This is a genomic window from Massilia sp. FBCC-B171, from assembly GCF_059134155.1.
In genome coordinates, this window is the sequence record NZ_CP101443.1 from 5,480,299 (window position 1) to 5,535,805 (window position 55,507).

Below are 55,507 nucleotides of genomic sequence, written 5' to 3' on the forward strand. Positions count from 1 at the left end.
GGCCTGATTCTCGTGGTGTCCTCACTGGCGGTCATCGCCCTGGTGGTGACGCTGCTGCTGCAGCGCCAGCAGACCGAACACGCCGAACAGGTACGCGCCCAAGGCCTGGGCATGGTGCGCTCGCTGGCCGCGTTGCCGGCGTCGGTGCTGGTGCCGGCCAAGGGACAACCGGGCGTGCTCGATTCGATCCTGGCTTACCGCAACAATCCCGATTTCGCCTACGCGGCCGTGAGCGCCGCCGATGGCCGCAGCCTGGCCGAAGTGGCCAGCGCCGGCGCCCTGGTGCCGACCGCAGCACCGCTGGCGTTCACCGGCTTCGCCGAGCGCGCCATTCCCGCCGGCCAGAACGGACGCGCGATCCGCGAATTCCACGGCCCGCTGGCCAGCGCCGACGAAAAAACGCAGGTGCGCATCGGCTATTTCGAGCCACGTACGCCCTTCCCCATGAAGGACCTGCCCTTCTATGCCCTGATCGCGCTGGCCATGTTCCTGCTGGTGCCCCTGATCTACCTGGTGATCAAGCGCGAGATGGCGCCGCTGGCCGCGCTCGGCGAGCAGCTGCGCAGCGTGGCCGCCCAGGCCACGCCCGGCCAGGCGGTCGCGCTTGTCCCGCAGGCAGAGGACGCCGACGTGCGCGGGCTGGCGAATAAACTGAACCGCTATCTCGACCAGGCCAGCACGCGCATCCGCGAACTGGAACAGGAAAGCGTGGCCAGCATGGCCAGCGGGCGCCTGCTCGAATACGGCAGCAACAAGATGCAGGCGGTGCTGCAATGCCTGCCCGATGGCTTGCTGGTGCTCGATCCGGCCGGCGAAGTCACTTTTGCGACCGGCAAAATCGAGCCGCTGCTCGGCGTGTCGGTCGCCGACGTCCTGTCGCAGCCGGTCGAGGCCTGGTGCCGCGATCCGGAGCTGCGTGCGATGCTCGCGCGCTTTCGCAGTGCGGGGCTCGACACGCGCAGCCAGATGACGATCGAATTCAACCCGGCCGGCGTGCCGGATAAACGGCTGTGGGCCACCGCCCAGGCCCTGCTCGGCCACTCGATGGGCTACGGCACCCTGGTGGTGCTGCGCGACGCCACCCGCGAACACCTGGCGCGCCAGGCCGGCAACGACTTCGTGGCCCACGTGGCGCACGAACTGAAGTCGCCGCTGAACGTGATCGGCATGTACGGCGAGATGCTGGCCGATGCCGGCGTCGACGATCCGGCGGTGCGGGTCGAAGCGATCAACGTGATCCAGGACGAAGTCGAGCGCATGAATTCGCTGGTGAACAACCTGCTCAACGTCAGCAAGCTCGAGATGGGCAGCATGCGTCCGGAACGCCACCGCGTCAAACTCGACGATTTGTTACGCGACACCTACCAGCAAGCCCGTTCGCGCGCCGACAGCAAGGGCATCCGCCTCGAGCTGCAGGTGGCGCGCGACCTGGCCGCGGTCTCGGTCGACAAGGACCTGTTCCGCATCGCCCTGAATAACCTGATCAACAACGCCATCAAGTACAACCAGGCCGGCGGCAGCGTGGTGCTGGCCGCCGACGAAAGCGATACCGACGTCGTCATCGCGGTGCGCGACAGCGGCATCGGCATGACGCCCGAGGACCGCGAGCGCGTGACCGAGAAATTCTTCCGGGTGCGCGAAACCGGTCCTGAACAGCGCGGCGGCCACGGCCTCGGGCTCTATCTCACCAACCAGATCGTCGAGCTGCACCATGGCCGCCTGACGATCGACAGCGAGCTGGGACACGGCAGCGTGTTCTCGGTCCACCTGAAAAAAATGCCGGCCCTGGCCGAAGGAGGCCAAGTCCTATGAACAAACGCACCATCCTGCTCGTCGACGACGAGCCGCACGTAATTCGCGTCCTGCGCCTGATGCTCGAGCGCGAAGGCTACGAGGTCGCCAGCGCCAACGACGGCGCCGAAGCGCTGGCCAGGATCGGCGCGCGCCGCCCCGACGTGATGGTCAGCGACATCCAGATGGCCGGCATGGACGGGCGCGAACTGTGCCGCACCGTGCGCGAACGCTATCCCGACGACCTCTTCCCTATCTTCGTGATGACCTCGATGACGGCCTCGGGCGAGCGCGACTGGGTACGCGAACTGGCCAATGTCGACTTCCTCGAGAAGCCGCTCAGCCCGCGCCAGCTGGTTGCGCGCCTGGCCACGCATTTTGCACACGCCGCCACCCGACAGGAGACGACCCATGCAGCCTGATATCCTGAACGGCCTCGATGTCACCCGTTACGCGCGCTGGCTGCGCCGCATCACCGGCGTCGAGCACGACTTCGCGGTGTGCGAGGCGTCCGGCCTGGTGGCCTGGGCGGCGCTGCCCGATAGCGGCATCGGCGCCTGGCTCGGCGCCCAGTGTGCAGGCGGCTTTGCCTGGCCGTGCAGCGGCGACGGCATGCAGGCTTACTATGCCGACGGCCTCACGCTGCTGTACATGCCGATCCACGCCAAGACCGGTCTGCTCGGCTACCTGGCAGTGCGCGTCGCCAGCCAGGCGGAGGCCCCGCTGGCCTGGGATGCGCTGGCCGAAACCTTCGAGGACATCGCGGCCGGCATCGCCGACGAAGTTGCCGCCAAGCGCGAACTCGACAACATGGCGCTGGAACTGTCCGAGCGCTACGAAGAACTGCACCTGGTGTACGCGATCGACAAGCAGGTGCAGCAGCTGGAACCGGGCGCCAACCTGTTCCAGCGCCTGCTGCAAAGCTGGGCCGAGCACATGGACGCCGACGTCGCCGCCTTTGTGAAACCGGGCGAGAACCTGTGCGTGCATGCGACGAACCTGTCGGCGCCGATCCACAACCTCGACCTGGTGCTGGTCGAGATGCGCGGCGACCTGTACCGCTTTACCCATTCGGCCCGCGCCCCGATCGTCATCAACGACGTTGCCGATCCGCGCCGCGCCTACATCTTTACCGACCTCCCTTTCAAACTGCTGTGCTGCCCGGTGATCCACGACCGCAGCGTGGTGGCGATCCTGGTGCTGGCCAACCACTTGGCCAAACCCGATTTTTCGAACAGCGACCGCAAACTGGGCGAACTGCTGGCGAACCAGCTGTCGGGCTTGTCGAAGATGTACGGCATGCTGGCCGAAACACAGAAATTCAACGACCAGATGGCGAACGCCCTGATCGAAGCGGTCGAAGCGAAGGACCCGTACACGCGCGGCCACTCCGAGCGCGTGCACCACATCACGATGCAGATCGGCGCGGCGCTGAACCTGGGCACGCGCGACACCGAAGACCTGTTCTGGGGCTCGCTCCTGCACGACGTGGGTAAAATCGGCATTCCTGACGCGGTGCTGTGCAAGCCGGGCCGCCTGACGGCCGACGAGTTTACGTTCATTAAAGTGCACCCGGAGCGCAGCTACGAAATCCTGCGCCACATCGACCGCCTGAAAGGGGCGGTGCCGGGCGCACGCCACCACCAGGAAAAATACGACGGCACCGGCTATCCGCACGGCCTGAAGGGCAACGACATTCCCCTGCATGCGCGCATCATCGCGGTGGCCGATACCTATGATTCGATCACCAGCTCGCGCGCCTACCGCGCCGGGCGCAGCCACGAAGTGGCGATGGCGGAAATCGTCCGCGTCGCCGGCAGCCAGCTCGACCCGGCCATCATCAAGGTGTTCGAGGAAGTCTGCGCCAGCGAGCCGGAATGGATCGCGCGCTTCAATATCGCCCGTGATGCTGTCGACAACAGCGTAAAGGCCGCAGCCTAAATGAGCGATGCAGTAACCCGCAGCCGGATCGGCTCGATGACTTATCTGGCGCCGTCGATGGCGCTGGTGGCAAGCGAGGCCATCGATGCCCTGGAAGGCGCGATCGCCGAATGCATCACCCAGCACCAGGTCAGCATCGTGCTCGACCTGGGCAAGGTGCCGCTCTTGTCGGGGCGCGCGCTGGAACTGATGACGCGCGCGGCCAGCCGGCTCGGGACGCTCGGCGGCTGGCTGAAACTGGCCTATCCAAGCCCGCTGCTGCTCGACATCCTGACCGTGACGGGCGTGGCCGACCAGGTCGCGCTGTACGACGCGCCGCAGGCGGCCAAAGCGGCCCGCCCCAGCGGACAGCTGAAACTCGGCGACATCCTGGTCGAACACGGCATCGTCACGGCAAGCCAGGTCGCGGAAGCGGCGCGATTGCAGGAGCAGACCGGCAAGCGCATGGGTTTTATCATGGTCGAGAAAAAATGGCTGTCGGAGTCCGCCCTGTTCCAGGCGCTGGCCGAGCAGCTCGACCTGCCCTTCGTCAGCCTGCGCGCAGGCCTGTACGACCCGGTGGCCGTCTCGCTGCTCGAGCGCGACGTGGCCAAGCGCCTGAACGTGATCCCGCTGTTCGTGGTCGAGAACACGCTGACGATCGCGACCGGCGAACCGCAGGCGGTGCACAGCATCGACGAGATCCGCGCCCGTACCGGCTGCCGCATCCGCGTGGCGATGGCGCCGCCGGCCGACATCAACCGCGTGCGCGACGATGCCTACGGCGGCACCATGCCGGACTTTATCCACAGCGAGGCGAACGACCTGGAGCTGGTGGAAAACCAGATCCCGGACGACTACACGCAGATCGACCAGATGGCCGGCGCCAGCCCGGTGATCAACATGGTCAACGCCGTGATCCAGCGCGCGATCCACGACAATGCCAGCGACATCCACATCGAAATCTCGCGCAACAAGTCGCGTATCCGGCTGCGCATCGACGGCATCCTGTACGAAGTCATGTCGCCGCGCGTCGAACTGCACCCGGCGATCGTCTCGCGTTTGAAAGTCATGGCGCACCTCGACATCGCCGAACGCCGCTTGCCGCAGGACGGCCGCATCCAGGTCATGACCCAGGGCCGCACGGTCGACCTGCGTTTTTCTTCGCTGCCCGGCATCTACGGCGAAAAGGTCGTGCTGCGCGTGCTCGATAAAAACCAGTCGATCCTCGACGTCGACAAACTCGGCATGAACGGCGGCGCGGTCGACACCTTCAAACGCCTGCTCGGGCGCAGCCACGGGCTCATTCTCGTTACGGGGCCTACCGGCAGCGGCAAGACGACCAGCCTGTACGCGGCGATCAACTACCTGAAAAGTATCGAAAAGAACATCGTCACGATCGAGGACCCGGTCGAATACCAGCTCGACATCATCAACCAGAACCAGGTGAACGATGCGATCGGACTGACTTTCCCGAAAATCCTGAAGCACGTGCTGCGCCAGGACCCGGACATCATCATGGTCGGCGAGGTGCGCGACCGCCAGACCGCGGAAATCGCGGTGCAGGCGGCGCTGACCGGGCACCTGGTCCTGACGACCCTGCACACCAACGACACGCTGGGCGCGGTGGCGCGCCTGGTCGAGATGGGGGTCGAGCCGTATCTGCTGTCGTCGGCCCTGATCGGCGTGATGGCGCAGCGCCTGGTGCGCCGCATCTGCCCGGGCTGCAAGACCAGCTACCTGGTGCCGCCGGACGCGGCCGCCGCCTATGGCTACAAGGGAGAAGGCAACCTCAAGCTATTAAAAGGGCGCGGCTGCCCGTCCTGCTACGACTCCGGCTACAAGGGCAGGCTCGGCATCTACGAGCTGCTCGAAGTGGGGCCGGACCTGGCGCGCATGATCGTGGCCAATGCCAGCAAGGATGCGATGGCCCAGCACGTGGCGGACAGCGGCCACCGCGACCTGTATGCCGACGGCATGGAACGCGCCTTCGGCGGCGACACCACGCCCGAGGAAATCGCGCGCGTCGTGCACTCTCTGTAAGGAAGCACCATGGCACTCGAATGGGATGATTTGCCGGCGACGGTCACGGCAACCGAGCTGGCGGGGCCAGCGAAAAGCGCGGCGGCGCGCAAGCCGTTCTGGAGCTTGAGCACGGAAGCGCGCCTCGGCACTGCCGACCGCGCCATGTTCACCGAACGCTTGGCCCTCTTGCTGGAAACCGGCGTTCCCCTGCATGACGCGCTGCGCGCGCTGCACGAGCAGGCCGGCAAACCGCGCCTGCGCGCGATCATCGGCGAAGTGGCGGACGACATCGTCGGCGGCCAGCGTTTTTCCGAAGCCCTTTCGCGCCACCCGGACCTGTTCCCGCCGACCTATATCAACCTGATCGGCGCCAGCGAGGAAGGCGGCTTCCTGCCCGAAGTGCTCGAGCAGCTTGTCGACATGGACGAAAAGCAGGAACGGCTGCGCAGCACGATCGTGTCGGCGCTGTCGTATCCGGGTTTCCTGATCGGGTTTTCGATCCTGGTGGTGATCTTCATCCTGGTGGCCGTGTTCCCGAAATTCTCGGTGATGTTCACCGCGATCTACGACGAACTGCCGCTCACGACCAAGGTGTTCATCTTCGCCAGCGACGTGCTGACCAAACACGGCGCGCTATTTGGCATCGGCACGCTGGCGCTGGCGGCGGCGGCCCTGCTGGCGCTGCGCCGGCCCGACGTGCGCGAATGGCTCGACCGCATGAAGCTGCGCCTGCCGTACGTAAAAGACATCTTCATCAAGATCTACCTGACCCGCCTGATGCGCGTGATGGGCATTTCGCTAGAGCGCGGCGTGACCATCCTGGCCACCCTGGGCGCCTGCCGCAACGTGATTCCGAACGCCGAGTTCCAGCGTTTTATTGGCGAACTCGAAGTGCAGGTGACCGAAGGCCGCGGGATCGCAGCGGGCTTTCGCGACAGTCCCCTGATTCCCGTGAGCGTGAAGCAGATGATCGACACCGGCGAGCAAACCGGCACCCTGGGCCGCGTGATGGGACGCGTCGCCGATTTTTATGAACGCGACCTGACGCGCCAGTTGAACAGCCTGGCGAAGATGGCCGAACCGGTCATGTTACTGGTGATGGGAGTCCTGGTGGGAACCATCGTGACCTCGATCATTCTTCCCATTTTCAAAATGTCACGGGCTGTGCATTAAAAAACCACATTTCGCCAAGTTAATGCGCACTGGCAACAAATGAGTCCGGGCTTCATGCTACTCTTCGTTTCTCGGCGTCAAAATTTGCCGAAATGCAAACCGTCTGTCGCTAACTACCTAAAATGATGATGAACTCTAATTTCCGCCGCCACGCCGCCAAAGGCTTCACGCTCATCGAACTCCTGATCGTCGTGATCATCATTGCGATTCTGGCGGCGATTGCGATTCCTCAGTTTTCAAATACCTCGGGTGACGCGCAGGAATCGGCCTCGATCGCTAACCTGACCACGATGCGTTCGGCCATCGAGCTGTACCGTGTCCAGCACAACAATACGTATCCGTCGACCTTCCAGGCCGGCGCGGCTGCTGCGCCACCCTGTACCGGCGGCGTTGCCGGCACCGGTGCGGTGAACACGGAAGCCGCGTTCATCGAACAGCTGACGCAGTTCACCGACGCGGCCGGCCGCGTCTGCAGCGTGGGCGCCGCTGGCTACAGCTATGGCCCTTACCTGCGTACGATTCCGGTCGAACCGGTCACGAATATTGGCGCGGTCACCGTCGTCACCGCCCCGGCAACGACGCCGCCAGGCGCCAACACGACCGGCTGGCGTTTCGTGAACACGACCGGTACCTTGCAAATCAATACCACCCGCCTGGCACGCGACGGCACGACTTTATTGTCCAACAAGTAAGCTCGGCAGGGCCACCGTGACGCATCATCCTGCCCTGCGGCAAATGGGCGTCACGCTGGCGGAAATGCTGGTCGTCATTGCCGTTCTTGGCGTGGTAGCGGCCATTGCCATACCACGGGCTAGTTCGCTGGCCCCCGCCGCAGCCGATGCCGCCGCCGCCGAAATCGCCCGCGCCATCCGCTTCGCCCAGCGCGAAGCGGTCCGGACCGGCAATTTCCAGTACATCAGCGTGGATCCCGCCACCCAACTGCTGCGGGTCTACCAGCCGAATACATCGAGCGGCGACACCGCGACCCACCCCGTCGACAAACGTCCCTACCAGATCAGCTTTGCCGGAACCGCCATGCCGCGTGCGACGATCATCAGCTCCGTTTTCAAGTACGACGGCGGACCCACCACTTATATCGCCGGGTTCGGACCGGATGGCTCCCCCGCCTACGTCGATACGGGCGCGCTCGGCCAACTCGCCAGCCTGCTGTTCGGCACCAAGGACATCGACCCGCTGAAGGAAGAAGGCAAGATCACGATCCGCTACGGGAACATCGAGCGCGTGGTGCGCGTGGCGCCCGTCACAGGCCGGGTGACGTTTTGAGCGCTGCGGCCCGCCAGCATGGTTTCTCGTTTGTGGAAATCATGGTCGCCGTGGTGCTGCTGGCCGTCTGCGCCGTGCCAATGGGCGAAGCGATCCGCAACGGCCTGCAGGCGTCGACGATTGGCGTGGGCAAGGCACGCGAACTGCGCTGCATGAAAAATACGATGGAAACCATCCTGGCAGAGCCCTACCCCACGCTGTGGGCTGCCGCCAAGGGCAAGGACGTGCTGTCGACCTATCAGCTACCCGACGATCCGAGCTGCGAAGGGCTCACGCGCACGCTGTATATCGCACTGTATGCGTGGACGGGCCAGACGCCGACCTATCTGGCGGCCGACGCCAGTCAGGTCGAGCGCGAATCGGCCCTGCTGTACATCGAGCTCATGTCGGACAAAACGTATTCCTTCAAAACCCTGGTGGCGCAATGAGCCGGCACAGCGCTTTCCAGGAACGGGGCATCAGCCTGGTCGAATTGCTGCTCGGCCTGGCCATCACCGCGCTGGTGCTGGCGCCGCTGGTGCCGCTGCTGGAGACGGCGTCGGCCGCCAGCCGCATGGCCCGCAACCAGATCGCGCTCGAGCAGGAAGCCGATTTCGCCCTTGCACGGATCGCCGCGCGCATCCGCGTCACCGCGTCCTCCGAAGACCTGTCGAAACCGTCCACAGAGTGGCTTAAGCCGGCCGTGTACAGCGTGGTGGGAGGCGTACTGCGTGAACAGCAGGGCGCGGACACCTATCCACTGGCCGAATCGGTCACCGCTTTCAACCTCAGTGCGTCCGCCGCCGGTGGCGCGCCGCGCATCACGGCTACCCTGAGCCTGGAGCGGGACGGCGCCAGCACAACCGCCGTGACAACCGTTCGCCTGGGGACGGCACTATGACGCATGGCAATCAACAGGGCATCCTGCTGCTTCCGGTGGCGCTGACGCTGGCCGTGATCGGCGCCCTCGCCTATACGATGACGCACGAAGGCAGCATGAACGTCGCCGCAGTGGACGCACAATACCAGATCGAGCAGGCGCGCTACCTGGCCGCCAGCGGCATTCAACTCTCCAAATGGCGCACGGGTAAAGACAAGTGCAACAGTGGCGCAAAGGCCAGTTTCTCGAATCTCGATCTGCATAACGACGGCGGAAAGGTATCCGTCACCAAAACGAAGTGGGACAAGGGGCGCTTGCAGATCGACGTGAGCGCTACCACCAAGGGCGGCGCCGCGCAGGTGCTGGCAAAGGAAGTGTGGGTGCACAGCCTCGGCGACCCGAAGCAAAAAACCCTGATCGGAGGCGGCGACGACGATATCTCGATCGTGCGCGATACCGTCAAGAACGACGTCGTCGCCAAGTCGCTGGAGGCGACCGACGGCACGGCGCACCCCCTGGTCTACTTCGAGCTGCCTGGCGAAATGGACAAGGCGTTGATTTTCCAGGCCAACCTGAAGCTGACCAAGGAATCGTCGAATTCGACCCAGGCCAACCGTTCCCTCAGCGTTCACCGTATCACCACTTCATGGGACGAGAAGAACGTGACCTGGACCCACCCCTGGGTGAGCGACGGCGGCGACTACGTGGCCACGGCGGCTGCAAGCGTGACGATCGATCCGGACGCCCCCACCCAGTTCAACGGCGTCTATACCTTGCCCGTCCCGGTGCTGGTGCAAGGCTGGGCCGACAAGTCCTTGCCGAACTACGGCATGCTGCTCAAGCCGACCCGCCTGCTCAACACGAAGTTCATCAGTTTCGACGGCTCGAACAAGCCCGAACTCGACGTGCGTTACTACCTGCGCTGTACTTAACAACAACAGGCCATGAAAACAACTGCCTCCACCTTCATCAGCGACCTTGGTAAGGTCTGGTCCTGCCTCGATTTCGCCGGCGAGCTGCGCGACTACGCGACGCCCGTGATCACGCGCGAAACCCGGCGCGGGGTCGCCTTATTGAGCCTGGTCGCCCTGCTGTTCCTGGCGCTGGCCACCGCCATGTCGGCCGTGTTCGAACTGGGCACCTCCTATACCTACACCTATTCGGTGCTGTGCCTGCTGGCCCTGCACGTCTACCTGTCGAGCGCAAAAGTGGAACAGCTGCGCGCCCTGTACCTGCTGGCGATGCTGCTGCTGGTCGTGTGCGGCTCGTCTCTGGTGCTGCTGGCGCAGCGCTCGGGCCACCTGCATGCGATGCTGCTGCTCTCGGTGGCGGTCCTGATCATGCTGGTGCCGGTCGTGCCCTGGGGCCTGCGCGAAGCGGCGGCGACGACGGGCGCCATCTACCTGATGTTTACCGCCTCGACCTATCTGTCGCGTTTTCGCTTCGCGGCGCTCGATTTGTGGGTGCTGCAATGCCTGATGCTGGTGGCGGCCGTGATCTCGCTGGCCCTCGTCGCCCGTGCGCTCGGCCTGCGCAAGCACGACCTGGCGATGCGCTTTCACCTGGAACGCGCCCAGCGCGAACTAACCGAACTGGTCAACCGCGACCACCTGACGGGCGCCTGGAACCGGCGCCACATCGAGCGCGATTTCGAGCGCGTGGTGGCGCACCACCATGGCGCCTGCGTTCCCTGTTATTTCGGCCTGTTCGACATCGACCGCTTCAAATCGATCAACGACACCTTCGGCCATGGCTGCGGCGACGAAGTGCTGCGCGCGGTGCAGGCGGCGTTTGCCGGCTTGCCGGGCGACGTCGAATACCTGGCGCGCCTGGGCGGCGACGAGTTCGCCCTCCTGATGTGCGGGCCGGACGTGCCGGCGCGCGTGGAAGCGGCGCTGGCGTCGATCTCGTCGAAGATGGCGTCTCCATTACCCGGCGGCGTGACGCCGACCGTCAGCCTGGGCCTGGTGCAGCTGCCGGCCGGCCTGGGGTTCGACGCCGCCTATAAACTCGCCGACGAACTGCTGTACGAGGCCAAGCATGCGGGCGGCAACGCGATCCGGGCCAGCAGCCCGGCAAAGGCGGCAGCATGAAGTCCTGGCTCGCTTCACTCACAGGAAAAGCCGGCGCGGCGCCCGCGCCGATCGGCGTCGACTTCGCCGCCCAGCGCCTGAACATGCTGCAAACCGTGCCCGCGTCCGGGGGCCTGGTCGTGCGGGCCGCGCTGTCGCTGCCCTACCCGGTCGAGCGCGCCCAGCTGCTGGCCGACCCGCGCCGCCTGAAAAGCTTCGTGCGCGAGGCGCTGGCCAGCGCCCCCTTCGCCGGACGGCGCGTGGTCTCGGTGCTGGCGCCGAGCGAAGTGCGGATCCTGCCGCTGACGGTGCACGTGCCGGGCGGCCAGAGCGAGCCGCAGGCGGTGGCCCGGGCCGTGCGCGAGCAGCTGGGCGCCGCGGCCGCCGAGTCGGTGGTCGACTACTACCAGGTGCGCAGCGTCGAGGCGGCCGGGCCGGAAAAGCAGGTGCTGGCGGCAGTGGCGGCGTCAAACAGCGTGCTAGGCTACCTCGAGACCCTGCGCAGCGCCGGCCTGGAGCCGGTGGCGCTCGACATCGGCCCGGCCGCGATCGCGCGCCTGCTGGCGGCGATGCAGGAAGACTTCGACCAGTCTGTCCTGTTGATCAATTTCGGCGCCAGCAAGAGCTATCTGACCGTGATCTGGGGCCGGCGCCTGATGCTCGACCGCGAGATCGACTTCGGCGAGATGCAGCTGGTCGACCGCCTGTCGCGCGCGCTCGGGCTGTCGACCGAGGTGGCGCTGGCGCTGCTGCGCGAGCACGGGATCGGCACGCCGGCCGGTGCGCCGCATGGCGCCGGCGCCGCGCCCGACATCGGACGCACGGTGCGCGAAATCCTGTACCAGGAATTCGCGGCGCTGGCCGAGGAGCTGGTACGCACCCAGGTCTATGTTGCGTCGCGCACGCGCGGCAGCGCGGTCAGCCGCGTCTACCTGAACGGCAGCGTGGCGCGTTACCGCCACATCCAGCAGCGGGTCGAGGAACTGGTACGCCTGCCGGTCGAGCTGCTCGATCCATTCAAGGCCTTCGAGGGCGGCGCCTTGTCGGTGCCGGTGGGCAGCGACACCCACGGCATCGCCCTGGCGGCGGGCCTGGCATTACGGGGAGAAGCCCATGGCTGATATCGACATGATCCCGCGCAGCTACCGCGAGGGACTGCGCGTACGGCGTACGCTGGCCATCTACGGCGGCGCCCTGGCCGTGCTGGTCGTGGCCGGCGCCGGCGCCAGCGCACTGCTGCACTGGCGCCTGGCGCTGGAAACGCCGCGCCTGGAACAGGAACGCGGCGCCTCGACCCAGGCCGGCGCGATGCGCGCCCAGCTGGTCAACGCCCTGGCGCGCAAGGATGGCCTATCCGGAAACGTGAGCGCCCTCGCCGCCCTGCGCGGCGCCGGCGAAGTCGCGGCGCTGGCATCGATCGTCAATGGCGCCCTGAGCGACAAGGTCTGGTTCGAGCAGCTGCGCTTTACGCGCACCCAGGAATTGCTGCAGGCGGTGCCGCCCTCCCCGCTGCCGCCCGGCACCCTGCAGGCGCGCGGCGCGCAGCCCGGCACGGTGCAGGCCTGGCGCCTCGGCACCCAGGTCGAGATCGCCGGCCGCGCCCAGGACAATGGCGCCATGACCGGCTTCCTGTCGGCGCTGGCGGCCAACCCCAAGCTCGCCAACGTGCGCTTCCTGAACAGCAGCATGGCGCCCCTGGAGGACGGCGGCGCCGTCAGCTTCAACGCCGCCGCCACGCTCGTCAAACGCGAGGAACAGCCATGAACCCCACCCTGATCCGCAAGGCCGCGGCGCTGCCGGCGCGCCAGCTGCACCTGATGGGCGCCGGCCTGCTGCTGGTCGTCGGCGCCGCGCTCTGGTTCTATGCGCTGCGCGCGCCGCTGGCAGCGTTGCGCGCGGTGCGCGCCGAGCAGGCGCAACTGGCGCTGAGCGGCAGCGACCCGCGCCTGCTGGCGGCGCAGCTGGCGGCGCTCGAGAACGATAACCAGGCCTTGGCCAAGCGCCTCGGCGCCGCGTCCACGGCCGCGCCGGCGCAACTGCTGGTGCGCCTGGTGGGCGAACTGGGCGCGCTGGCCCAGGCGCAGGGCGTCACCCTGCAGGGGGTCACGCCGGCGCCCGAGGAAACCGTGCTCGCCTTTACCCAGACCGGGTTCAATGCCGAGGCCAGCGGCCCGTATGCCAGCCTGCTGGCCTGGATGGGCGCGATCGAGCAAGCGCAGCCGAACCTGGCCATTGCCGGCTTCGAGATGCGCGCCGCCGACACGCCGGGCCAGGTCGCCATGAAAATCCGTATCGCCGCATTCCGGCCGCAGGAAAGCACACCATGAAATACATCGCGACCGCCTGCCTGGCGCTGGCGCCGCTGCTGGCCGGCGCGCAGGTCCAGCCCCTGCGCGATCCGTTCGCGCGCCCGGCGCCGCTGCGCAGCGTCGAGCCGGAAATCGATGCACCGCAAGTGCTGCCGCAGCTGCGCGCCGTCATGGTCGCGCCGGGACGCGCGCTAGCGAACATCAATGGCCAGATCCTCGCCGTCGGCGAGTGGTATGGCGACTATCAACTGATCAGGGTAGAAGAACGCGGCGTCACGCTGAATAAACGTGGCGTGAAAAGCATTCTGGTACTGAACGAGGCAAGCCGCAAATGACGCAATTGAAGCAGAGCGTATTGAATCTGGCAGTCATGGGCGCCTTGCTTGGCGCAGTTTACAGCGCCGGCGCCGCGCAGCGCACGCCATCGAAACCCGCGCAGCCCGCCACGGCGGTGTCCTCGAGCACCACGCCGGCGCCCGGCGCGCCGACCTCGTTCGTGTTTCGCGATACCCCGATCGCCGAACTGTTCGAAATGATTTCGCGCCACGAGCGGGTCAACATCATGCTCGGCAAAGGCGTGACCGGCAACGTGGCCGTCAGCCTGTACGACATGACGCCGCGCCAGGCGATCTACGCGATTGCGGAGGCGGGCGGCTACCAGGTGCTCGCGCGCGACAACGGCTATGTGATTATCGACCCGGCGCAGGCAGCGAGCACCAATCCTGCGGCGGCCGCGCAGATGGAAGTGCGCGCTATGAAAGTGCTGTACTCGGAGCCGCAGCTGGTGGCCGACATCCTCGGCAAGCACGTCGGCCGCGGCGGCAAGGTCACCGTGCTGCCGGCGCGGCGCATGGTGGTGGTCGAGGACACGCCGGAGGGCGTCAAGCGCATCGCCGCCCTGCTGCGCGAAATCGACACCCAGCCGCAGCAGATCATGATCGAAGCGAAAATCCTCGAAATCACGCTCGACGATAGCGAAAACTTCGGCATCGAGTGGAACAAGATCTTCAGCGGAGAAGGTGCGACCGCGAACCGCATCGGCACCACCGGGCTGGTCTCGCGCACGGCGCCTGGCCTGGTCTTCAACTTCGTCAACAAGAACGTCGACCTCTACCTGAACGCCCTGAGCAACAAGGGCCGGGTGCGCACGCTGGCCACGCCCAAGCTGCTGACGCTGGAAAACCAGGAGGCGACGACGAATATCGGCGACAAACTCGGCTACCGCGTCACCACCACCCTGAACAACATCACGACTGAGACCATCGAGTTCCTGGAAACCGGCGTGATCCTGCGCGTGACGCCCTCGGTCGACACCGACGGGCGCATCGCGATGCGGGTGCGGCCGGAGGTGAGCTCCGGCTCCTTCCTGGGCGGAATCCCGTCGAAGAAGACGACCGAGGTGAATACCCAGCTGGTGGCGGAAAACGGCCAGACCATCCTGATCGGCGGCCTGATCAAGGCGCAGGCAGGCCTGCGCCGTACGGGCGTGCCGCTGCTGGGCGACGTGCCCGGCCTCGGCAAGCTGTTTTCGAACAACGAGGAGACCGGCAGCTCGACCGAGCTGATCGTCCTGATCACGCCGCGCATCGTGCCGAACCACCCGACCGGCACAGACACGCAGACGATCGAGCGCGTCCAGCGCACGGAAGCGGAAGTGAACAACAAGCTCCAGGGAGCGGCACGCCTGCACTGAGCGCAAAGCGCCGCACCATGAAAAAACGGCCTCCTCGGAGGCCGTTCGTTTTGGTGCTGCTGGCAGCTTACGCCGCCACGCCCGCGCTGTGCGCCTGCACGTCCGCGTGATACGAGCTGCGCACCATCGCGCCGACCGCCGCGTGCACAAAGCCCATTTCGTAGGCGGCTTCCTCGAACTTCTTGAACTGGTCCGGGTGCACGTAGCGGCGCACCGGCAGGTGCGAGTTCGATGGAGACAGGTACTGGCCGATGGTCAGCATCTCGACGTTGTGCTCGCGCATGTCGCGCATCACCTGCAGGATCTCGTCGTCGGTTTCGCCCAGTCCCACCATGATGCCGGATTTCGTCACCGCGTTCGGGTACAGCGCCTTGAAATCGCGCAGCAGTTCGAGCGAGTGCTTGTAGTCGGCGCCGGGACGGGCTTCCTTGTACAGGCGCGGCACGGTTTCCAGGTTGTGGTTCATCACGTCCGGCAAGCCGTCGGCGAAGATGGCCAGGGCCTTGGCCAGGCGGCCGCGGAAGTCCGGCACCAGCACTTCGATCTTGGTGTTCGGGCTCAACGCGCGGGTCTTGCTGATGCAGTCCACAAAATGGCCGGCGCCGCCATCGCGCAAATCGTCGCGGTCGACCGAGGTGATCACGACATACGACAGGCGCAGGTCGGCGATGGTTTTCGCCAGGTTGGCCGGCTCGTTGACGTCGAGCGGATCCGGACGGCCGTGGCCGACGTCGCAGAACGGGCAACGGCGCGTGCACTTGTCGCCCATGATCATGAAGGTCGCGGTGCCCTTGCCGAAGCATTCGCCGATGTTCGGGCAGCTCGCTTCTTCGCAGACGGTCACCAGCTTGTTCGCGCGCAGGATGTCCTTGATCTCGTAGAAACGGGACGAGGCGGTGGCCGCCTTGACCCGGATCCAGTCCGGCTTTTTCAGGCGTTCGGCGTCCGCGATCGGCACGATCTTGATCGGGATGCGCGAGGTTTTGCTGGCGCCCTTTTGTTTATCGAGGGCGTTGTAGGCGGGATTCAGACCGGTATCGGTGTCGGTAGTCATAGCACGGGGCCCGGGAAGGCCTCAGTTGGAGTTGTTCGGTTCGGCAGGGGCGAGGTGCTGCACGAGCGCCTGTGCCAGTGCGGTTTGCACGTCTTCCAGCGTTGCCTCGATGCCCATGGTCCGCATGTCGACGGTGGACAGGCCGGAATAGCCGCAGGGATTAATCCACGAAAACGGCGCCAGGTCCATCGCCACATTCAGCGAGACCCCGTGGTAGGTGCAGCCATTGCCGCGCACTTTCAAACCCAGCGCGGCGATTTTCGCGCCGCGGCGCGCGCCGGCTGCAATATAAATGCCGGGCGCGCCGGCAACGCGTTCACCGCCGAGATTATACGCCGCCAGCACGTCGATGACCGCCTGTTCGATTTTTTCCACAAATTGCCGGGCGTACAACTTGCCGCCCGGCTTGTTGCGGCGCAGATCCATCAGCAGGTATATAACAACCTGGCCGGGCCCGTGATAAGTCACTTCACCGCCGCGGTCGGTCTGCACCACGGGAATCTCGTGCGCCGGGACGCCGGGTCCGGCCAGCAGGTGGCCGCGGTCGGCGCCCAGGCCGAGCGTAAACACCGGCGGATGCTCGACGATCCAGAGCTCGTCCGGCGTGTCGGGCGTACGTGCATCGGTAAACGCGCGCATGGCGGCAAACACGGGTTCGTAGTCGGCGCGGCCCAGCGCGCGAATCAGCGGGCTGGCGGGGCGGGTGGGGATGCTGCCTGACAACATTACATGACGATCTTGACCATCGGGTGCGCGGACAGCGCGCGGTACAGGTCGTCGAGCTGGGCGCGGCTGGTGGCGCGCACGGTGCAGGTGAGACCGGTGTAATTGCCCTTGCCGGAGGGGCGCACTTCCATGCGGCCATCATGGAAGGTCGGGTCGAAACCGATGACCACTTCGGTGATCGTGGTGGCGAAGGCATCGTGCGTCGGGCCCATCACCTTGATCGGGAAGTCGCTCGGGTATTCAATGAGGGAGTCTTTCGGGTCCATGACGGCTCCTGTGCAAAACGCCATTGTAGCCAAAGCGCGACTGGCGCGTGAAATTGCCGGCCGGCAGAAGATGGCTTGCCGGCCGCTAGCGCATCAACGTTCCATCACGCGCGTGCCATCGCGCTGGCGCACGGCATCATTGAGACGGCGTACTGGCGCCTCGCGCGGAGCGGCCTGGGCCGGTGCGGCAACCGGCGCGGGCGGCGGGCTCGGCATCGCGCGCGGCGCCGGCGGCGCCACGGCCGTGGGGGCCTGCCGTTGTATCTGCGCCTGGGCATGGGCCCGTGCGGCGACGGCTTCCATTGCCGCGCCCGCACCACCGGCCTGCATGGCAGCCTCGCGTCTTTGCTCGAAGGCACGATGACGCACCCTGTCCTCGAAGGCGTCGTTGCCGTCACGTCCTTCGCGCCGCCAGTCGCGTTGCGGGTTCGGCTGCGGCGCCGTCGTGATCACGCCCGGCTGGCGCACGAAACCCGGCTGGGGCGCCTGCAGCACGGCCGGCGGCGCCGTCGTCAAGGCCGGGGCCGCCATCGCCGGTGCCGGCTGGGCGGCCGGCTGCACAGCGCCGGCGGCCTGGCGCCCATCGCGGCGCCAGGCCTCAGTGCCATCGTACCTGCCCTCGCGCCTGCCGTCCGGACGGCCATCGCCATCGCGGTCGCGCCGCTCCAGGCGGGTGTCGCCACGGCGCGCATCGTCCTGGTTCCTGTCGCGCCAGTTGCCCGGCGCCGGCGGCTGGGCGCCCGGCGCGCGCTGCCAGTTGGCGGGCGGCGTCACGCGCCCCTCATGCCGGACCACGACTTCGCCGCGCTGGCCGAAGCGCTCCTGCGGCACCACGGTCAGGCCGCGCTGGCGGTAATCGGGTTTGCCGTCATGGCGTCCATCGCGCTTGCCGTCGTGCGCGTTCAGGCGCCGCAGGTGCTTGTCCGACAGGCGGTAGCCGGGCACGAAACGGTCGTAGGGCGACAAGGGATACCAGCCGAGCGCCGTCGAGGGCCGGGCGTTGATGTTGACGCTCCAGCCGGCGCCGCCGACCCAGCCGACCAGGGCCGGCGCCCAGACCGGATAGCGCTCGAGGCGGCCCGGCGCCCAGGCCCAGCGCTGGTTGACGTGGACCCAGCGGCCATAATGGGAGGGCGCATAGCCCCAGGGCGCGTTGTCGACCCAGGTCCAGCCCCAGGGCGCGATCCAGGTCCAGCGGCCGTCGCGGTAGGGTACCCAGTCGGACGCGACCGTGGGCAGCCACAGGGCGCCGTATTCGCTGTCGTCGCGCCAGCTGCCGTAGCGGTCGAGGTCTTCATAGCCCGTCATCTCGCTTGGGACGTAGCGGGTGGCGCGCACCGCCTCGCTTTCGCGGTCGCGCACGAGGGCCCACTCGTCGAAGGCGTCCGTCAGGGCCTGCGTCATCCGTAAATCATTGCCCTGCATCTCGGCGCTGCGTCCGGGGCGCACAGTCAGGCGCTCGCCGCCGCCTTCGACCACGGCGACGCCGTCGAATACGCGGACGCTGCTGGTGTCCCGCACGCGCTCGGCGTCCACGCGCACCCGTCCCGGCCCCTGCAGCAGCACGCGCGCCTGCGGCGTGGTCAACTCGAAACTGCCTGCGACTTCCTCGTTGACGACGCGGATGCTGGCGCTGCCATAGTGCAGGCGCAGGCGCAGCTTGTCGTCGTCGAGCTCGGTGACTTCGAGGGCGGAGTCGCCATCGAGGCGGATCGCCGTCGAGCCGATCCGCAGTTCGGTGCGCGCGCCGGGCGCCGTGGAGATGGTCTGTTGCGAGGTGACCGGCCAGTTGACCAGCGCCGCATTCGCCGTTTCACCGGCATTGCTGATGCTGACCTGGCCTTGGGTCAGGGCGACGCGGCCGACGCGGGCCGGCGCGTCCATCGCCAGCGCCAGGGTGGAACAGACCGCCAGCGTCAGCAGCGTTGCGGTTTTCAGGGCAGGCAGCAGCATCGAAGGCTCCAGGAGGGTGGGACGGAATGCGTCGACCTGATTACACCGCAAGGGACGAGGCCAGGGCAACCGGAATTACAGACGGTTGCAAATACTGAACAACCGAAACAAACCGAAAGCTCAGGCAGTGCCGGCGCGTTTAACGAAGAACAGCATGGAACCGACCACGACCAGCACGGCGCCAAAAAACCGGTTCTGGATGCGCATCGCGCGCGGATCGCGGAACAATCTCTGCATCGACGCAGCCAGCGCCGCATAACCATGCATCACGATGCTGTCGATGGTCACCATGGTCACGCCCAGGATCAGCAGTTGCGGCAGCAGGGCGGCATCTTTCGAAATGAACTGGGGCAGCACCGCAACCATGAAGATGATGCCCTTCGGATTTGTTGCGTTCGTCAGGAACCCGGTCAGCACGCGCTTGTCGAACGAAGGGTGGGCGGCCAGTCCGGCGCTGCTGGCCATGGGGCCGGTCTGCGCCTTCGAGCGCCACTGCGACACGCCCAAATAAATCAGGTACAGCGCGCCAATCACCTTGACGACGAAGAAGGCGGTCGGCGAGGCGAGCAGCAGCGTGCCGACGCCGGCGCCGGCGATCGCCAGCACCAACACCAAACCGAGCTGCAGGCCGAGTACGGTCGCACTGGCTTTCTTGACGCCATAAGCCAGGCCGTGCGACATCGACAGCACGGCGCCCGAGCCGGGAGAGACGGCGATCACGGTGCCGGCGATGACGAAGGCAATCCAGGTAGCGAAGGACATGGGGGAAACTCGGGAAACGGGAACAACAGGAGGAAGAGGGGGAGGGTGATGGCGCGCAGCTGCATGCCACGGCGCCACCCCAGGTGCAGCTCTGGATTACTTCTTGCGCGGATTGACGGCAGCCTTCAGCGTGGCGCCGGCCGAGAAACGCGGGGTTTTCGATGCGCCGATCTTGATGACCTCGCCCGTTGCCGGGTTGCGGCCCTTGCGCGCAGCGCGTTTGGTGACCGAGAACGTGCCGAAGCCGGTAATACCGACGGTATCGCCTTTTTTCAGACGTTCGGTGATGATCTCGATGATCGTGTTGACCGCGCTGTTGGCAGCGGTACCGGACATTTCGGTACGCTTGGCAAATTCCGCGATCAGTTCGCCTTTTTTCATGGTGCCTCCGGGGTTGAAAGAGCGGAAAGAGTAGCACAAATGTTTGCCACTTGTAACTTTCTCGCGCCCTTTAACTGGCCGGCAGGAGGCCGGGTGTTTTAATCCGCGCCCGTCAGAGCAGGCTCGCTTCGGCGCCGGCCGCGGCGAGGCGGGTGCGCAGGGCGGCGTTGATCAGGGTCTGGTAACCCGTACCGCAGCGTTCGGACAGGTTGCGGAATTCGTCGAGCACCTCGTCGTCGAGATAGATCGTGATGCGCGTTTTCCGTTTTGGCGGGCGGGTGCGGCGCATGGGGGCCGCGCTCGGGTTGAGGGTCGACGGCGAGGTCGAGGGCGAGGTCTGGTTCGGTGTCATCATCATGGTCTCCGTCGGCGGGGGCGAGGCTGGCGTACCGCAGCCTTCGATATTGACTATACGTATGCCGCGCCAGGACCACCCGCTGAAAGCGACGAGCTGCAGATTTACAGGCGTGGAACGCAATTTATCGCGCTGAACCGTGTGCCTGCCGCCACTGCGCTCGGTTAAGATGCTGCAATATTGCTAATTTCAGGAGTAGTTCCATGGCCGCAGGCAGTTTGCTCGCTTTACTCGACGATATCGCCACCGTCCTCGACGACGTCACCGTGATGACCAAGGTGGCGGCCAAGAAGACCGCCGGCGTGCTGGGCGACGACCTTGCGCTCAATGCCCAGCAGGTGACGGGCGTCGACTCCTCCCGCGAACTGCCGGTGGTCTGGGCGGTGGCCAAGGGCTCGATGTGGAACAAGGCGATCCTGGTGCCGGCGGCGCTCCTGATCTCGGCCTTCGTGCCCTGGCTGATCATTCCCTTGCTGATGATCGGCGGCGCCTTCCTGTGCTTCGAAGGGGCCGAAAAACTGGCCCATAAATTCCTGCACAGCCCGGAGGAAGACGCGGCCCACAAGGAACGCCTGGCCGCGGCGCTGGCGGGCAAGGAAGACATGGTCGCGGTCGAGAAAGAAAAGATCAAGGGCGCGGTGCGCACCGACTTCATCCTCTCGGCCGAGATCATCGTCATCTCGCTGGGAACGGTATCGGAGATGCCCTTCATGCAGCAGGTGGCGGTGCTGGTCCTGATCGCCCTGATCATGACGGTCGGCGTGTATGGCCTGGTCGCCGCCATCGTCAAGATCGACGACGTCGGCCTGCACCTGACCAAGAAGACGAGCAGTTTCGCCCAAGGCCTGGGCCGCATGCTGCTGGCATTGGCCCCGCGCCTGATGAAATTCCTGTCGGTCGTCGGCACCGCCGCGATGTTCATGGTCGGCGGCGGCATCATCAGCCACAACTGGGAACTGCTGCACCATTATTCCGAAGGCATGGCAGAGGCCATGGGCACGGTGCCGGTCGTCGGCGGCGTGCTGCACTTCCTCGGCCCGGTCATCTTCGACGCCCTGGTCGGGATCGCGGTGGGCGTGCTGGTGGTGCTGGTGGTGACCCTGGTGAACAAAATGCGCGGCAAGACGGCAACGGCCGCAGCGCATTAAGCGCCGAACCAACAAACAACGCGCCCGGGATCGCTTCCCGGGCGCGTTTTTTCATGCAGCGCCGTTGATTACGAGGCCGGGATCTTCTCGCGGCGCCCGGCCGAGACGCCATCGCGCACCGCCCAGATAAACGCCAGCACCAACATCGCCGTCAGCACCCAGCTCCCCCAGCCGTAATCGACGGGGACCACGGCCGTCGGCCCGGCATGCCACCAGAGCAGGGCATAGCCGACCAGGGTCATGAGCACGCCAAGACTGATGAACAGCAGCAGGTGGATGACGCGCTCGGCCACCGCCAGGATGCGCGTATCGCCTTCGACGATGACGTCGCGCGTCGTGACGAGCAGCTCGCAGGCCAGCAGCGCGACGATCCACCAGGCCCAGGCGCCGTGCCACTCGAACCAGGCCAGGCAGGCGAACAGGCAGGCGAGATGGTTTCGCGCGCCGCGTGCAGCCTCTCTTCGGCTGCGGCGTTGCCCCGCTGCGGCAGCTTGGCCAGCAGCTCATGGCTGACGACGATGTCGAGAAAGCCCAGCACGCCGTGCAGCAGGAGCACATAGAGATAGGGCGGCATGATGTTCCTCGCCGGGCCTGCAGCGGGATTTATCTACGGCGCAGGGCGATCGCGCCGAGCGCCATGCCGACCGCAAAGGCGGCATACACCCCGGCCAGCGACTTTTTCGACAGGCGCTTCTCGAAGCCCGGTTTCAGCCGCTCGGGGGTGAGCTTGTAGTCGACGAAGCAGGAAATGGCCGACGTTGCGGCGGAGGTGGCGAGGGTGACGCGCAAATCCTTGCGGTCGAGCTTTTCGCCGGCCAGCTTTTCGAACAGCACCGCCCAGAAGGTTGCGCTGACGTGGTGGATCGCATAGCCGGTAATCGTGTATTTCAGCGAAAAGCCATCGTGCTCGGCCGCCTCGTCGCCCCAGATCCAGTGGCTGATGGCGTTGGTCGGCGCGAAGGCGCTGCCGGCTTCGGTACGACCCAGCATGGCCAGGGCGGCGGTCGATACGATGCTCGAGGTGGCGCCGCCGACCAGGCCGCGTTGCAATGATGTGGTCCAATCTGACATAGTGATTATCCTTGTTGAATCGGTAAAGGGAACTGCATGCGGATCTTGCTCACCGGCGCCAGCGGCTTCATCGGCCGGCACCTGGTCACGGCCTTGCTGGCCGAAGGCCACCAGGTCGTGTGCGCGGGACGCAGCGCGACGAACAGCGGCCATCCGCGCCTGAGCTTTGTGCATGCTGACTTCGCCAACGATACCGACAAATCGGTTTGGCTGGCGCGCCTTTCCGGGGTCGAGGCCGTCATCAATGCGGTCGGCATTTTTCGCGCGTCGGGCCGTCAAAGCTTCGAGCGCCTGCATACCCTGGCCCCGTGCGCATTGTTCGCCGCCTGCGCCGAATCACAGGACCTGCGGTTGGTGATCCAGTTCTCGGCCCTGGGGGCCGATGCCGAAGCGGACACGCCGTATCACTTGTCGAAGAAAGCGGCGGACGACTACCTGGCGAGCCTGCCGCTACGTGCCTGCATCGTCCAGCCCTCGCTGGTGTACGGCGCCGACGGCGCCAGTGCGCGCCTATTTAAAACCCTGGCCAGCATGCCGGTCGCGCTGCGCTTCGGCAGCGCGCCGCAGCTGGTGCAGCCGGTGCATATCGACGACCTGGTGGCGGCCGTCCTCGCCCTGCTGCGCGACGGGACGCCGTCCGGCACGGCGGCACTGTGCCTGCCCCTGGTCGGACCCGAGGCGCTGCCGTTCACCGATTACCTGGCACGCCTGCGCAGCGCGATGGGGATCAAGCAGCGCCAGTTGGTGCTGCCGCTGCCCGATGCCGCGGCGCGGCTGCTGGCGAAAGCCGGGCGCTGGCTGCCCGGCGCCTTGCTCGACGAGGACGCGCTGCGCATGCTCAACCGGGGCAACACGGGCGACCCCGCCGCCATCACCCGGCTGCTGGGCCGCTCGCCCAGGCCGATCGCCGCGTTTATCGGCAATCCGCGCGCCGAACGCAGCCTCGCGAAACTCGGCTGGCTGCTGCCGCTGCTACGCTGGAGCATCGTCGCGGTCTGGATCGCCACTGCCATCGTGTCCTTCGGCCTGTACCCCGTTGAACAGAGCTACGCGCTGCTGGCGCGCACCGGCATTGAACCCGCTCTGCAGCCGCTGATGTTGTACGGGGCGGCCAGTTTCGATCTGCTGCTCGGTCTCGGCATTGCGTTCTTACCGCGGCGGCGCCCACTGTGGCTGGCCCAACTGGGCCTGATCGGCTTTTATACGGTCGTCATTGCCTGGAAGCTGCCGGAATTCCTGCTCCATCCCTACGGGCCGCTGACCAAGAACCTGCCAATGCTGGCCGCGATCTGGCTGCTTTATGAACTGGATGAATAATGGACTACCTCATTATTAAGTGGGTGCATATCCTGTCGTCGACCTTTTTATTTGGCACCGGCATTGGCTCGGCCTGGTACATGCTGTCGACCAGTCTCAGCCGCGACGTGCGGGCGATTGCCGTCGTCAGCCGCAACGTCGTGATCGCCGACTGGGTGTTCACCGCGACGACCATCATCATCCAGCCAGCCACCGGCTTTTACATGATCCACCTGGCCGGCTACCCACTGCACAGCAGCTGGATCATGTGGTCGATCGCCTTGTATGTGCTGGCCGGCGCCTGCTGGCTGCCGGTGGTCTGGATCCAGATGCGCTTGCGCGACCTGGCTGCCGAAGCCGTGCGCACGAATACCGACCTGCCGCGGCAGTACTGGCGTCTCTTTAAGACCTGGGTCGCGCTTGGCGTGCCGGCCTTTATTGCCTTCCTGGCGATCTTCTGGCTGATGGTGGCGAAACCGGCCTAGCGGAACCGGCCAGCATGGCGGGCGCAGTAGAATGGCCTGCACCTGACTACCTTACGGAGAACGCGATGCGGGCTTACCAGATTCTGCCGGGCGACAATATCGATGGCTTGCGGTGCGTGGATGCGACGCAGCGCGAACTGGCGAACGGCGAAGTGCGGATCCGCGTGCATGCGGTCTCGCTGAACTACCGCGACCTGATGGTTGCCAGCGGCAATTATCTGGTGAATGTGGATAACCCCATCATTCCCTGCTCGGACGGCGCCGGCGAAGTGCTGGCCGTCGGCCATGGCGTGACCCGCTTGCAGGTGGGCGACCGTGTCGCCGCCTCCTTCTTCCCCTACTGGCAGGATGGGCGCACCTCGCCCACCAAGATCCGCCATGCGCTGGGCGGCGACATCGACGGCATGCTGGCCGAGGAAGTCGTGCTGCACGAGGATGCGCTCGTGAAAATCCCGCCGCAGCTGAGCTATGTGGACGCCTCCACCATGCCTTGCGCGGGCGTCACCGCCTGGAATGCGATGTTCGAGTCGAGCAACGGCGTCAAGCCGGGCGATACGGTGCTGCTGCTCGGTACCGGCGGCGTCTCGGTGCTGGGCCTGCAACTGGCCAAGGCGGCCGGCCTGCGCACCATCATCACCTCATCCTCCGACGAAAAACTCCAGCGCGCGAGCGAACTGGGCGCGCATCACACGATCAATTATCGGACCACGCCGGAGTGGCAGGAAGAAGTGCTGCGCGCAACCCATGGCACGGGCGCGGACGTGGTGCTGGAAGTGGGCGGGCAGGGCACCGTGACCCGCTCGGTGGCCTCATGTGCGATGGGCGGCAGCGTCGCCATCATCGGCGGCGTGAGCGGCTTCGGCGGCGAAGTCAATCCGGCGACTTTACTCGGCAGCGCCAAGCGCATGGTCGGCATTTTCGTCGGCAGCCGCCTGATGCTGGAACAGGTGATGCGCTTTACGGCCACCAGCGGGATAAAACCCGTGGTCGACCGCATCTTCCCCTTCGACCAGGCCCAGGACGCCTACCGCTACATGGAATCGGGCTCGCACTTCGGCAAGGTCGTGATCGCCGTCACGGCGTAAGATCTAGCGACCCTCGAAGCGAACCAGTTCGATTTCAAACAGCTTCGGCCAGAACTTGCCGGTGACGTAAAGCTTGCGGCGCTTGCCGTCGTAGGCGATGCCGTTCAGGACCGCGTCGGCCGAGCTGGTGCCGCGTTTTTCGCGCGGCAGCAGGTTGCTCAGGTCGATCCAGCCGGTGATCTTGCCCGAGCCCGGGTCGATGCGGGCGATGACGTCGGTGCCCCAGACATTGGCATACAGTTCGCCGTCGACGATTTCGAGTTCGTTCAGGGAGTCGATCGGCTTGCCCTCGGCCGTCACCTGCACGCGCCGCACTTCCTTCAGGCTGACAGGATCGAGGACGCGGATGGTCGCGCTGCCGTCGCTCATGTAGACGTTTTTCGCATCGCTGGCCAGTCCCCAGCCTTCGCCTTCATAGGGAAATTTGCCCTTCATCGTGAAGGTCTTGGCGTCGAACACATAACCGGTCTTCGACTGCCAGGTCAGCCCGAGGATGTTGTCGCCAAAGGCCGTGGAACCCTCGCCGAACACGTTCGGCGGCAGGTCGGCCTTTTGCAGCACCTTGCCGGTTTTCAGGTCGAGGCGGCGCAGGGTCGAGCGGCCGGTGATGCCGGTCGTTTCGAACAGGTGGCCGTCGCGGAAGAACAGGCCCTGCGTAAACGCTTGCGGATCGTGTGGATAGGTGTTCTTGACGATGAAGCCGTAGACGGGAATGGCGGCCACGGCGGCATTGCAGGCGCAGCCGGCGAGGACGAAGGCGGCGAGGGCGGAGGGTTTCAGCATGCGGGAACGGTCGCAATTAATCGAGAAGCCTACTCTAGCATGCAGCGCAGGCGGCCGCAGTCCCGGCTACAGGTAGGCCAGCATGCGCCCGCAGCTGATCACGCCCAGCCAGAGCAGGATCGACAACGCGGCACCCGCGCGCGCCAGCGGCGGCGCCGGACGCTCGCGGTCCCAGCCGGCGACGCTGCGGTAGGGCAGCAAGTGAAAGGCGAGCGCATTCATGCCGGCCAGCGCCATCAGCACCAGTTTTAAAATAAACGCCGGATTATTCGCCAGCTCGACCGGGTGTGCCGAAAAAAGCAGCAGCCCGGCCGGCACCACCAGCAGCACGCTGGCCAACGCCCAGCGCAACAGGTGGTTTCCCAGGGCGGCCACCGGCAGCATGCGCGCAAAACCGAGCACGCGCAGGTCGAACAGCACGACGCTGCCGACCAGCACCGAAAAGCCGGCGATATGGACAATTTCGACGATCGGATACAGCCAGGCGCCTTCGCGCATGGCCGTTGATAAGGGTGTCGCCGCCAGCGTATGCAGGACGCCGGCCTCCGGCGCCATCAGCGCAGCTCCGTCTTCTTGCCCTCGATCGTGATGTTTTCGGCGCGCAATTCGTCGCCCTTGCTGCGGTGCGGGTAGCCGTGCACCGTGGCCTTCTGGCCCGGCACCAGCTTTTCACGCGCGAGGCCCCGGGTTTCCATGCGCGAGGGCGGCGCGAGGACCACTAACCAGGTTTTGTTATCGGCCGTTTTCAGGCGGACGAAGCCGTGCGGCTGTTCATAGCCGGCCTGTTCGATGGTACCAAGCAGGTCGAGCGGCTTGTCGGCCTGGTATTCACTCCAGCCGTGGTGGGCAAGGACGGTGCCGGTACTGAATATCAGCCCGGCGGCAAGCAGGATCAGGCGTTTTTTCATGACGAGTCTCCCGTTACACAACCGTGCCGATTCTACGCCCGAATTTAACGAGACAGGTGGCGCTCGCCTATCGTGCCGCGGCTTTTTCTTCGCGTGGCACCGCGAGGCGCCCGAGGGTCTCGAGCTTGCCGCCGCGCTCAGTCAACAGCACCATTTCTCCCTGCGCCAGCGATTCCCCGGTCAGGGCGCGGATGTTGACGTCGTGGGTGACCAGCACCAGCGGCGTGCTCTCCTGGCGCGCAGCCAGGCGTGCCCGCAGCTCGCGCAGCTTGGCGGCCGACTGGTTCGACTCGTCGTTGAACATCGAATCGAGGCTCGGCTCCGGCTCTGCCTTGCCGAAGGCCAGGCGCGCGGTGTCGAGGCAGCGGCACCAGCGGCTGGACCAGACGGCGCCAGGGCTGACTTTCTGGCGCCGGAAGGCGGCGCCGATCGCGCGCGCGTCCGAACGGCCCGCATCCGACAGGTTGCGCTGGGTCGCGCACTGGTCCAGTTTGAAACCGGGCGGGTCGCCGATCCCGGGGTTGGTCGTCGCATGGCGCATCAGCACCGTCACGCCGCCGCCGCGCAAGGCCTGCCAGAGCGCATCCTCGCTCAGCGGCGCCGCGTGCAGCGGCAGCTGGGCCAGCGTGACCAGTAACAGGCAAAAACGCAGTCTCATGGGAGCTCCGGTCGGGTGTATGCCAGGCAGTATGCGTCCAGATTTGCTGGCGCGGCGCGCCGCTTATGTTAGGCTTTATTCATTGTTTTTTGAGAATGAGATGATGGGAAGTTTACGCAGCATGCAGGTCCTGGTCCCCTTCTGCGTCGCCACGGCCCTGGCGGCGCCGGCACAGGCCGCGCCCGCGTGCGCCACTTATGGGCGCGAACTGGCCATCATGGTCGAGGCGGCCGACGCCGTGCGCAGCCGTGTGGATTACCTGGCGCTGCCCGAGGACCGGGTGGCGGCGAATCACCTGGCGCAGCTGGACCTGGTCGAGCGCGATAACGCGGCGCGCCTGAGCACTTTATTGGCCGCCTGCGGCTGGCCACGCCGCAGCGTCGAGGGCGTCGAGGCCGCGCAGCGCGCCTGGCTGGTGGTCCAGCAGCGCAGCGAGGACATGGCCTTCCAGCGCCAGGCCGTGCGCCAGCTCGAACTGGCGGCCCTCGATGGCGAAGCCTCGGTGATGCACCTGGCCACCGCCGCGGACCGGCTGGCTGTCAGGGAAGGACAGCCCCAGCGCTACGGCACCCAGCTGCGCCAGGTCGGCCCCTGCAGCTGGGACTATCACCTGCTGGACGACCTGGCCCGGGTCGAAGCGCGCCGCAAGCGGCTCGGCTTGCCGACGCTGGAGGATCACAAGCGCAGCATCAACGCCATGATCATCACCGAAAACTGCCCCACGCAAAGCCAGACGGCGCCTTCCGCAAACCGATAAAACATACGGTATATATCGTTTATTTTGTATGAATCATATAAACGATACTACCGTTCGTTTTGCCGTATTTCAGGGCAGTTTTTACCTTGCCCCAAAGATGCCAAAAGACAATTTAAAACCCTGAAAACCCCGCTTTAAAAACCTTCAAGAACCACCTTGCCGCTGGCCGCGCCGCTTTCGATAAACGCGTGCGCCCGGCGCAGGTTGGCGGCATTGATCGCGCCCATGTTCTGGGCCAGGGTCGTGCGGATTCGGCCGTCGTCGACCAGCTGCGCCACTTCGTTGAGCAGCCGGTGCTGGGCCTGCAGGTCCGGCGTGTTGAACAGCGACCTGGTAAACATCAATTCCCAGTGCAGCGAGATGCTCTTGCGCTTCAGAAGGCGCACGTCGATCGGTTCCGGGTCGTCGATCAGCGCCAGCTTGCCCTGCGGTTTGATGGCATTCACGAGCGCCGTGAAATGCTTGTCGGTGTGGGTCAGGCTGATCGCATAGTTCACTTCGCCCAGGCCGGCGTCGATCAAGGCCGTATCGAGCGGCGTGCTGTGGTCGATCACGTGGTGGGCGCCGAAGATGCGGGCCCACTCGCGGGTTTCCGGGCGCGAGGCGGTGCCGATCACGGTAATGCCGGTTAATTGGCGCGCCAGCTGCACCAGGATCGAACCAACCCCACCGGCGGCGCCGACCACCAGCAGCTTTTCGCCTGCGTGGCCGCCAAATTCCAGTCCCAGGCGGTCGAACAGCAATTCCCAGGCCGTGATGGCCGTCAGCGGCAGCGCCGCCGCTTCGGCAAAGCCGAGCGTGGTCGGCATGCGCCCGACGATGCGCTCGTCGACCAATTGGAGTTCGCTGTTGCTGCCCGGGCGGTTGATGGCGCCCGCATACCAGACCCGGTCGCCGGGCCGGAACAGCGTCACTTCCGGGCCGACGGCGCGCACGATGCCGCTCGCGTCCCAGCCAAGCACGCGCGGGTCGGCCTGGATATCGGGCGGCAAACCGCGACGCACCTTGGTGTCGACCGGATTGACGGACACCGCGTGGACTTCGACCAGCAGGTCGTGGCCGGTGGCGACCGGGTCGGGGAGCAGGATGTCCTGCAGGGCGTCGTCGTTTTCGGCGGGCAGGGATGCGAAGGCGGCGATGGCTTTCATGGTGAACCTCGTATTGGATGGGATGAGAGCAGTGTAATGCGCGCACAGGTTCAGCGCCGGCGCCCCCCTTTTCGTTGCTGGAATTAATCGACCAATTCGACCCGGCAAGTTAGCGAGATAGCGGGTTGGCGCCGCCGGCTTCTCCCATCTAATTGTGCGCCGGTTACCGGGCGCTTGCTACTAAGATGGGCGTAGCGGAATGACAACAGCATTCCGAGCTGCCTCGCCATGCGCGTGTAAAGCGGCTCCGCCCGACACCATCCAGAAAGGATTCACCATGACCGCTCCCGAGCGCTATCCGCTCACGCTGCGCATCAACGGCCAACAACACGACATGCAACTCGAAGCCTGGGTGACCTTGCTGGATGTGTTGCGCGAGCGCCTCGACCTCACCGGTTCGAAAAAAGGCTGCGACCACGGCCAATGCGGCGCCTGCACCGTCCTCGTCGACGGCAAGCGCATCAATTCCTGCATGACCCTGGCCGTGATGCAGAACGGCCGCGAGATCACCACCATCGAAGGCCTGGCCGAAGGTAATAAACTGCACCCGATGCAGCAGGCCTTCATCGACAACGACGCCTTCCAGTGCGGCTACTGCACGCCGGGCCAGATCTGCTCGGCCATCGGCTTGATCAACGAAGGCCAGGCCAAGACGGTGGCGGAAGTGCGCGAACTGATGAGCGGGAACGTGTGCCGCTGCGGCGCCTATACGGGCATCCGCAAGGCGGTCTGCGCGGTCGCGAAGATCGAGGGCGGCGACAATGCCGACCGCCCGGTCGTTACCGGCACGGTGCCCGCATGAACCCGTTCACCTTTTCCCAGCCGGGCGACGCGCAAGCGGCGCTGGCACAAGTGGCGAGTAACGCCAGTTTCGCCGGCGAAGCCGTGCGTTTCATCGCCGGCGGCACCAACCTGATCGACCTCATGAAAGAGGGCGTGATGGTCTCGAGCCGCCTGGTCGACATCAACCGCCTGCCGCTCGATAAAATCGAGGAAGAAGACGGCGGCCTGCGCCTGGGCGCCCTGGCGCGCAATGCCGACACGGCTTACCACCCGCTGGTACGCGAACACTATCCGCTGCTCACCGCTGCCATTCTCGCGGGCGCGTCTCCCCAGCTGCGCAACATGGCGAGCAACGGCGGCAACCTGCTGCAGCGCACCCGCTGCTATTATTTTTACGACGTCGCCACGCCCTGCAACAAGCGCGATCCGGGCAGCGGCTGCTCGGCCATCGGCGGCATCACCAAGCAGCACGCCATCCTGGGCGGGAGCGACCACTGCATCGCGACCCACCCGTCCGACATGTGCGTGGCGCTGGCCGCCCTCGAAGCGACCGTGCACGTCGAATCGGCGCGCGGAAAACGCGCGATCCCGTTTGCGGAATTCCACCGCTTGCCGGACGACGCGCCGCAGTACGACAACGTGCTCGAAGCCGATGAACTGATTACCCACCTTACCCTGCCCGACGCGCGCCGCTACGCGCGCCATTCGGCCTACATCAAGATCCGCGAGCGCCTGTCGTATGCCTTCGCGCTGGTGTCGGTCGCCGTGGCGCTCGACATCGGTTCGGACGGCATCATCCGCAGCGCGCGCCTGGCACTGGGCTCGGTGGCGCATAAACCCTGGCGCAAGCCTGAAGCCGAAGCGCTGCTCGAAGGCCAGAAGGAAGATGCGGCCCTGTTCGGCCGCGTGGCCGACCTGCTGCTCGAGGGCGCCGTCGGCCAGGGCCACAACGATTTCAAGATAGGACTGGCGCGCAAGGCCATCGTGCGTGCGCTGCAGACCGCGGTGCAAGGCACCGTCACCAATACCGGAGAGCCGAATGACTGACCTGATCCAGGCTTTGAAAACCCCTGTCGCCGAGCCGGGCACCGGCCAGGTCGTCACGGGCGGCGCCGTCTCGCGCGTCGACGGCCGCGCCAAGGTCACGGGCGACGCCCGCTATGCCGCCGAATACGCCTCGCCCGACATGCTGTATGGCGTGGTCGTCAGCGGCACCATCGCCAAGGGCCGCATCCTCGACATCGATATCGAGGAAGCGATGCTGCTCCATGGCGTGGTCGAGGTGATGAGCCACCTGAACCGCCCGAAGGTGCGTTCCTTCGACATCTCCTACAAGGACATGACGGCGCCGGCCGGCTCGCCCTTCCGCCCGCTCTACGACGACCGCATCCTCTACAGCGGCCAGCCGGTGGCGCTGGTGCTGGCCGAGAGTTTCGAAGCGGCGCGCCGCGGCGCCGCCCTGGTGCGCGTGCGCTACGAAGAGGAAGAGCACGACACCCGCCTGGTGGCGAACCTGGACCGCGCCTATACGCCGCGTCCACTAAAGGCCGGCTACGAGCCGCCGCCCAAGGAAAAGGGCGATGCCGAGAAGGCTTATCAGGCAGCGCCGGTCAAGATCGCGTCCGAGTTCTATCACGGCGTCGAGCATCACAATCCGCTCGAGCTGTTCGCCTCGACCGTGATCCGCGAGGACGATGGCCATCTCACCATCTACGACAAGACGCAAAGTTCGCAGAACAGCCGCTGGTACGTCTCGCACGTGTTCGGCCTCTCGAAAGACAAGGTCACCGTGCGTAATCCGTACGTGGGCGGCGCCTTCGGTTCCGGCCTGCGCCCGCAATACCAGCTGACGCTGGCCGTGATGGCCTCGCTGCACCTGAAGCAGTCGGTGCGCGTGCAGCTGACGCGCCAGCAGATGTTCAGCTTCGGCCATCGCCCGGAGACGGTGCAGTGGGTGAAACTGGCGGCCGAGCGCGACGGCACCCTGACCTCGATCCAGCACGAAGCGATTGCCGAGACCTCGCAGATCGAGGACTACGTCGAAGTGGTGGTGAACTGGTCGGGGCTGCTGTACGCCTGCGAGAACATCAAGCTCGATTACAAACTGGTGCGCCTGGACCAGTACACGCCGCTCGACATGCGCGCCCCGGGCGCGGCGCACGGCATGCATGCGCTGGAAGTGGCGATGGACGAGCTGTCCTATGAACTCAAGATGGATCCGCTCTCGCTGCGCCTGAAAAACTACGCCGAGCGCTCGCCGGCCGACGACAAGCCGTATTCGAGCAAGGAACTGCGCGCCTGTTATGAACAGGGCGCCGAAAAATTCGGCTGGTCGCAGCGTCCGCTGGCCACGCGCGCGAAAAAGGAAGGCACGGAATACGTCGGCTGGGGCATGGCCACCGGGGCCTGGGATGCGCTGCAGATGTTCGCGCGCGCCAGCGCTGTGATGCATGCGGACGGTCGTTTGGTGGTGTCCAGTGCCGCGACCGACATCGGCACCGGCACCTATACCGTGATGGCGACGATCGCCGCCGAAGCCATGGGCCTGCCGCTCGAGCGCGTGACCTTCCAGCTGGGCGACTCGACCCTGCCGGCCGCGCCCATCGAAGGCGGTTCCTCGCACGTGGCCACCGTCGGTTCGGCCGTGGCGGGCGCCTGCGACAAGCTGCAATTGACGCTCTTGCGCTATGCCCAGTCGGACCCCGATTCCCCGTTCCGCGACAAGCGTGTAAAAGACGTCGAATTCGCGGGCGGCGTCATGCGCCTCAAGAAAGACCCGAACACGTTCATTTCGCTCGGCACCATCGTCGGACGCGCGGGCCGCGAGCGGATCGAGGAAAAGTATCTGATGCTGCCCGCCGTGCTCAAGCAAAGGAAATTCCGGCGCATGGTGCACTCGGCCGTGTTCGTCGAGGTGCGGGTCGATGAGGAACTGGGCGTGGTGCGCGTGACGCGCGTGGTCAGTGCGATTGCGGCCGGGCGCATCATGAACACGAAAACCGCCACCAGCCAGATCATCGGCGGCGTGGTGTGGGGCATCAGCCAGGCGCTGCACGAGGAAAGCCATACCGACCACCGCTTCGGGCGCTTCATGAACCACAACCTGTCCGAGTACCACGTGGCCGTGAATGCCGACATCCACGATATCGACGTCGTCTTCGTCGAGGAGGATGACCGCATCGTCAGCCGCCTCGGCGCCAAAGGCGTGGGCGAAATCGGCCTGGTGAGCGTGGCGGCGGCGGTCAGCAATGCGATCTATCACGCGACCGGTAAACGCATCCGCAGTACGCCGATCACGCCGGAGAAGGTGCTGGCCGGCGGGCCGTGAGGCCGGTATGAAGACCCTGCGCGCGGCATGCAGCGCTCTGGCGGCAAGCCAGCTGCTGGTGGGCTGCGCGCAGCTGCCGCCCGCGGCATCCGTGCCGCGGGACGAGGTGATCACGCGCCTGATGGCGCGCGAACACGTGCAGGGGCTGGCACTGGCCGTGATCGACCGGGGCCAGGTCATCAAGGTGGCCAGTTACGGCTGGAGGAATAGCGAACGGCGCCTGCCGCTCACGACCGATACCGTGATGTACGGCGCCTCGCTGACCAAGACGGCTTTTGCCTACATGCTGCTGCAGCTGGCGGACGAAGGCAAACTCGATCTCGATGCGTCGGTTGCCACCCTCCTCCCGCAAGCCTTGCCCGCCTACCGTGGCAAGGACAATGACTACACCGATCTCGCCGCGGACCCGCGCTGGCGGTCGCTCACACCCCGCATCCTGCTCACCCACAGCGCCGGCTTCTCCAATTTCAGGCGGCTGGAACCGGATAGACGCCTGCGTATCCACTTCGATCCCGGTAGCCGCTACGCCTATTCGGGCGAAGGATTTTATCTTCTCCAGCTGATCGTCGAACAGGGGCTGGGACTCGATGCGGGCCGCGAAATGCAGCGCCGCGTGTTCGACCGCTTCGGCATGCGCACGACCGGCATGATGTGGCGGCCTGATTTTGCAGACAAGCTGGCCGACGGCTACCGCGCCGATGGCAGCATGGAACCGCACGACGAGCGTAGCCGCGTGAGCGCAGCCGGCTCGATGGACACGACGATTGCCGACCAGGCACGTTTGTGGAGCGGCATCCTGCGCGGCGAGGGGCTGACCGCCCGTTCGCGCGCCGAATTGACCCGGGCCCAGCTGCCGATCCGCTCGCGTCACCAGTTCCCAACGCTGGCAAGCGAGGACGGCGCAGCGCCGGCGGGACTGGCCGCCGGACTGGGCCTGGTTACCTTCCGCGACCGCAGCGGCGCCGGGTGGTTCAAGGGCGGCCACAACGATTCGACCGGGAACATGGTGCTGTGCCTGGAAAACGGCCAGCGCTGCGTGGTCCTGCTGGCCAATGACGTGCGCGCCGAACACCTTTTCCCCGAGATCGCGCGCCTCGTGCTCGGCGAGACCGACATGCCCTGGTCCTGGGAATACGGCTGGTTCCAGCCTGGCGCCGGCGGACCCTGACGCGATCCAACATTACCCACCCACCAGGAGCTCCCCATGAGAACCATCCCCGTCACCAATGGCACGCTCGACTCCTCGCGCGAAGACCTCGGACGGCTCGTCCTGCGCGTCGCCCTCGCCTTGCTGCTGCTGTTTCACGGCGTCTCGAAACTGATGGGCGGCGTCGGCTTCATTACCGGCATGCTGGAAAAAATGGGGCTGCCCGGGGCGATCGGCTACCTGGTGTACGTGGGCGAAGTCATCGCGCCCGTGCTGATCCTGGTCGGCGTGTGGACCCGCCTGGCCGCCCTGATCGTGGCCGGCAACATGATGGTCGCCGTGCTGCTGGTCCACACCAAGGAGTTTTTCACCATGTCGCAGACCGGCGGCTGGGCACTCGAACTGCAGGGAATGTACTTCTTTGCCGCGATCGCGGTGGCCCTGCTGGGCGCGGGCCGCTACAGCCTGGCGGGACGCGGCGGCAAGTGGAACTGAGCGGAGCACCCAGATGAAACGATCGAACGAAAAAGCCGCCATCGTCACCGGCGCCTCGCGCGGCATCGGGCGCGCGATCGCGCTGCGCCTGGCGCAGGATGGGTTTGCGGTCACGGTCAACTACGCGAGCCGCGCGGACGATGCGAATGCGGTCGTGAACGAGATCGTGGCGGCGGGCGGACGGGCCATTGCGCTGCAGGGCGACGTCGCAAGTGCGCAGGATTGCGCGCGCCTGTTCGACCAAACCGAACAAGCCTTTGGCGGAGTCGACGTCGTCATCAACAATGCCGGCGTGATCCAGCCCGGCACCACCATGCTGGCCGACACCGATGACGCCCTGTACGAGCGCATCTTTTCGATCAACACGCGCGGCACTTTTAATATGCTGCGCCTGGCCGCGACGCGCATGCGCACGGGTGGACGCATCGTGAATTTCTCGACCAGCGTCATTGGCCTCGCGCTGCCGGGCTATGCGGTGTATGCAGGCTCGAAAGCAGCGGTCGAAACGTTTACGAATATCTTTGCCAAGGAGTTGCGCGGTAAAGGCATTTCGGTGATGGCCGTGGCGCCGGGGCCGACCGCGACGGAACTATTTTTGGACGGGAAGCCGGCCGAACTGGTCGAGCGCCTGGCGCAAGCCGCGCCGCTCGAGCGGCTCGGCACGCCCGAAGATATCGCCAACACCGTCGCTTTCCTGGTCGGGCCGCAGGGGGAATGGGTGAATGGGCAGACGCTGCGGGTGAATGGCGGGATTGTGTAAGCCTTAGTCCATGCGCAAGTCGTAATGCACGTCCCTGCGGTCTTCCTGCTGCGGGCCGCTCACCAGATAAGTCCCCCAACCCAGGCGGCCGGCATGGCGTTCCCCGGACAGGGTCGCGCCGCACACGTCGGCCGCGCGCAGCACCAGCTCCACTTCGTATTCGAGCGCCACTCCCGTAAACATGGCAGTGAAACTTTGCAGGGCACGCGCTGCCAGGCCGCCCGGCAGGAAGGTCTCGAAGCCGGCGCGGTCGAGCGGGCCGACGACGATGCGCAGGCGCAGGTCGCGCTGCCAGACCCGTTCGCCGGCGATCGCGCGCGTGCCGAGGGTGGCGCTGTCGCAGCCGAGGGTGCTTTGCTGGGCGGGCGGCACGCCATACCAGGCGCCGACGAATTGTTCGACTTTTACAGGCTGTCCGAAATATTCGCTCAAGACGCGCGCCATCTGCACGCTCGACACCGGGCGTTGGCGGATCGAGGCGGCGAAATAGGCGAGCGACTCGTCGAGCACGGCGCCGTTCTCGGGCTGCCCCAGGCGCCGGCGCAGCGCGGGGTTGCCCAGGCCCGCCAATCCCAGCAGCAGCGGCAGGAAGCTGTCCTTGCCGCCCAACTCGTATTTCAGGTGCAGCCGGTACTTGCGCCAGGCTTCATAAAACAGCGCCAGCGAGCGGTTCGAAAAGGTGTCGAGGAAGGCGCGCGCGCCCTCGTCCTTGTCGTTGAACTGCTGCTCGGCGACGCGCTCCGTGTAATGCGGCGGCAGCACGCCATGCCCGCCCAGGAGGCCCATGAAGGTCGGCGTCACCCGAATCCATTGAAGGGTGGACGCCTGCAGCGCCGCGCCGAGCGAGGCGGCGGTTGGCTCGATCGTGCGCGGCTCGACGTGGATCGCTTCCAGCTGGCTGGCCGGAAAGCGCAGCGAGGTCGAATTCTGAAAGCGCAGAAAATTCGCGACCAGGCCGTGCTGGGGAGTGCCGTGCTTGCGCAGCCAGAGTTCGAGCATGCGCACCGCCTGGAAGTACTCGAAGCGGTAGGGTTCCCGGAACAGGCGCTCGATTACAGCAGGCTCAAATCGCCGCTTTTGGGTAGGCATGTGAATAACTCTTCTCCGGTTTTCGCCGAGACCATCACCAGTTGCGTGAAGCTGTTGGCGTGCACGTACAAGGCGAGGAAACGTTCGACGATGTGGGCGAAGGCGTGGATGCCGCTGCCGATAAACGCCTCCTCATCGATGCACAAGCGCACCTGCACCCCGCGCACCAGGCAATTGAAGGGATTGCCGGACAGCCAGGCGCTGGTGGCGCGTTGTTCGATGCCGGTGATGCCGCCGATCTGGCGCTGCGAGGAGGGTGAACGGGGCAGGTCGTACAGCGCCAGCATCTCCCTGAACGCTTCGACGCCGCCGGCGCTGATCGACAGGTGGTTCAGGGCCAGGTGCGAGATCAGGCGCCAGTGCGCGCTGCGCCCGCTGGGAAAGCGCCAGGAGGTGCTCGGCTTGCGCAGGAAGCTGATGGTGCGCACGCTCGAGCCGCCTTCGAGGAACAGATCGCCACCGGCCTGGCCATACGCGAGCAGGGCGGGCAGGTCGCGGTTCGAGCAGGTCAGTTCCAGGTTCAGGGTGTCGGTCTCGACGGCCGCCGGATCGAAATCGATGTCGACGATGGCGATTTGCGTCTCGAAGCCGGGGCTGCGTTCGGCCAGGGTCTCGTCGCGCCGCATCGCCCAGTAATGGCCGTTCTGTTCGGCCGTCTGGGCATGCTGCAGCGAATAAAAGGGGCGGAATTCGACCACGCTTTCGCCTTGCGGCGTCTGGCGCACCAGGTTCACCGAATCGATCGATTGCACTTCGAAGGCAAAGGCGCGGCGGGCGTCGGCCAGCACCGGATAGCTGGCCGTGGTGTGGGTCAGGCGGATCGGCTCGCCGCGCTGGTGGAACAGGTTGATGACCGGCGTGCAGCCGAGCAGCACGTTGTTGGTCGACAGGGTGCCGAGCATGCGCGCCATGTTCGAATCGCTGCGGATGCCGCTCAATGCCAGGTGCAGCGTCACCGATCTCGCGTGGGGGGCGAGGGCGCCGATGGCGGCCAGGTCGATATCGAAAAAATTGAATTTTTCGGGAAAACAAAAATACTCGGTCAGCAGGCGGTAGGCGGCATGCGAGCGCGCCGGAAAATCGATCAGGGAATCGTCTTCGTCAAAGCCCGCGGGATGGAGCGGAATGACGGGGACCGCCAGCCAGCGCCCGCTGCCGTCGGCTTCGACATAGGCCGCTACCGCGCGCATGAACAGGGCGTCGCGCAAGGCCGCGCAAAACGAGGGCTCGCCATCGATGAAGACGCGCAGCCGCGGCAGCTCGAGCGCGCCGAACTTGATTTGCTCGGTGCTGCCGGCAATCGTGAGGCTGATGCTGGACGTGGCGCCGGCGGGAGGGCGCAGCGCTTCCGGTGCGCGCAGGATCTCGGAAAAGCGGGCCTCGCTCAGCGCCAGCGGGGCGATCGCCACCGGATACACGGTGCGAAAGGTGCAGGCGGCGCCGCGCACCGGGCGCGTGGCGAGCTGGGTGCCGCGCGCGATGGTGGCGGCCGCCGTCTGCTGCTTGGCCGCGCCCGTAAAATCCATGCGTGCGATCGAGCAGGAAGGAAAGGGGCGCAGGTAATGCGGGTACAGCACGTCGAACAGGGCTTCCGTGAATTCCGGGTAGTCGTCGTCGAGGCGCTTGGCGATGCGCGCATTGAGCAGGGCGAACGACTCGATCATGCGTTCGGTATGCGGGTCTTCGCAGACTTCGCCGCTGATCAGGAGGCGGCCGGCGATCTTCGGATAGCGCTCGGCGAATTCGCGCAGGTTGCGCCGCAGGTAGCCGAGCTCGCTTTCGTAATACGGCAGTAATTGTTCCACTATTCTATGCTCCCGCCGGCGCGGCGCGGCCGGCCTTGCTGATGCTGTAACTCAGGGTCGATGGCTGCAGCACGGCATCGAAGTTGACGGCTTCCTGCGAGGCGCTGCCGACCAGGACACCGGTAATCGAAAAATCCAGGCGGTTCACGGCGCCCTGGCGCATCTCCAACGACGCCTTGACCTTGCGCAGGCGCGGCTCATGGCAGGCGATCGTCTTTTCGATGCACATGCAAATAAAGGCGCGGTCCGAGGGGCTCGACAGGGACAGCTCGGCAAAGTCCTGCATGCCATAGCTGACGATCGAGCGCGCGCACTCGGGGTAATCCTTCAAATAATCTTCCGGCAGCACCGCACGCGTATTCAGCAGCGCTTCCAGGTCGCGCGCCACGGCATCCTTCATGTCCTCGAGCGACATGCGCCCGCCGCGCAGCGGTACCCCGAGCAGGCGGTCGAACAAGCCTTGCGTGCTTCCTTTCATCGCATTCCCCTTAATTTAGCTTCGTAGTGTTACCGCGCGCGCCAGCCTGAATGTTGAAAAAAGATAAGGAACCGGCATCGCCCGTCGTGGCGTTGTGCAAACCCGACGTTTGAGGAAACGCAAATCCCGTACAGGGAGGGCAGTGCTACTGTTTCCGTTGGAAAAAGTTGCGCGCAACGAAAAACCACATACAGGGATGAGGGCGGACATGACCAGCAAAGTACTCTGGGGCGAGGGTTTACTGCTGCGCCCCCAGCATTTCCAGCGGCAGGATCAGTACCACGAGCACTGCCTGCAAAAGGGCATCAAGTCCGTGCACCCGTATGCCTGGGGCGTGGAACGCTTGCAGGTCGACCGCGAGGCGCTGGCGAATAACGTACTGCGCATCCTCGACCTGGCGCTGCGCTTCCAGGACGGCGAACTGGTCGACGCGCCCAACCTGGACGCCCTGCCCGACACGGTCGACCTCAGCCTCCTGGGGCAAGCCCAGCAAACCGTCACCTATTACGCGGCCCTGCCCGGCCTGAAACCGTTCAGCGGCAATTTCGCGACGCAAGGCCAGGCAGCCAACACGGCGCGCTTCGTCCAGGCCAACCAGGAAACGGCGGATTTATTTACGCAAGCCGCGCCCGTGCAGCTGGCCTACCTGAAAAAATCGGTGCGCCTGGTGCCTGAATCGGACCCGCGCGACGCCTACATCCACTTCCCCCTGCTGCGCCTGCGCCGCGCGGCGGCCGGCGGCTTCGAGCTCGACCCAAGCTTCGTGCCGCCCAGCCTGTCGATCGGCGCCGCGCCGCCGCTGTTCCAGCAACTGCGGCGCCTGCTCGACGCCCTGCAGGCGAAAGTGAGCGCCCTGTACGGCCACCACCGCGAGCCCAGCCGCAACGTGATCGAATTCCGCTCGGGCGACATGTCTTCGTTCTGGCTGCTGCACACGGCCAGCTCCGCCTACGCGACGCTGACCCACCATTTTCATCATCCGAACCTGCATCCGGAGCGGCTGTATGAACAATTGCTCGATGTGGCCGGCGGCCTGATGACGTTTTCGAAAAGCTGGACCCTGGCCGATTTGCCGCCCTACCAGCACGGCGACCCGGGCCCGAGTTTTACGAAGCTGCACACGATCATCCGGGAACTGCTCGACACGGTAATTTCGTCGAAATACTTTGCGATTGCCCTCAGCGAAGTGCGGCCTTCGTACCACATCGGCGCCCTCGACTCGGGCAAGATCGACGACAAGACCACCTTTTATATTTCCGTCTCCGCCGATATTCCCGCCGTGCAGCTGGTCGACGTCGTACCGCTGCGCTTCAAGGTAGGGGCTCCCGACGACGTCGAGAAATTCGTCCTCTCGGCACTGCCCGGCGTGCGCCTGCAATACACGCCGCAACCGCCGGCGGCGCTGGCCGTGCGGCCCGACACCTGTTATTTCATGCTCGAATCGAAAGGGCAGATGTACGAGCGCATGCTCAAGGCGCAATCGATTTCGATCTATGTCCCGGCGGGGATGAAAGAGCTGAAGCTGGAGTTGCTGGCAGTGGCAGCGTAAGACCGATCTTGCCGCTGGCGTATCCCGTAGGGTGGGCACCCCGTGCCCACGCGGACTCAACCTACCAATAACTGTGCAGGCAACAGCCCCACGTCCGGCGACTTGCCCGCTTGGAGACCACCCATGTCCGGCCCCTTGATCGTACTCGGCGACAAAACCTCCCACGGCGGCGCCGTCATCGAAGCCTCCCCCCACAGCGACAGCGGAGGCGTCCCCATCGCGCGCATGGGCGACAAGACCGTCTGCCCGAAACACGGCCCGAGCCCCATCATCAGCGGCGACGCCACCCTGATCATCGACGGCAAACCCGCCGCCCGCCACGGCGATAAAACCGCCTGCGGCGCCTCCCTGATCGCCAGCCAGCAAGCCACCATCGACAACATTTAAGAAGTGACACCGATGACTTCGACCACCGCACCCACCGGCCGCCCGCTGCCCGCCTGGCTGAAAACCACCGTGCTCGCCGCCGGCATCTTCGTCCTGTGCTGGGCCGGGGCCATCGCCTACTGGCGCAGCTCCTCGACCACCCCCGCCACCCCGGAATTGCTGCTGGCGCTGCTCGCCGCGCCGCTCGCGCTGCTGGGCCTCCTCTGGGTCGGCAAGAAAGCCGTGTCGGCACGCCCGCAGCCCGCCCCTACCGCCAACGCGGCAAGCGCCGCCCAGCCGGCAGCCAGCGCCATGCCGTCCGCGCCGCCCCTGGCCATCCTGGCCGCCGCCCTGCGCGCCCCGCACGGCGCCTCGCCGGAAGAACTGGCAGCGGCCATCGCAGGCAACAAGGCGCGCCCCGACCTCGATCCCGAACTGGTCGACGACGACGGTTTTCCCATTATGAGCGCACGCAGCGAGGACGCCGTCGACGAAGCGCTGCAGGAAGAATTCAGCGAGTGGCTGGTGCTGCACGGCCTGGGCGAGCTGCATTTGGGCGAGGCGCAGTGGCGCGCCCTGACCCTCGGTACGGCCGTGCTGCGCGACCTGGCCAATGAGGCCTTCATGCAATTGATGCCGCAGGAAGGCACACCACCGCAACTGCGCCTGCTGCCGATCCTGCCCGCCAGCTGGACGGTCGAGCAGCGCCATGCGGCCGGCCTCTGGTTCAAGCATGCGGTGGCGCAGTTCGGTTGGCCGGTGGATCACCTGACCCGGATCGATGTGGCGCCGGACGCTGCGCCCGCCGCCATTCTCGGCCAGTGCGCGCTCGACAGCCAGGTGCCGCACAAGCGCCTGGCCACGATCGTGCTGGCCTGCGACTCGCATATCGCGCAGGAAACGGTCGACAAGTGGGCGGCCGGCAATCTGCTCTGCACGGCGGCGCGCGCCCAGGGCTGCATTCCGGGCGAAGGCGCGGCCGGCATGCTCTTGACTAGCCCGGAGCATGCCCGCCACCATCCCGACGCCCTGTTTGCCCAGCTGTATCCGCTGCTGGAAACGCGGCGCGAAGTCTCGAGCGACAGCGCCAAGCGTCCGGAAACCAAACGTTTTACCGACCTGGCCGAGCGCGCCGTCCACGCGGGCGGCCTGGAGTTGGCGCAGGTCGCCCAGGTGGCCGCCGATACCGATCACCGCAACAGCCGAGGACTGGAACTGATGGGATTGGCATCGCTGGCGCTGCCGCAGCTCGACGCCAGCGCCGACGTGCTGCGCACCGGCGCCACCACCGGCACCTGCGGCGCCGTCCCGTTTATCACGGCCCTGGCGCTGGCGCGCCACGCGGCACTGGCGGGCAATGCACCGGTGCTGTTTGTAAGCAACGACGATCCCTTCGTGTGCCACATGGCCCTGGTTGGCCCGCCGCCGGCGCCGGTCTTGCCTGCATAAAACCGGACTTCATGAACGCGCCGTGCGAAGCCGCCTACACGGCGTCAGCCCGCGCTCCTATTGGACTATCTGCATAAACCGTTAGCATCGATCCTCTGGTTCAATCACCCAGGAGTCGATCATGGCTGGAAACAAGCAATACGATATCGGTGCCAACAACAACGGCACCCATAACCCGGGTACGCGCGGACCGGATTCGCTGTCGGGCCGCTCGGACCCGGCCGATCCGGATACCGGCCAGCGCCAGCAGGACGCCGGTCACTACGCCGCATCAGGCGCACAGGACGAGCGCGCGGGCGGCATCGTCAAGGCGCCGCCGGAGAGCAATGTCGGGCCGGCAGGGGCGCCGCAAAGCAGCCGCGGCAGTGCCGGTGGAACCGTTGCGGGCGAGAAGCCAACTCGCGACACATCGGCCGAGCCAGACCCGGAAGAACCGGACGGCGCTGCGTCGCGCTGAGCCGGTCATGTCGCCAAACACGGCGACACCATCATCCATGCCGCTGACCACAGCGGCATTTTTTTATCTTTCGCCAGCTGCACCTTGTTCTCTCCGCTTGAATGATGCCTATTCGCAACAGAACCGGACATTGCTGTCCAGTTGTGACACTTCGATAGTTTTTAGCCTACAGGCAACAGTTACCATGCGATCGCTGCCTGACTATTCCGGGCCCGGAAAACCAGCTGGTACAGCGTGCGTGCACCCCTGATGCCGATGGACCCATGCCCGGCTGGAAGCGAATCCATCTGGTCAGAATAATTTGAATAAATAACTATCTTGAAAGAGCACACCATGAAAAACCGTAATTTGCCGCTGGCCCTTTGTTCCGTGCTCGTCCTGTCCGCCTGCGGCGGCGGCGGCGGTGGTAGTGGCGGTAGTGGCGCGGCGGCGCCGGCGGTATCTACGGCCTCGGTGATCACCTCGGCGAACGCGAACAAGGTGGCCGGCAATGCCTATGCGGGCACCACCGCGATCAGCGAATCGTCTTCGTCCTTCAGCAGCATGCTGACCGGCGTGAGCGTGGGCGGCGGCAACATCGGCGTGGTCAGGCCGGCCCTGAACCTGATCCGCAACGTGTACCCGCGTCCGGCAGGACAGCTGCTGACCGGCGTGGTCATGACCGAAGCCTGTTCCGGCGGCGGCAGCGTGACCATCGATGCCCGGGTGCGCAACGAGCAAATGGCGAGCAATGGCGACACGATCATCGTGTCGGCGCAACGTTGCGTGGAAGACGGCATGACCATCAACGGCACCCTGTCGGCGACGCTGTCGAACGTGAGCGGCGACGTCTTTAACACGTACACCTGGGGCGCCACGCTCGACACCACCTTCACCAATTTCGGGGTGACGAGCGGTAACGAGACGGCGAGCGTGAACGGCGACATGAAAATCGCGATCACGCAGACGAATTACTCCACGCACTCCATGTCGCTGTCGGGCAAGTCCCTGCAAGCGAGCCTGCAGCGCGGCGGCGTGACCCTGGAAAGCTTCGCCATGACCAATTATGCGATGACCGGCAGCACCAACGGCGCGACCGTCAGCAGCGCCGCCAGTTTTACCATGGCCGGTAGCTCCAGCGCGCTGGGCCAGTACTCGTACACGGTCAAGAATCTCCAGCCTTTCGTCAGCAACGGCAGCGCCATGCCCCACGCCGGTTCGATGCTCGTCACCGGCAACGCCTCGTCGGTGACGCTCAGCGTGGCTTCAAACAGCACGGTGCGTGTCGAGCTCAGCGCAAAAGGCGATGGCGCGATCACGCAAACGAACAACCTGAGCTGGACGGAATTGCTCGCGGCAATCTGATCGGCAGACCGTGCCGCTGGACCGGCGGCACCTCCGTATGGGCATTCAATGACACTGCTTTTTCGCGCCGGGCTGGGCGCGTTTCTATCCCTGATGCTGATCCACCCGGCCAGCGCGCAATGGCAGGGAAAGGCCGGCGCCGGCCTGCGTGAGCTCAGCCATACCGAAAACGACAGCGGCGGGCGCCGACTGGTGCGGGAAAGCGGCTGGCTGCCGGGCGTCGCGCTCGGCGCCGCCTACACCAGCGGCAAGCTCACCTGGTCGGCCGCGCTGGACTGGTACCGGGGCGACATCGACTACCGTGGCCAGACGCAGGCGGGCAGCTCTGCGACCTCGACCACGGAAACCGCACTGGCAACCCTGCACCTGGGCGCCACCTACGCCTTGCAAAACGGTTATTCGGCCAGCCTGGCTTTAGAGGGCGATTACTGGAAGCGCGACATCCTCGGCAGCGGCGCCAGCGTCGGGCTGCAGGAGCGTTATCGGTCGGAACGCCTGGTGACCGGTCTAGGTAAAACCTGGCATCCTGCCGCCGGGATGGTGACGGCCGACATCGCCGTCCTGTTCTCGACGCCGGAGCGCATGCGCGTCGGTTTTTCCGGCGCGCTCGACCAGGCCTCGCTGCGCACCAAAAGCGCGCCGGGCCTGCGCATCGGCGCCCGCCATCGTCCGGCGTTCGCGCCAGCCCTGGAATTGCGTGCGTCCTTTGACTGGATGAAGATTGCAAGAAGCGAGGATGCCCCGGTCACCCGCATGGGCCAGTTCGCAGGCACCATCGCCCAGCCGGAACACGTGCGCCAGGGATTTACCTTGAGCGTCTCGACACTGTTTTGAGTTTCCTTAGGAGCGCCATGCATCCTGAACTGCGGCAAGCGTATGAAGCCGAAATGACTGCGGCGGCCAAGCTGTATGCCTCCGGCGAATTCGCACAGTCTTTCCGCCATCTCGAAATTGCCCATGTGCTGGGCCAGCACCAGGTTGTGGCGCATGCCAGGACGCATTACTGGATGCTCAAAATCGGGATACAACGCCGCTCTCTGCGCGAGGTATGGGGGCAGGCCATCCGCATCGTCCTCGGCATCGTCGGATCGGCGATCGGCATTGTCCCCTTGGGTAATACCGGCGGCACGGACATCAGCATGTTCAAGCGCCTGCCGCTTGATCCGCATATCGAGAAATTGATGAAGTAGAAGCCGACATCTCCGGCCTGGCAATCGAAAAAATGATTTGCCTATTATTTCCTATCCGAATCCAACATAAAGATCCCACCACCATGCATATCGCGATCCTGACCTGTGAAGGTTTTAATGAGCTCGATTCGTTCATCGCCTTGGGCATCCTGAACCGGATCAAGAAGCCAAGCTGGCGGGTGTCGATTGCCTGCCCGTCGCCGCGCGTGAGGTCGATGAATGGCGTCGTCGTGGAAGCGCAGTGCTCCCTGTCCGAGCTGGCACAGGCCGATGCGGTGCTGATCGGGAGCGGCATGCAGACGCGCGAAGTGGTCGCAGACGCCGCCTTGATGGCGCAATTAAAACTCGATCCGGCACGGCAGTTACTGGGCGCTCAGTGTTCTGGCACGCTGGTGCTGGCCAAGCTCGGATTGCTGCAGTCCATTCCGGCCTGTACCGACCTGCTCACCAAACCCTGGGTGCAAGAGGCGGGCATCGAGATTCTCAACCAGCCGTTTTTTGCAAAAGGGAATATCGCCACTGCCGGCGGATGCCTGGCATCGCAGTATCTGGCCAGCTGGGTGATTGCACGGCTTGAAGGGATCGAAGCGGCGAAAGGGGCGATGCACTATGTGGCGCCGGTGGGGGAGAAGGATGAATACGTGGAGCGCATGCTGGGGAATGTGATTCCCTACCTGGGCAAGTCGGTCTGAGCGCTTTTATGGTTTAGCCCCAAGCTGAACACAATTAAGGCCCCGAACAATGTTGGGGCCTTTTTGCTTTTGACGTTTTCTAGTTTGAAGGCGGGTTCGGATAGCGCCGCCGACGCCGCCATAGTGCGCTCGGTCCGCGCGTGCATATCCGCCAACTGGCTGTCCTTGCCTTCGATGGCAGGCTGGTCTTTGCCTTGCGCAGCTTGACAGCCTGCGAACGGGCGGCCACTCTAGGTCTTTTGTTTGCGCGGGTTGCCAGCCTTTCAGTCGTCGTCGCTGTGTACGCAGCGTACGCCTGGCATGCGAGTAAAGCCGCAGGCAAGCACACCGGCCGACAGGCGCTGGCGATAGACGGCGGCGTCCCGGCGCTACAGGAGATAGAAGCATGACGACATTCCAACGCATCGTGCTGGCCTCGCGTCCCACGGGCGAGGCCACGCTAGACAACTTCCGGCTCGAAACGGTCGAGGTTCCCGAACTGAAGGACGGCGAAGTGCTGGTCCGCAACGAGTACTTGACGGTCGACCCGTACATGCGCTCACTCATGAACGAGGGCAAAAGCTACATGCCGCCGGTGGAACTGAACGCCACCATGGCCGGCGGCACGGTGGGCGAAGTGGTCGCCTCCAGGCACCCGGAATTCGCCGTCGGCGACAAGGTCGTCGGCTATCTGGGCTGGGCCGAAATGGGCGTCGCGGACGGCAGCACCCTGCGCAAGATCGACACCAGCGAGGTTCCGCTGCAGGCCTATCTGGGCGTGGTGGGCATGCCGGGCATGACCGCCTGGTACGGCCTGAACCAGATCATGGTCCCGAAACCCGGCGAAACCGTGGTGGTATCGGCCGCCAGCGGTGCGGTCGGCAGCGTCGTCGGCCAGTTGGCCAAGCTGAAGGGCTGCCGCGTGGTCGGCATCGCGGGGGGCAAGGAGAAGTGCGATTACGTGGTCAACGAACTGGGCTTCGATGCATGCGTCGACTACAAGGCCGGCAACCTGGTGGCCGACCTTGCCGCGGCCACCCCGGACGGGATCGACGCGGTGTTCGAAAACGTCGGCGGCCCAGTGCTGGACGCCTCGCTCGCACGCATGAATCCGTTCGGCCGGATTGCCGTCTGCGGCCTGATCGCCGGGTATAACGGCGAGCCCGTTCCGGTGAATAATTTCAGCGCGGTGCTGGTCATGCGCCTGACCATGCGCGGCTTCATCGTCGGCGAGCACATGGAGTTCTGGCCCCAGGGCCTGAACGAACTGGGCATGCTCGTCGCGTGCGGCAAGCTCAAGTACCGCGAAACGATCGCGCAGGACTTGGCCAACGCGCCCGAAGCATTCCTGGGCCTTCTCAAGGGCAAGAACTTCGGCAAACAGCTGGTCAAGCTGACCCGATAACGGACCCAGGTTGGCGTCACCCATGATCAACAAGCCCGGGCATTGCTGTCCGGGCTTTTTTATTATTCCTGGCAACTCGGTATTGCCCATGCGGATGCATCCCTGGAGTCGGATGGGATCGGCATTTCGGACGCTCAGCGCTTGCGCATTGATTTTGGGCTATGTACGGCAAGCCACGGGAGGCACGCTTCGAAAAGCGGATAACGGTGCCAACAAGAAAAAATGTGTTTCGTACAAGCGGTTAAAAAAGAAATCGAACACGCCCGCATGGGCCGCTCCCTGTCACCCCCAGATTCACATCCCACCAGGAATCATCATGAACATGCCCGTCAATAGCGCTTCGAAGAGTCGCGCCCATCCGATGCTGATCGCTGCCAGCAGCGCCGTCGTGCTGGTCTGCCTGACCGGGACCGCCGCCCTCATGGGATGAATTCCGACTTCAGCGGGCGCCAACGCCGAGACTGCTGCGTCAACGCTGGTGCAACCTGCGTTGGCTGCGGTGCCTGCTAACCCTGCCCCGCAGGCGATCCATGCAGCGCCTCGGCATGTGGCGCCCAAGCAGGTTGCTTACCACCCATCCCGTGCCGAGCCGGTACGCCGGGCCCAAACGCTGGTTTGCCAGAATTGCGGCACCGTCGAATCGGTCCGTACAATTAGCACCGGCGGCGAGGGTAGCGGGCTAGGCGCTGCGGGGGGGCGCCGTTGTTGGCGGCCTGTTGGGCAACCAGGTCGGCGGCGGCCACGGCAAGCAGGCGATGACCGTGGTCGGCGCGATCGGTGGTGCCTTCGCCGGAAACCAGATCGAGAAAAAGGCAAGAGCCACGCGGAGCTATGAAATCAGGGTCCACATGAACAATGGCTCGACGCGCACTGTCGCACAGGCAACGCAACCTGAATGGCGTAACGGTGACCATGTCAAGATTGTCGACGGCATCGTGCAGATGAACGGCTGAACCGTATGACAAGCTGCAGCGCGCCAGATGGCGAAACGGGCCATGGCCAGCCAGGCAAAGCGCCGCCTGCAGCGGTCGGACCGATGCCATCATCAGCCCTGGCCTGAGCAACATGGCGCACGGCTGTGGTGGAAAAAAATAGGCTTGCGCGGGCTTTGCGAGGAGGCCCGGCGCCTGGCGCCGGGCCTGTGAGGTTGTAGCAAACTTGATTAGCTCGCGGCTAACTTTACTAGTTTGTGGCGAACTTATTAGTTGCTGACAAGAGCGTTGAAAGGCGTAGATTAAGTTTGTCAACTCCACGTCCATTAAATCAATAGCTTACGTATGTTACCCGCTTGTCATTGTTTTTCAAACTTCGCTGTGTGACGCAGAGTAGTCAGTAAGAGCCAATTCAAGCGATTCAACTGATGGCGCCCCGTTCAGCCCGCTAAGCGTCGACGTGCCGAGCGTCTCCATCAACGTCTCCATGGCCTTACGCCACCCCAACCGTTCCTGCTCAAGGCGCACACGTTGACCCCAGGCATGCGCTCGCAGGTGGTCGTAGCAGGACCGCTCTTGGGCGGTCAGTGCTTCCAACGATAGGTTGGGGCATTGGGATGCTTCCTGCACCCATAGCGCTCGATGGGAATGCAGCGTAGCCTCGTCCATCAGCACGGACCGCAAATGCGGCACCGCTCGGCGAGCACGGTCCAGGATGGCAAAGCCGTGCGTGTCGATGTCACCCCAGTACACTGCGTCGGCTTCCTGTAGCCAGGGCAGCGTGCCGAGCGCGCTGACTGCGTTCCCCAGACGCATGACCACAGCCACACCCGGCAGGTCCGGAAGCGCAAGCCCTGTCTCCAGGTTTTCAACGATGACCACCGCTTTCGGAGCGATAGGCAGCTTTGCTAGCTCGCCTACCGGCGCCTCGATGTCGCACAGACCGCCGACGAGCGTCCGCAGGAAGGGACAAAGAAGCCGGACGCGAGCGCGATGCGCCGGCTTGCGTAGTCCGCACAGCTCGTGAAAGTCGCTTTCGTCGTCCGGGGCCGCCGCGCGCAAAGCCCGAAGAAGCGTGGCAACCAAGCCAGTCCGTTTCTCAAGCCACTTTGTGTCCAAGCCCTCCACCGGCAACTGGCGAAGGTAAAGGCCAGACTTCGGGTTCGACTCCAGCCACGCCAGCAGGGACATCAAGCGCTCGAAGTCCTCATTCCCATAGTCAGCAAGGACATCGAACTTCGACGCCAGCGCACTCTCCTGTCCGAGCAAAGGCCAGCGGCGCAGCATCCGTTGATAGCGTTCCACGGCTGTTGACCAGCGTCTGCCCTGGCCAACGGCCGCTGTAACCTGGCTGGCATCGGAGAAGGTCAGGCTTACCGGCAGCCGATGCTTTCCGAACAGAGCGAACTGCCGCTCTTCGAAGGCGACCTCGCCTGGTCCGGTCCGGGACTGCCACGCGCTCGCCCAGCGCCTGACCGCGACCGGGTTTTCGGCAATGTCCTTCTGCGTCGGAGCGCCCAAGGAAACATCCAGTGGCCAGCTCCCGCCCCCAGCTACCCAGGTCTGGTGCTGGTTATTGAAGCGGCGAATCAGGAACTCGCGCGCAGCTTCAGGAGACAGAAGCTTCTTCGGCATGGCGCACGTCCTGTGTCAACTTTAGGCGCTGAGTCTCGCCGTCGTACTCGATGGGAATGACGGCTGACTTCTTGCGGTCCTTGATGTGCACGAAGCACGCACCGCCAATGAAGGGCTCGAGTGTCATCACCGACTTCAAGGGCGTGGCTACAATCATCTGGAACCCGAAGGTCTTGAAGATGTTCATCGCCATCGCAGTGAACTCGGCATCCGCCTTGTCGAACGCTTCGTCGAGCACGACCGTGGAGTAGCTCGGAAGTGCCCGGTCTTGGCCACCCAGTTGATAGCGAAGTGCTGCGGCCAGGCAGGTGGCCGCAAGCTTCTGGCGCTGCCCGCCTGACTTGCCGGCGCCGCTGCGGTAGACCTCGACCTCGATGTCAGCCTCGTCGAGCTCGCGGGCTACGAATTCGACGTGCTGCCTCACATCGAGCACGAGGTTGCGCCAGTTCTTGTCCACGGTTTCTTGGCTCGCGAGGCGCTTCACCAGCGCGGCCAGCGCCTTGAAACGCTCTTCGGCCAGGTCGCGGTCGTTCGAGAACGAGTGGCTGAGTGACTCCCTCAAGCTGGCGCGGAAGAGCCGAACGTCTTCGAGCGACTTGTCAGTCGTGTCGATGACCAGGTGCGTGCCCGCGTTGAAGGGTGCAGTTCGCAGACTCTCGTTGACGAGCTCCATCCGCGCCCGAATGGCCGACCGCTCCTCATCAAGCTTGGTCGCCAGCAACGTGAGGTTCTGGTCGCTCTGCTCACGTAGCAACGCGAAGAATCTGTCCTCGTACGCAGGCAGGTTGTCGTCCTCCAGACGCTTGAGCTTGGCCAGGTAGTCCTCGGCGCTGGCGAGCGTGGCGTCCAGGCCTCCAGCAACTGCCGGCCAAAGCCGATTGAACTCAACAAAGCGCTGCACAATGGCATTCCGCAGGTCGGCCAAACTGGATTCCAGCGCACGGAGCTCGGCGTTGAGAGCTCGCTCTACTAGCCCCGTCACCTGGTCGATATTTTCGAGGATCAATTCCTTACCGGTCGCGATATAGCGTGCGGAAATTTGCTCTGCGAACGCTGGCGGCCGGTCGCAGCCGGGCCACAAGCGCGCAAGATCGTCGAGCTTGCCGTGCAGCCGGTCGATTTCCTTGGCGATTCCTCGTCCCTTGGCGTCCTCTTCATTCTTCTTGTCGATAGCGGTTGCGCGGACACCTTCCTGCGCCTTGATGCGGTCGTCCAGGACCGCGAGGTCGGGCCTCGCCTCCCGCTCCGCCTTCAAACGCGCCTTCAGGTCGTCGATGCGAGTGAGCAGGGAGCCAACATCGACATCGTTCCAGGTCAAGTTCGACAGGGTCTGGCAGTGCAGCAGCTGGTTCTGCTGGAGATCCTCTTCGTCTCGAATCTTGTCCAGCGCCGTCTGCAATTCGGAGATGCGTCCACCAAGCTCTGCCGCCTTGTTCTTGTAGAACGTCAACTTCTCCTTGTTGTCGAAGCCCAGCACCCACTGACTGCGGTCATTGACTGAGTGGCGGTCGTTCTTCTCGTGCCGCATCGTGTTGTGCTTGACAGAGCCCTCCTGAGTGACGGCACGGGAGGCGTTGCGAAACGCCTGCAATGTGTCAGCGCACTCGAGGTCGAACGAATGCTTCAGCTCCTCTCGCACCCAGTCGCCAAAGCTTCCTCCGGCCAAGTTCAGCTTGCGCACCAGCGAATTCGGTCCAGGCGTCCGTCCTTGAGAATGTTGGACGGTCCGAAAGTACACCAGCCGCTCGCCGATATCGCGCTCGTTCAGGTACGCCGAGACAGCCGGGTAGTCCTTATCGTCAACGAGGATAGACCGTGCGAACCCGCCCAGAACGCGCTCGATGGCTCCGCGCCATTCGCTGGCGTCGGGCCGCACCTCGACCAATTCACCGACGAACGGAAGCTTCTCCTCGGGGAGTGAAAGGTCGCGCGCCATACGCTCCCTCAGGTTTACGAGTCGTGCGGGCAAATTCGACTTCTGGCGTTCAAGTGCTCTGACTTCGGCCACCGTCTTGGCGAACTCTTCGCTAGCCAGCCGATGGTCGGTCTTGAGCTGGTCCTTGCGATCCTCGACCTCCATCTTTAACTCCCGCGCCTTCAACACACGTTGCTTGGCTGCCTCCACACGCTGAACGAACCACACGACGCTGTCAGGCACTGCCCACCCCATGGCCTGGCATGCGGCTGCGGCCTGGTCGCGCCTGGCCATTCGTCCCGGCTTCTCTGCTTCCGCCGCCTTGATGTCCTCTTCGAGCCGGTCAAGAACATCCGCGCCGAGGTTGAACTTCTGGCGCTGCAGGTCCGTCAGCTTGACGAATTCGTCGTTGGCAATCTGCGTCAGGCGCAGGGCCTCCTGCCTTGAGCCTTCCTTATCCACCTCCAGCTCCGCAATCCGTTCATCAACGAGCAGCTTGCGCCGATGCTCGCGGTACTGGTCGATGGCTGTCTCGATGGCTTGGAGGCCATTGCGTTCGTTATTGCCCTGGTCAAGCTTCATGTACTCGTCGCGCGCCGGCTTGAGCGTCTGAATCTGCTTGCGAGCAGCCACCACCTCCTGGTGTGCCTCGTTGAGCTCGCCAAACTCGTTGACGAGGCTGGAGGCAATGCCGAAGGCCTCGGGCTCGTCGAGCATGAAGTCGCGCAAGAACACGTTCAGGTCGCCCAAGTTCTTCGCCGACTGCGTCTTGTGCAGCAGACGAAGCGCGCGCTCGTTGTCGATGCCCAGCAGCCGACGAAAACGCTCCTGGTAGGCGCTGAACTCCGTGTGGACCTTCGCATCCGGCAAGTCATGCTTGAAGCGACGCGCGTCAAACTCGTTCTTCGCGAAGAACTCCAACTCCTGGACATCGAACTCACGCTCGAGCGTGAGGAACACTTGCTTCGCGTCTGCTGGCGCAGTCGAGTTCCCCCTTACCCACAGAACCTGCGCGAGCACCACGATACGCCCCTGCTCGTTGCGGTAGGTCTCGGCGATGGCGGACCAAGTCGTACCGCTGCGCAGGTATTGCGACACGTACTCGCCGCCGTCACCTGTCTGTTGAGCCCATGCACCACGCAAGTAGGTCATGACATTACGGTCGCGGCCGTGCCGCTCGGCCTCACGTGCAGCAACGTTAAAGTCCACCCACCTCGGCGGTGTCATCAAGGCCGCATGCGCATCGAGGACAGTTGACTTTCCCGACCCGGAAGGACCGACAAAGAGGTAGCCCTGTGGCGGGATGGGAAAGTCAAAGACGTTCGAGAACGTCCCCCAGTTGAAGGTCTGGATGCGTGCCAGGCGGAACTGGTCGCTCGCGCCATCGAGTGCGAGTGACGGTTGAAAGGGATTCACATGCCCTCCTCATCTTCGTCGGCCACATCAACCGCAACAGAGTCGTCCGGTTCACTCGTCGTCTGCGGCGCCTGTGCCAGCTGTGCATAGGTTCGAGTGAGCTGCTGAATCTCCTCGGCCGAGAACAGCAGCTTCAGGGTCGGTGCGACTTCATAGCGTTCGTCGGAGCTACGGATGCGCTGGAGCAGGCTCAGCTTCTTGGCCTTGTCCACAGCGTTGACCACCTGACGACCAAACTTGGCGTGGTCCGGGTTGTTGTCGCGCTCGAAGACTCCGAGGTACTCCTGCATGTCCGACAGCGACACCACCGCGCGCTCGCCCTGGGCGTCCGCTTGGGTCAAGCGCTGTCGCAGGAAAAGGAGCAGTGCGGTCTCCAGGAACGTCAATGAGGCCTTGCGAAGAAGGATGGGGACTTCGAGTTCATCCGAGACCACCTGGCGCGTGAACGCCACCTGCTGCTCGTGGTCGATGACCACCTCGAGGAAAAGTTCATGCAGACGCGAGCGGATGACTGCTTCATCGCGCAGCAGCACTGGCCACAGTTTCGATTGGCGCCGTGCATCGACCGAGGGACCAAGCAGCAGTTGCACTAGTACTCGCCGAGTGTCGATGGGCAGTGAGCCGGTATCTCCGAGGAAGGTGGCAGACTCTTTGCGCTCCGCATCGACAGCAGCGTCGTTGTCAGAAGCAGTGTCGTTCCCAGCCTCATCGACCGCTTCAGTCCACGAGCTCAAGATAGCGCTCCCTCATGAAATAGATGGCAGGCACCTTGGCGCTACGCTGCGCGGCGTCCTCGCCCCGCCATTTGACGACTTCGGAACCTTCGGTGACTTCGCCGTGCTTCGCACCTAGCGCGACGTAGCCGACAACGCTGCCAAGTCCTTGCTCGGCAGGGAACTCAGCCAGCACCTGGCCAATGGTGGCTTGGGATTGGCGCTCGAGAACCGAGCGCACATGCTGCTTCAATGTGCGAAAGTCGATTTCCGATTGCCGCACGAGTTCGCTGACGGTTTCGAGGTCAAGCTCGGACGGCTCCGCAGCCAGCATCGAAGAGTTGGTAACCCGCTGTGCCGGGTCGAACAGTACCCATTGCGACACCGAACGGATGCGGCTGCTTGACTGCATCAGCTCAAAGCCGACCTGCGTGTTCGGGCGGACCATGTTTTTGGCCGCAAGCCCCGCCTGGGTTGCCTCCTTGAGCAAGCCATGCAGGCGCCGGTGCTCAAGGAACTCCCGGCTCTGCACGAAGCTCTTCAAGCTGCGCGCGAAGTGCTGGAGCACGTCGTGCACGCCTCGCCCTTCGTTCAAGAGAGCGCCGGTCAAGCCAAGCA

At 64.9% G+C, this 55,507-nt stretch carries 59 protein-coding genes (2 of these 59 running past the window's edge); 38 read left to right on the top strand and 21 right to left on the bottom strand.

Annotation, left to right across the window (positions count from 1 at the left end; translation table 11 throughout):
- From NMB41_RS24735 to NMB41_RS24810, 16 genes are all read left to right on the top strand, one after another.
- Positions 1-1,812, top strand: the 3' portion of a protein-coding gene (locus NMB41_RS24735; RefSeq protein ID WP_494380374.1) for a sensor histidine kinase. Its footprint begins 18 nt before the window's first position; only the last 1,812 of its 1,830 coding nucleotides appear in the window; its start codon lies beyond the left edge, outside the window; the stop codon is at positions 1,810-1,812.
- On the top strand, positions 1,809-2,213 hold the full coding sequence (locus NMB41_RS24740) for a response regulator (protein WP_494380375.1): 405 nt from the start codon (positions 1,809-1,811) through the stop codon (positions 2,211-2,213). The genes NMB41_RS24735 and NMB41_RS24740 overlap by 4 nt, the downstream gene beginning before the upstream one ends.
- Positions 2,203-3,732 carry an HD domain-containing phosphohydrolase gene (locus NMB41_RS24745; protein WP_494380376.1) on the top strand — a complete coding sequence of 510 codons (1,530 nt, stop codon included), beginning with the start codon at positions 2,203-2,205 and terminating at the stop codon, positions 3,730-3,732. The genes NMB41_RS24740 and NMB41_RS24745 overlap by 11 nt, the downstream gene beginning before the upstream one ends.
- On the top strand, positions 3,733-5,754 hold the full coding sequence (locus NMB41_RS24750; RefSeq protein WP_494380377.1) for an ATPase, T2SS/T4P/T4SS family: 2,022 nt from the start codon (positions 3,733-3,735) through the stop codon (positions 5,752-5,754). It abuts the gene before it with no gap.
- Between the two features lie 9 nt (positions 5,755-5,763).
- Complete coding sequence (locus NMB41_RS24755; protein WP_494380378.1) at positions 5,764-6,909, top strand: type II secretion system F family protein; 1,146 nt, start codon at positions 5,764-5,766, stop codon at positions 6,907-6,909.
- A 128-nt stretch (positions 6,910-7,037) separates the two neighbouring features.
- Positions 7,038-7,601, top strand: a complete 564-nt coding sequence (locus NMB41_RS24760) for a prepilin-type N-terminal cleavage/methylation domain-containing protein (RefSeq protein WP_494380379.1) — start codon at positions 7,038-7,040, stop codon at positions 7,599-7,601.
- 16 nt (positions 7,602-7,617) lie between these two features.
- Positions 7,618-8,193 carry a pilus assembly FimT family protein gene (locus NMB41_RS24765; RefSeq protein ID WP_494380380.1) on the top strand — a complete coding sequence of 192 codons (576 nt, stop codon included), beginning with the start codon at positions 7,618-7,620 and terminating at the stop codon, positions 8,191-8,193.
- Positions 8,190-8,621, top strand: coding sequence for a type II secretion system protein (locus NMB41_RS24770; protein WP_494380381.1), 432 nt, complete (start codon positions 8,190-8,192; stop codon positions 8,619-8,621). The genes NMB41_RS24765 and NMB41_RS24770 overlap by 4 nt, the downstream gene beginning before the upstream one ends.
- Positions 8,618-9,073, top strand: coding sequence for a hypothetical protein (locus NMB41_RS24775; RefSeq protein ID WP_494380382.1), 456 nt, complete (start codon positions 8,618-8,620; stop codon positions 9,071-9,073). The genes NMB41_RS24770 and NMB41_RS24775 overlap by 4 nt, the downstream gene beginning before the upstream one ends.
- A complete protein-coding gene (locus tag NMB41_RS24780; RefSeq protein ID WP_494380383.1) occupies positions 9,070-9,984 on the top strand; it encodes a DNRLRE domain-containing protein in 915 nt (304 codons plus the stop codon). The genes NMB41_RS24775 and NMB41_RS24780 overlap by 4 nt, the downstream gene beginning before the upstream one ends.
- A 12-nt stretch (positions 9,985-9,996) precedes the next feature.
- Complete coding sequence (locus tag NMB41_RS24785; RefSeq protein ID WP_494380384.1) at positions 9,997-11,145, top strand: GGDEF domain-containing protein; 1,149 nt, start codon at positions 9,997-9,999, stop codon at positions 11,143-11,145.
- The gene (pilM, locus tag NMB41_RS24790) at positions 11,142-12,245 is read left to right on the top strand and encodes a pilus assembly protein PilM (protein WP_494380385.1); all 1,104 of its coding nucleotides are present in this window, start codon (positions 11,142-11,144) and stop codon (positions 12,243-12,245) included. Before NMB41_RS24785 ends, pilM begins: the two co-directional genes overlap by 4 nt.
- On the top strand, positions 12,238-12,888 hold the full coding sequence (locus NMB41_RS24795) for a PilN domain-containing protein (RefSeq protein WP_494380386.1): 651 nt from the start codon (positions 12,238-12,240) through the stop codon (positions 12,886-12,888). Before pilM ends, NMB41_RS24795 begins: the two co-directional genes overlap by 8 nt.
- Complete coding sequence (locus NMB41_RS24800; RefSeq protein WP_494380387.1) at positions 12,885-13,451, top strand: GspMb/PilO family protein; 567 nt, start codon at positions 12,885-12,887, stop codon at positions 13,449-13,451. The genes NMB41_RS24795 and NMB41_RS24800 overlap by 4 nt, the downstream gene beginning before the upstream one ends.
- Positions 13,448-13,768: a hypothetical protein gene (locus NMB41_RS24805; protein WP_494380388.1), complete on the top strand. Its 321-nt coding sequence runs from the start codon at positions 13,448-13,450 to the stop codon at positions 13,766-13,768. Before NMB41_RS24800 ends, NMB41_RS24805 begins: the two co-directional genes overlap by 4 nt.
- Complete coding sequence (locus NMB41_RS24810) at positions 13,765-15,126, top strand: type II secretion system protein GspD (protein WP_494380389.1); 1,362 nt, start codon at positions 13,765-13,767, stop codon at positions 15,124-15,126. The genes NMB41_RS24805 and NMB41_RS24810 overlap by 4 nt, the downstream gene beginning before the upstream one ends.
- Positions 15,127-15,193: 67 nt before the next feature.
- Here the strand turns inward: NMB41_RS24810 and lipA are convergent, their stop codons facing one another.
- From lipA to NMB41_RS24845, 7 genes are all read right to left on the bottom strand, one after another.
- Positions 15,194-16,180, bottom strand: a complete 987-nt coding sequence (gene lipA, locus NMB41_RS24815; RefSeq protein ID WP_494380390.1) for a lipoyl synthase — start codon at positions 16,178-16,180, stop codon at positions 15,194-15,196.
- A 21-nt stretch (positions 16,181-16,201) separates the two neighbouring features.
- The gene (gene lipB / locus NMB41_RS24820) at positions 16,202-16,906 is read right to left on the bottom strand and encodes a lipoyl(octanoyl) transferase LipB (RefSeq protein WP_494380391.1); all 705 of its coding nucleotides are present in this window, start codon (positions 16,904-16,906) and stop codon (positions 16,202-16,204) included.
- Complete coding sequence (locus NMB41_RS24825; protein WP_494380392.1) at positions 16,906-17,172, bottom strand: DUF493 family protein; 267 nt, start codon at positions 17,170-17,172, stop codon at positions 16,906-16,908. Before NMB41_RS24825 ends, lipB begins: the two co-directional genes overlap by 1 nt.
- Positions 17,173-17,265: 93 nt before the next feature.
- A complete protein-coding gene (locus NMB41_RS24830) occupies positions 17,266-19,125 on the bottom strand; it encodes a DUF6600 domain-containing protein (RefSeq protein WP_494380393.1) in 1,860 nt (619 codons plus the stop codon).
- Positions 19,126-19,245: 120 nt separating this feature from the next.
- On the bottom strand, positions 19,246-19,887 hold the full coding sequence (locus tag NMB41_RS24835) for a LysE family transporter (protein ID WP_494380394.1): 642 nt from the start codon (positions 19,885-19,887) through the stop codon (positions 19,246-19,248).
- A 96-nt stretch (positions 19,888-19,983) separates the two neighbouring features.
- Positions 19,984-20,268, bottom strand: coding sequence for an HU family DNA-binding protein (locus tag NMB41_RS24840; RefSeq protein WP_056340843.1), 285 nt, complete (start codon positions 20,266-20,268; stop codon positions 19,984-19,986).
- 112 nt (positions 20,269-20,380) lie between these two features.
- The gene (locus NMB41_RS24845; RefSeq protein ID WP_494380395.1) at positions 20,381-20,626 is read right to left on the bottom strand and encodes a BrnA antitoxin family protein; all 246 of its coding nucleotides are present in this window, start codon (positions 20,624-20,626) and stop codon (positions 20,381-20,383) included.
- A gap of 200 nt (positions 20,627-20,826) precedes the next feature.
- On the opposite strand from NMB41_RS24845, the gene NMB41_RS24850 reads away from it, so the two are divergent.
- Complete coding sequence (locus NMB41_RS24850) at positions 20,827-21,771, top strand: DUF808 domain-containing protein (RefSeq protein ID WP_494380396.1); 945 nt, start codon at positions 20,827-20,829, stop codon at positions 21,769-21,771.
- 68 nt (positions 21,772-21,839) lie between these two features.
- Here the strand turns inward: NMB41_RS24850 and NMB41_RS24855 are convergent, their stop codons facing one another.
- Both NMB41_RS24855 and NMB41_RS24860 read right to left on the bottom strand, forming a co-directional pair.
- Entirely contained in the window at positions 21,840-22,019 is a 180-nt protein-coding gene (locus NMB41_RS24855) for a hypothetical protein (protein WP_494380397.1), read from the bottom strand.
- Positions 22,020-22,374: 355 nt separating this feature from the next.
- Complete coding sequence (locus NMB41_RS24860) at positions 22,375-22,842, bottom strand: hypothetical protein (protein ID WP_494380398.1); 468 nt, start codon at positions 22,840-22,842, stop codon at positions 22,375-22,377.
- A gap of 36 nt (positions 22,843-22,878) precedes the next feature.
- Between NMB41_RS24860 and NMB41_RS24865 the strand changes: the two genes are divergently transcribed.
- From NMB41_RS24865 to NMB41_RS24875, 3 genes are all read left to right on the top strand, one after another.
- Positions 22,879-24,159, top strand: coding sequence for an SDR family oxidoreductase (locus NMB41_RS24865; protein WP_494380399.1), 1,281 nt, complete (start codon positions 22,879-22,881; stop codon positions 24,157-24,159).
- On the top strand, positions 24,159-24,623 hold the full coding sequence (locus NMB41_RS24870; protein ID WP_494380400.1) for a DUF2269 family protein: 465 nt from the start codon (positions 24,159-24,161) through the stop codon (positions 24,621-24,623). Before NMB41_RS24865 ends, NMB41_RS24870 begins: the two co-directional genes overlap by 1 nt.
- A 65-nt stretch (positions 24,624-24,688) precedes the next feature.
- Positions 24,689-25,708: a zinc-dependent alcohol dehydrogenase family protein gene (locus tag NMB41_RS24875; RefSeq protein ID WP_494380401.1), complete on the top strand. Its 1,020-nt coding sequence runs from the start codon at positions 24,689-24,691 to the stop codon at positions 25,706-25,708.
- A gap of 3 nt (positions 25,709-25,711) precedes the next feature.
- On the opposite strand, the gene NMB41_RS24880 is transcribed toward NMB41_RS24875, so the two are convergent.
- From NMB41_RS24880 to NMB41_RS24895, 4 genes are all read right to left on the bottom strand, one after another.
- A complete protein-coding gene (locus NMB41_RS24880; protein WP_494380402.1) occupies positions 25,712-26,491 on the bottom strand; it encodes a glutaminyl-peptide cyclotransferase in 780 nt (259 codons plus the stop codon).
- Positions 26,492-26,557: 66 nt separating this feature from the next.
- Positions 26,558-27,046: a DUF6644 family protein gene (locus NMB41_RS24885; RefSeq protein WP_494380403.1), complete on the bottom strand. Its 489-nt coding sequence runs from the start codon at positions 27,044-27,046 to the stop codon at positions 26,558-26,560.
- Entirely contained in the window at positions 27,046-27,399 is a 354-nt protein-coding gene (locus NMB41_RS24890) for a DUF6152 family protein (RefSeq protein WP_494380404.1), read from the bottom strand. The genes NMB41_RS24885 and NMB41_RS24890 overlap by 1 nt, the downstream gene beginning before the upstream one ends.
- A gap of 67 nt (positions 27,400-27,466) precedes the next feature.
- Complete coding sequence (locus NMB41_RS24895) at positions 27,467-28,057, bottom strand: histidine phosphatase family protein (RefSeq protein ID WP_494380405.1); 591 nt, start codon at positions 28,055-28,057, stop codon at positions 27,467-27,469.
- Positions 28,058-28,157: 100 nt separating this feature from the next.
- On the opposite strand from NMB41_RS24895, the gene NMB41_RS24900 reads away from it, so the two are divergent.
- Complete coding sequence (locus NMB41_RS24900; RefSeq protein WP_494380406.1) at positions 28,158-28,814, top strand: DUF6624 domain-containing protein; 657 nt, start codon at positions 28,158-28,160, stop codon at positions 28,812-28,814.
- Positions 28,815-28,948: 134 nt separating this feature from the next.
- Here the strand turns inward: NMB41_RS24900 and NMB41_RS24905 are convergent, their stop codons facing one another.
- Positions 28,949-29,962: a zinc-binding alcohol dehydrogenase family protein gene (locus NMB41_RS24905; protein WP_494380407.1), complete on the bottom strand. Its 1,014-nt coding sequence runs from the start codon at positions 29,960-29,962 to the stop codon at positions 28,949-28,951.
- A gap of 277 nt (positions 29,963-30,239) precedes the next feature.
- Here NMB41_RS24905 and NMB41_RS24910 point away from each other — a divergent pair, with 277 nt between their 5' ends.
- From NMB41_RS24910 to NMB41_RS24935, 6 genes are read left to right on the top strand one after another with little or no spacing between them, the layout of a single operon-like run.
- Positions 30,240-30,764: a (2Fe-2S)-binding protein gene (locus NMB41_RS24910; RefSeq protein ID WP_494380408.1), complete on the top strand. Its 525-nt coding sequence runs from the start codon at positions 30,240-30,242 to the stop codon at positions 30,762-30,764.
- Complete coding sequence (locus NMB41_RS24915) at positions 30,761-31,792, top strand: FAD binding domain-containing protein (protein ID WP_494380409.1); 1,032 nt, start codon at positions 30,761-30,763, stop codon at positions 31,790-31,792. Before NMB41_RS24910 ends, NMB41_RS24915 begins: the two co-directional genes overlap by 4 nt.
- Positions 31,785-34,073, top strand: coding sequence for a xanthine dehydrogenase family protein molybdopterin-binding subunit (locus NMB41_RS24920; RefSeq protein WP_494380410.1), 2,289 nt, complete (start codon positions 31,785-31,787; stop codon positions 34,071-34,073). Before NMB41_RS24915 ends, NMB41_RS24920 begins: the two co-directional genes overlap by 8 nt.
- Positions 34,074-34,080: 7 nt before the next feature.
- The gene (locus NMB41_RS24925) at positions 34,081-35,241 is read left to right on the top strand and encodes a serine hydrolase domain-containing protein (RefSeq protein ID WP_494380411.1); all 1,161 of its coding nucleotides are present in this window, start codon (positions 34,081-34,083) and stop codon (positions 35,239-35,241) included.
- Between the two features lie 36 nt (positions 35,242-35,277).
- The gene (locus NMB41_RS24930; RefSeq protein ID WP_494380412.1) at positions 35,278-35,715 is read left to right on the top strand and encodes a DoxX family protein; all 438 of its coding nucleotides are present in this window, start codon (positions 35,278-35,280) and stop codon (positions 35,713-35,715) included.
- Between the two features lie 13 nt (positions 35,716-35,728).
- Positions 35,729-36,475, top strand: coding sequence for an SDR family oxidoreductase (locus NMB41_RS24935; protein ID WP_494380413.1), 747 nt, complete (start codon positions 35,729-35,731; stop codon positions 36,473-36,475).
- Between the two features lie 3 nt (positions 36,476-36,478).
- On the opposite strand, the gene tssG is transcribed toward NMB41_RS24935, so the two are convergent.
- The 3 genes from tssG to tssE are packed head-to-tail and all read right to left on the bottom strand — an operon-like array spanning position 36,479 to position 39,847.
- Entirely contained in the window at positions 36,479-37,564 is a 1,086-nt protein-coding gene (gene tssG / locus NMB41_RS24940; RefSeq protein WP_494380414.1) for a type VI secretion system baseplate subunit TssG, read from the bottom strand.
- Complete coding sequence (tssF, locus tag NMB41_RS24945) at positions 37,528-39,369, bottom strand: type VI secretion system baseplate subunit TssF (protein ID WP_494380415.1); 1,842 nt, start codon at positions 39,367-39,369, stop codon at positions 37,528-37,530. The genes tssG and tssF overlap by 37 nt, the downstream gene beginning before the upstream one ends.
- Positions 39,370-39,373: 4 nt before the next feature.
- The gene (gene tssE, locus NMB41_RS24950; RefSeq protein WP_494380416.1) at positions 39,374-39,847 is read right to left on the bottom strand and encodes a type VI secretion system baseplate subunit TssE; all 474 of its coding nucleotides are present in this window, start codon (positions 39,845-39,847) and stop codon (positions 39,374-39,376) included.
- Between the two features lie 208 nt (positions 39,848-40,055).
- Between tssE and tssK the strand changes: the two genes are divergently transcribed.
- The 11 genes from tssK to NMB41_RS25005 all read left to right on the top strand — a co-directional run bounded on the left by tssK (position 40,056) and on the right by NMB41_RS25005 (position 49,231).
- Entirely contained in the window at positions 40,056-41,396 is a 1,341-nt protein-coding gene (gene tssK, locus NMB41_RS24955) for a type VI secretion system baseplate subunit TssK (RefSeq protein ID WP_494380417.1), read from the top strand.
- Positions 41,397-41,519: 123 nt separating this feature from the next.
- Positions 41,520-41,783: a PAAR domain-containing protein gene (locus tag NMB41_RS24960; protein WP_494380418.1), complete on the top strand. Its 264-nt coding sequence runs from the start codon at positions 41,520-41,522 to the stop codon at positions 41,781-41,783.
- Between the two features lie 12 nt (positions 41,784-41,795).
- A complete protein-coding gene (locus tag NMB41_RS24965) occupies positions 41,796-43,211 on the top strand; it encodes a hypothetical protein (RefSeq protein ID WP_494380419.1) in 1,416 nt (471 codons plus the stop codon).
- 121 nt (positions 43,212-43,332) lie between these two features.
- Positions 43,333-43,668, top strand: coding sequence for a hypothetical protein (locus NMB41_RS24970; RefSeq protein ID WP_494380420.1), 336 nt, complete (start codon positions 43,333-43,335; stop codon positions 43,666-43,668).
- 333 nt (positions 43,669-44,001) lie between these two features.
- Complete coding sequence (locus tag NMB41_RS24975) at positions 44,002-45,012, top strand: hypothetical protein (protein ID WP_494380421.1); 1,011 nt, start codon at positions 44,002-44,004, stop codon at positions 45,010-45,012.
- A gap of 48 nt (positions 45,013-45,060) precedes the next feature.
- Positions 45,061-45,846, top strand: coding sequence for a hypothetical protein (locus NMB41_RS24980; protein ID WP_494380422.1), 786 nt, complete (start codon positions 45,061-45,063; stop codon positions 45,844-45,846).
- Between the two features lie 17 nt (positions 45,847-45,863).
- Positions 45,864-46,202: a DUF3703 domain-containing protein gene (locus NMB41_RS24985; RefSeq protein ID WP_494380423.1), complete on the top strand. Its 339-nt coding sequence runs from the start codon at positions 45,864-45,866 to the stop codon at positions 46,200-46,202.
- Positions 46,203-46,285: 83 nt separating this feature from the next.
- Positions 46,286-46,894, top strand: coding sequence for a DJ-1/PfpI family protein (locus NMB41_RS24990; protein WP_494380424.1), 609 nt, complete (start codon positions 46,286-46,288; stop codon positions 46,892-46,894).
- Positions 46,895-47,279: 385 nt separating this feature from the next.
- Positions 47,280-48,278, top strand: coding sequence for an NADP-dependent oxidoreductase (locus NMB41_RS24995; protein ID WP_494380425.1), 999 nt, complete (start codon positions 47,280-47,282; stop codon positions 48,276-48,278).
- A gap of 22 nt (positions 48,279-48,300) precedes the next feature.
- Complete coding sequence (locus tag NMB41_RS25000) at positions 48,301-48,708, top strand: hypothetical protein (protein ID WP_494380426.1); 408 nt, start codon at positions 48,301-48,303, stop codon at positions 48,706-48,708.
- A gap of 286 nt (positions 48,709-48,994) precedes the next feature.
- Complete coding sequence (locus NMB41_RS25005; protein WP_494380427.1) at positions 48,995-49,231, top strand: outer membrane lipoprotein; 237 nt, start codon at positions 48,995-48,997, stop codon at positions 49,229-49,231.
- A 348-nt stretch (positions 49,232-49,579) separates the two neighbouring features.
- Here NMB41_RS25005 and NMB41_RS25010 read toward each other — a convergent pair whose 3' ends face one another.
- The 4 genes in view from NMB41_RS25010 to NMB41_RS25025 are tightly spaced (each overlapping or abutting the next) and all read right to left on the bottom strand, a layout consistent with a single transcriptional unit that may run on beyond the window.
- Positions 49,580-50,845, bottom strand: coding sequence for a Wadjet anti-phage system protein JetD domain-containing protein (locus NMB41_RS25010; RefSeq protein ID WP_494380428.1), 1,266 nt, complete (start codon positions 50,843-50,845; stop codon positions 49,580-49,582).
- On the bottom strand, positions 50,820-54,176 hold the full coding sequence (locus tag NMB41_RS25015; protein ID WP_494380429.1) for an ATP-binding protein: 3,357 nt from the start codon (positions 54,174-54,176) through the stop codon (positions 50,820-50,822). Before NMB41_RS25015 ends, NMB41_RS25010 begins: the two co-directional genes overlap by 26 nt.
- Complete coding sequence (locus tag NMB41_RS25020; RefSeq protein ID WP_494380430.1) at positions 54,173-54,910, bottom strand: DUF4194 domain-containing protein; 738 nt, start codon at positions 54,908-54,910, stop codon at positions 54,173-54,175. Before NMB41_RS25020 ends, NMB41_RS25015 begins: the two co-directional genes overlap by 4 nt.
- Positions 54,894-55,507, bottom strand: the end of a protein-coding gene (locus tag NMB41_RS25025) for a DUF3375 domain-containing protein (protein WP_494380431.1). 850 nt of this gene lie beyond the right edge of the window; 614 of the gene's 1,464 nt are visible here — the last part of the coding sequence; its start codon lies off the right edge, out of view — the gene reads right to left on this strand; its stop codon occupies positions 54,894-54,896. Before NMB41_RS25025 ends, NMB41_RS25020 begins: the two co-directional genes overlap by 17 nt.

What these genes read in the sequence shown, in the direction of transcription:
- NMB41_RS24915 (WP_494380409.1), top strand. Translation starts at nt 30,761, where the DNA reads ATGAACCCGTTCACCTTTTCCCAGCCGGGCGACGCGCAAGCGGCGCTG.
- NMB41_RS24750 (WP_494380377.1), top strand. Translation starts at nt 3,733, where the DNA reads ATGAGCGATGCAGTAACCCGCAGCCGGATCGGCTCGATGACTTATCTG.
- NMB41_RS24850 (WP_494380396.1), top strand. Translation starts at nt 20,827, where the DNA reads ATGGCCGCAGGCAGTTTGCTCGCTTTACTCGACGATATCGCCACCGTC.
- NMB41_RS25000 (WP_494380426.1), top strand. Translation starts at nt 48,301, where the DNA reads ATGATCAACAAGCCCGGGCATTGCTGTCCGGGCTTTTTTATTATTCCT.
- NMB41_RS24785 (WP_494380384.1), top strand. Translation starts at nt 9,997, where the DNA reads ATGAAAACAACTGCCTCCACCTTCATCAGCGACCTTGGTAAGGTCTGG.
- NMB41_RS24885 (WP_494380403.1), bottom strand. Translation starts at nt 27,046, where the DNA reads ATGGCGCCGGAGGCCGGCGTCCTGCATACGCTGGCGGCGACACCCTTA.
- NMB41_RS24895 (WP_494380405.1), bottom strand. Translation starts at nt 28,057, where the DNA reads ATGAGACTGCGTTTTTGCCTGTTACTGGTCACGCTGGCCCAGCTGCCG.
- NMB41_RS24745 (WP_494380376.1), top strand. Translation starts at nt 2,203, where the DNA reads ATGCAGCCTGATATCCTGAACGGCCTCGATGTCACCCGTTACGCGCGC.
- NMB41_RS24795 (WP_494380386.1), top strand. Translation starts at nt 12,238, where the DNA reads ATGGCTGATATCGACATGATCCCGCGCAGCTACCGCGAGGGACTGCGC.
- NMB41_RS24845 (WP_494380395.1), bottom strand. Translation starts at nt 20,626, where the DNA reads ATGATGATGACACCGAACCAGACCTCGCCCTCGACCTCGCCGTCGACC.
- NMB41_RS24800 (WP_494380387.1), top strand. Translation starts at nt 12,885, where the DNA reads ATGAACCCCACCCTGATCCGCAAGGCCGCGGCGCTGCCGGCGCGCCAG.
- NMB41_RS24980 (WP_494380422.1), top strand. Translation starts at nt 45,061, where the DNA reads ATGACACTGCTTTTTCGCGCCGGGCTGGGCGCGTTTCTATCCCTGATG.
- NMB41_RS24880 (WP_494380402.1), bottom strand. Translation starts at nt 26,491, where the DNA reads ATGCTGAAACCCTCCGCCCTCGCCGCCTTCGTCCTCGCCGGCTGCGCC.
- NMB41_RS24920 (WP_494380410.1), top strand. Translation starts at nt 31,785, where the DNA reads ATGACTGACCTGATCCAGGCTTTGAAAACCCCTGTCGCCGAGCCGGGC.
- tssK (WP_494380417.1), top strand. Translation starts at nt 40,056, where the DNA reads ATGACCAGCAAAGTACTCTGGGGCGAGGGTTTACTGCTGCGCCCCCAG.
- NMB41_RS24860 (WP_494380398.1), bottom strand. Translation starts at nt 22,842, where the DNA reads ATGTCAGATTGGACCACATCATTGCAACGCGGCCTGGTCGGCGGCGCC.
- NMB41_RS24935 (WP_494380413.1), top strand. Translation starts at nt 35,729, where the DNA reads ATGAAACGATCGAACGAAAAAGCCGCCATCGTCACCGGCGCCTCGCGC.
- lipA (WP_494380390.1), bottom strand. Translation starts at nt 16,180, where the DNA reads ATGACTACCGACACCGATACCGGTCTGAATCCCGCCTACAACGCCCTC.
- NMB41_RS24975 (WP_494380421.1), top strand. Translation starts at nt 44,002, where the DNA reads ATGAAAAACCGTAATTTGCCGCTGGCCCTTTGTTCCGTGCTCGTCCTG.
- NMB41_RS24870 (WP_494380400.1), top strand. Translation starts at nt 24,159, where the DNA reads ATGGACTACCTCATTATTAAGTGGGTGCATATCCTGTCGTCGACCTTT.
- NMB41_RS24775 (WP_494380382.1), top strand. Translation starts at nt 8,618, where the DNA reads ATGAGCCGGCACAGCGCTTTCCAGGAACGGGGCATCAGCCTGGTCGAA.
- NMB41_RS24905 (WP_494380407.1), bottom strand. Translation starts at nt 29,962, where the DNA reads ATGAAAGCCATCGCCGCCTTCGCATCCCTGCCCGCCGAAAACGACGAC.
- NMB41_RS24985 (WP_494380423.1), top strand. Translation starts at nt 45,864, where the DNA reads ATGCATCCTGAACTGCGGCAAGCGTATGAAGCCGAAATGACTGCGGCG.
- NMB41_RS24995 (WP_494380425.1), top strand. Translation starts at nt 47,280, where the DNA reads ATGACGACATTCCAACGCATCGTGCTGGCCTCGCGTCCCACGGGCGAG.
- NMB41_RS24875 (WP_494380401.1), top strand. Translation starts at nt 24,689, where the DNA reads ATGCGGGCTTACCAGATTCTGCCGGGCGACAATATCGATGGCTTGCGG.
- NMB41_RS24740 (WP_494380375.1), top strand. Translation starts at nt 1,809, where the DNA reads ATGAACAAACGCACCATCCTGCTCGTCGACGACGAGCCGCACGTAATT.
- pilM (WP_494380385.1), top strand. Translation starts at nt 11,142, where the DNA reads ATGAAGTCCTGGCTCGCTTCACTCACAGGAAAAGCCGGCGCGGCGCCC.
- tssG (WP_494380414.1), bottom strand. Translation starts at nt 37,564, where the DNA reads ATGCCTACCCAAAAGCGGCGATTTGAGCCTGCTGTAATCGAGCGCCTG.
- NMB41_RS24970 (WP_494380420.1), top strand. Translation starts at nt 43,333, where the DNA reads ATGGCTGGAAACAAGCAATACGATATCGGTGCCAACAACAACGGCACC.
- NMB41_RS25010 (WP_494380428.1), bottom strand. Translation starts at nt 50,845, where the DNA reads ATGCCGAAGAAGCTTCTGTCTCCTGAAGCTGCGCGCGAGTTCCTGATT.
- NMB41_RS24910 (WP_494380408.1), top strand. Translation starts at nt 30,240, where the DNA reads ATGACCGCTCCCGAGCGCTATCCGCTCACGCTGCGCATCAACGGCCAA.
- NMB41_RS24865 (WP_494380399.1), top strand. Translation starts at nt 22,879, where the DNA reads ATGCGGATCTTGCTCACCGGCGCCAGCGGCTTCATCGGCCGGCACCTG.
- NMB41_RS24830 (WP_494380393.1), bottom strand. Translation starts at nt 19,125, where the DNA reads ATGCTGCTGCCTGCCCTGAAAACCGCAACGCTGCTGACGCTGGCGGTC.
- NMB41_RS24890 (WP_494380404.1), bottom strand. Translation starts at nt 27,399, where the DNA reads ATGAAAAAACGCCTGATCCTGCTTGCCGCCGGGCTGATATTCAGTACC.
- NMB41_RS24780 (WP_494380383.1), top strand. Translation starts at nt 9,070, where the DNA reads ATGACGCATGGCAATCAACAGGGCATCCTGCTGCTTCCGGTGGCGCTG.
- tssE (WP_494380416.1), bottom strand. Translation starts at nt 39,847, where the DNA reads ATGAAAGGAAGCACGCAAGGCTTGTTCGACCGCCTGCTCGGGGTACCG.
- NMB41_RS24835 (WP_494380394.1), bottom strand. Translation starts at nt 19,887, where the DNA reads ATGTCCTTCGCTACCTGGATTGCCTTCGTCATCGCCGGCACCGTGATC.
- NMB41_RS24760 (WP_494380379.1), top strand. Translation starts at nt 7,038, where the DNA reads ATGAACTCTAATTTCCGCCGCCACGCCGCCAAAGGCTTCACGCTCATC.
- NMB41_RS24755 (WP_494380378.1), top strand. Translation starts at nt 5,764, where the DNA reads ATGGCACTCGAATGGGATGATTTGCCGGCGACGGTCACGGCAACCGAG.
- NMB41_RS24825 (WP_494380392.1), bottom strand. Translation starts at nt 17,172, where the DNA reads ATGGACCCGAAAGACTCCCTCATTGAATACCCGAGCGACTTCCCGATC.
- NMB41_RS24930 (WP_494380412.1), top strand. Translation starts at nt 35,278, where the DNA reads ATGAGAACCATCCCCGTCACCAATGGCACGCTCGACTCCTCGCGCGAA.
- NMB41_RS24840 (WP_056340843.1), bottom strand. Translation starts at nt 20,268, where the DNA reads ATGAAAAAAGGCGAACTGATCGCGGAATTTGCCAAGCGTACCGAAATG.
- lipB (WP_494380391.1), bottom strand. Translation starts at nt 16,906, where the DNA reads ATGTTGTCAGGCAGCATCCCCACCCGCCCCGCCAGCCCGCTGATTCGC.
- NMB41_RS24925 (WP_494380411.1), top strand. Translation starts at nt 34,081, where the DNA reads ATGAAGACCCTGCGCGCGGCATGCAGCGCTCTGGCGGCAAGCCAGCTG.
- NMB41_RS24810 (WP_494380389.1), top strand. Translation starts at nt 13,765, where the DNA reads ATGACGCAATTGAAGCAGAGCGTATTGAATCTGGCAGTCATGGGCGCC.
- NMB41_RS24805 (WP_494380388.1), top strand. Translation starts at nt 13,448, where the DNA reads ATGAAATACATCGCGACCGCCTGCCTGGCGCTGGCGCCGCTGCTGGCC.
- NMB41_RS24960 (WP_494380418.1), top strand. Translation starts at nt 41,520, where the DNA reads ATGTCCGGCCCCTTGATCGTACTCGGCGACAAAACCTCCCACGGCGGC.
- NMB41_RS24990 (WP_494380424.1), top strand. Translation starts at nt 46,286, where the DNA reads ATGCATATCGCGATCCTGACCTGTGAAGGTTTTAATGAGCTCGATTCG.
- NMB41_RS24965 (WP_494380419.1), top strand. Translation starts at nt 41,796, where the DNA reads ATGACTTCGACCACCGCACCCACCGGCCGCCCGCTGCCCGCCTGGCTG.
- NMB41_RS24900 (WP_494380406.1), top strand. Translation starts at nt 28,158, where the DNA reads ATGATGGGAAGTTTACGCAGCATGCAGGTCCTGGTCCCCTTCTGCGTC.